Raw genomic sequence first — 55,592 nt, 5'->3', positions numbered from 1 at the left:
CGTATCCAGGAAGGCGTCGCCCGGATGGCCCGCCGGTATCACCAGATGCGCGGTCAGCACGGTCTCAGTCGTGCTCATCGGCCAGATATGAACGTGGTGGACACGCGCGACGCCTGGCAGCGCGCGCAGTGCGTCCCACACCTTGTCCGAATCGATGCTGCGCGGCACCGCCGCCAGCGCCATCTCGACCGATTCGCGCAGCAGGCCCCAGGTTTGCAGGAAAATCAGCACCGCGATGACGATGCTGACCACAGGATCGATCCAGGTCAGCCCGGTCCACCAGATTACCAGCCCCGACACGACCACCCCGGCCGATACCATCGCATCGCTCGCCATGTGGAGATAGGCACCGCGAATGTTGATATCGCCCTCACGACCGCGCAGGAACAGCAGCGCGGTCGCACCATTGACCAGGATCCCGGCTCCGGCGACCCACGCCACCGTCGGCCCGTCCACCGGCGCGGGCATCGCCAGCCGCTGCACCGCCTCGAGCAGGATCGCGCCGAGCGCGACCAACAATAGCAGTGCGTTGAGCAAGGCCGCCAGAATGGTCGAGCCCTTCAGCCCATAGGTGAAGCGCTTCGATGCCGCGCGCCGTCCTAGGGCAATTGCCGCCCACGCCGCGCACAGGCCGAGCACATCGGAAAGGTTATGCCCGGCATCCGCCAACAGCGCGACCGAGCCCGCGATCAGGCCAAACGCCGCCTCGCCGACGACAAAGGCGAGGTTCAGCCCGATACCGATCGCGAACGCGCGATCGTGACCCGCCACCGGCGCGTGGCTGTGGCCGTGGCCGTGCGAATGCCCGTGATGATCGCCGTGCCCGTGGGAATGGCTATGCCCCGCCATGTCGGTCTCCAATGTCCTAGCGCGGGCCTAGCATTTCAAATCCGTGAGATACTAGGACGCCGCACATGACAATTACGTCACGACGCGGTGGTTCCAAAACCGGCGCAAGGCGGTAGGAGCGAGGCGTGACGTCCACCCTCCCCATCCACGTCGTCCTGCCCGACCTGCTCCGCCACTTGCGAGACGCCCCCAACGCCGTGCTGGTCGCGCCGCCTGGGGCGGGCAAGACCACCGCCGTCGCGCCCGCATTGCTGGACGAGCCATGGTGCAGCGGCGAAATCCTGCTGCTCTCCCCCCGTCGCCTCGCCGCGCGCGCCGCGGCCGAGCGGATGGCCGCCACTGCCGGTGAAAATGTCGGCCAGACCTTCGGCTATGCCACGCGGATGGATACAAAGCGCTCGGCGGCGACGCGCGTCACGGTGGTGACCGAGGGCATCTTCGTCGCGCGCATCCAGAACGATCCCGAACTCGCCGGGGTCTCCGCCGTGCTGTTCGACGAAGTCCATGAACGCAGCCTCGACAGCGATTTCGGCCTGGCGCTTGCGCTGGACGCGCAAAGCGCTTTGCGGCCCGATCTGCGGCTGGTGGCAATGTCGGCAACGCTCGACGGCGCACGCTTTTCCGGCCTGATGGAGGGTGCCCCCATCCTCGAAAGCGCCGGGCGGATGCACCCGCTGAGCTTGCGCCACCTCGGTCGCGCCGCCGAAGCGCGGATCGAGGATTCGGTCGCCGCCGCGATCCGGCTGGCGCTGCGCGAGGAGACCGGCGGCATCCTCGCCTTCCTGCCCGGCGTCGCCGAGATCGAACGCACCGCCGAGCGGCTGGAGGGGCTCGGCCCCGATATCCTGCTCCACCGCCTGCATGGCAGCCTCGACCCCGCCGCACAGCGCGCCGCGATCGCGCCCGATCCGCAAAGGCAGCGCAAGATCGTGCTGGCGACATCGATCGCCGAGACCAGCCTGACGCTCGACGGCATTTCGATCGTGGTCGATTCCGGCCTCGCGCGCCGCCCGCGTTATGATCGCGCGGCGGGGATGACGCGGCTGGTGACCGAACGCGCCAGCCAGGCCGCCGTCACCCAGCGTGCCGGCCGCGCCGCGCGCCAGCAGCCCGGCATCGCCTATCGCCTGTGGGAGGAAGCCGCGACCGCTGGCCTGCCGCGCTTCGATCCGCCCGAAATCCTCGAGGCAGACCTCTCGGCGCTAACGCTCGACTGCGCCTTGTGGGGAGTCGCCGATCCGCGCGTGCTGCGCTGGCTCGATCCCCCGCCCGAAGCCGCCGTGCAGGAAGCCCGCACGCGCTTGCACACCCTGCAGGCGCTCGATGCCGATGGCCGCCCGACCCCGCACGGCCACGCCATCGCCCGCCTGCCACTGGCCCCGCGCCTCGGCCATATGCTGGTGCGTGCGGGCGAACTCGGGCTGGCGGAAGTCGCAGCGGAGATTGCCGTGCTGCTCGGCGAACGCGGGCTTGGCGGCAACGATGTCGACCTGGAATCCCGCCGCCGCCGCTGGCGCACCGAACGCGGCGCGCGCGCGGAAGCCGGGCGCAAGCTGGCGAAGCGGTGGACGAATCTCGCTCCCCTCCCGCTTGCGGGAGGGGCTGGGGGAGGGAATGAAACCCCCGCCGCTCGCCCCGCATCCCCTCCCCCGGCCCCTCCCGCAAGCGGGAGGGGAGGCGAAGCCACCGCCATCGCGCTCGCTTTCCCCGATCGTATCGCGCGCCGCCGCGACGGCTCGGGCGAGACCTGGGCCTCGGTCGGCGGACGCGGCTTCAAGCTCGATCCGACCAGCGCGCTCGCCCGCGAGGAATGGCTGGCGGTCGCCGAAACCCAGGGCATGGCCTCGGGCGCGCGCATCCTTTCCGCCGCCGCAATCGACTTGCCGACGATCGAGGCGCTGTTCGGCGAGTCGATCGCGATCCACCGCACCGTCACCTTCGATCCCGCGACGGGCGGCGTGCAGACCACACGCGAGCGCCGCCTCGGCGCGCTGCGCCTTTCGAGCGGCCCCGATGCGCAAGCCGATCCAGACGCGATCACCGCTGCCTTGCTGGCGGGCATCCACGCCCACGGCCTCGCGCAATTGCCGTGGAGCGACGCCGCGCTCGCGCTGCGCCACCGCGCTGCCTTCGCGCAGGACCATGGCGGCGCAGAGCTCGCGCTCGACGACGCCGCCCTGCTCGCCCGCGCCGACGAATGGCTCACGCCCTTGCTCGTCGGCAAACGGCGGCTCGATGCGATCGACTCGGGTGCGCTGACCGATGCACTCCGCGCGCTGATCGGCTGGGACGCGCTCAAGACGATCGACCGCCTTGCCCCCACCCATTTCACCAGCCCTGCGGGCAGCAGCCATCCGATCGATTATGACGCCGAGGGCGGCCCGCGCGTCGACTTGCGCCCCCAGGCATTGTTCGGCCTCGCCACGCACCCGATGATTGCGGGCGGGCGCGTTCCGCTGGTGCTCAGCCTCACCTCGCCCGCTGGTCGCCCGATCCAGACCACGCGCGATTTGCCGGGCTTCTGGGCGGGCAGCTGGGCGGCCATCGCCAAGGAAATGCGCGGCCGCTATCCCCGCCATCCCTGGCCCGATGACCCTGCATCGGCCAATGCAACGCTGCGCACAAAAAACGCAGATGCGCGCGCGAAAGAAGCACGGTAAGGAAGCGCCATGTCGATCGCCCGAATCTATCAGCGCCCGAAGAATTCCATGTCGTCGGGCCGCGCACGCACCAGCATCTGGATGCTGGACTTCGCCCCCGCCGAGGCCAAGCTGCCCGATCCGCTCACCGGCTGGGCCGGCTCGGGCGATACGCGCGACCAGCTCCGCCTCACCTTCCCGACGCAGGAAGCGGCGATCGCTTATGCCGAGCGCGAAGGGCTGGCCTTCACCGTGCTTCCCGCACCGGAACGCACGCTGAAGCTGCAAAGCTACGCCGACAACTTCCGCTAAGAGCCGGGCGCGGCGCGGCGGTTATCCCGCCAGCATTCCCGCGCCCAGCAGCAGCAACATCTTCACGTCGATCGCCACGCCCTCGGCGCGCTTGGCGGCGACCACGCTCGCAATCTCCGCGACCGGCACGCGCAGCACGGTGATATTCTCGCCCTCGACCCCGCCGCCATCGGTAACACGCTCCAGCCCGGTCGCGCGCACCAGCGTGAACCCTTCGGACACCATGCCGGGCGAGGAGTGGAAAAAGCCCAGTGACTCGATTTTAGCGGGTCGATAGCCGGTTTCCTCCTCCAGTTCGCGCGCGGCAGAGGCTTCAACGCTCTCACCTTCGTCCTCATCGCCGACCAGGCCCGCCGGCAGCTCAAGGCAGCGCCGCCCGAGCGGCACGCGATATTGCTCGACCAGCAGGACATGCCCGTCCTCAACCGCCAGGATCACCGCCGCCTGGATCCCGCGTGCGCGCGACACATATTCCCAGGTCCCGTCCTTCACGACCTTGATGTACTTGCCTTCCCAGACAATTTCCGCACTCATAGTTCGATCAGCCTGTCCGGGAGCTCGTTTCGGTCGTCCGCCGTTTTCGGGAAAGTTTCCGCGAGGATCGCGCCAATCCGCTCGACTGCCGCCGCCATGCCAGCACCCGGCTTGCCAGCGCGGGTTTCGGCGACCAACGCCGCCATCGCATCGCCCCAGCGCTCGGCCGGGACGGCGCGGTGGATCGCTTCATCAGCGACGATCTCGGCCATGCGCTCATCGCGCGAGAGATAGAGCAGGATGCCGACGCGCGCGGTGGTGCGGCGCTCGGCCCCGACCTTGAAATATTGGATTGCCCGCCGCCGCACCCGCCGCGCGCGTGTCGCCTTGGGCACCAGCGCCATCCGTAGCGGCATATAGGCAAGCGCAAACCGCACGATCAAAAAGACCAAGGCTTGCGCCGCCAGGATTACGCCCAACAGCAAGCGCGGATCGGGCGCATCGTCCCACCCGGCGGTGAAGCCGCTCAGCCATGTCTCGATCGCGAGCGGGTTGATCGCCGCCAGCGCGAGCACGATCAGCATCGCCGCAATCGCATAATGCAGCGCCGCATCGTGGTAACTGTCCGAACGCTCAGTCACGATCGTGACGATCTCGCCATCGGTGCCCGTCTCGGCGCGCGCCACCGCGGCCAGCACCTGCGCATGGTCGTCGCGCGTCAGCCGTGCCGTTCCCGCCATCACCAATCCCCCGAAGCGCCACCGCCGCCGAAATCGCCGCCGCCGCCCCCGGTAAAGCCGCCGCCGCCCCAGCTTCCGTCCGAGCCGCCACCGCCACTCGATCCACCGCCGCCGCCGAAGCCGCCAAAACCACCGCCGGAGCCACCACCCCAGCCGCCGCCCCAACCACTGCCCCAGCCGCTACCGAGCCCAGAGCCCCACAGCACCGCCGGAGCGACGCCGCTGCGATATTCCTGCCCGCGCCGACCGCGCCGCAAGCTCGACAGCACGATGAAGCCGATCACGAACAGGATCATGATCACGCCAAACGGAATGCCGCCGCCACTGCCTGCACGGCTGCGCTGATGCACTTTGTCGAACTTCGCCGCCGCCGCGTCGACATTGGCCTTGGCCTCTTCGGGCGAGGCGCGCAGTTGCGCGATCACCGCATCGGTGCCTGCTTCCATCGCCCCGGCAATGTCGCCCGATTGCGTCAGCTTGGGCATCATTTTTTCTCGGATCATCGTGCCCGCGAATGCATCGGTCAGGATCGGCTCGAGGCTGTATCCCACTACCAGCCGTGGCCCACGGTGCCCCTTGGGCGCATTGGGCGCGATGAACAGGATCGCGCCGTTATTGGCACCCTTGAGGCCGACGCCCCATGCCCGGCCAAGCCCAACTCCATATTCTACGATCTCCTGACCCTGCAGGTCCGGAATTGTCGCGACCACCAATTGCCGCTTGGTGTCCTTCTGCAGCGCTTCCAATTTGGCGGTCAGATCGGCCTTGGTCGCGGGCGGCAAAACGTTGGCGGCATCCACCACCAGCCCGGTGAATTTGGGATAGGTCTGCGCTGTCGCCGGGGTAACCCCCAGTAGCAGCGCAACCAGCATCGCGAGCATTGCCTGAATCAGGCGCATCGGCATGGGGCCTCCGGCCCGGTACTTAGTTGGTGTTGCCGAAATTGACCGTCGGCGCCACGTCCGCCCCCGGCGTCGTCGCCTTGAACGGCACCAGCGGCTTGGCCCCGTAAAACACCTTCGCGCCAATCGCGTCGGGGAAGGTGCGGATCGTCGTATTATACGCCTGCACCGCTTCGTTATAATCGTGGCGTGCGGTCGAGATGCGGTTTTCTGTGCCCTCGAGCTGGTCCATCAACGTCTTGTAATTGTCCTGGCTCTTCAGCTCGGGATAGGCCTCCTGCAGCCGCTGCAGCGACAAGGTGACACCCGCCTGCGCCTTTTCATAAGCGGCAACCTTGGCCGGATCGTTCAGATCCGCGCTGGAAACCTTGACCTGCGATGCCGAGGCACGCGCCTGCGTCACTTCAACCAGGATCGCTTTTTCCTGCGCGCCCGCCGCCTTCACCGTCGACACCAAATTGGGGATCAGGTCAGCACGGCGCTGATAGTAATTTTCCACATCGGCCCATTTCGCCTTGGCGTTCTCTTCCGCCGTCGGCACGCTGTTCAGCCCGCAACCGGCCAGCGCGAATGCGCCGACGAATGCGATCAGAGTGCGATACTTCATGGTGTTCATCCCTCCAGGCCTTGCGCGGCCCTGATAGCCCGGTAGCATGGCCGCGAGAAACGAAATCGGATTGGGAGGCTCCATGTTCAAGGAGTTCAAGGCATTCATCGCGCGCGGCAACGTGCTGGACCTAGCGATTGCGGTCATCATCGGCGGGGCGTTCGGCAAGATCGTGACGTCGCTGACCGACGACGTCATCATGCCGGTGATCGGCAAAATTTTCGGCGGGCTCGATTTTTCCAGCTATTTCGTGGTGCTCGGCAAGGTGCCCCCGGCGCTCGCCGGATCGTCGGATTATGCCGCGCTGAAAAAGGCCGGCGTGCCGCTGTTCGGCTATGGCGCGTTCGTCACGGCGGCGGTCAATTTCGTGATCGTCGCCTTCATCATCTTCCTGCTGGTGCGCGCGGTGAACCGGCTGATGCCCAAGCCACCGGAAACGCCCGCCGAGCCGGTCGAACCTGCCGACATCACGCTGCTGCGCGAAATTCGCGACGCATTGCAGCGGCGCTGAGGGGTTCTTCTTAAGTCCGATTACCCAAATTCCGTTCGGGCTGAGCCTGTCGAAGCCCTGCTCTACCGAGGCGCAGCGATCGCGGACGGAGGGGCCCTTCGACAGGCTCAGGGCGAACGGGGAATGGGGCGAAGGTCTCAGGCCGCGACCAGATCCTCGGCGACCGAATCCGCCAGACTCGTGCCATCCAGGATCCGCGCGGTCTCGTCGCGCACGCGCATCATCGCGTGGCGGATCGCGCAGCTCGCTTCGTCCTTGCAATCCTTGCAACTGCGATAGGCGGTGCGGCTGACGCACGGCACCAGCGCCAGCGGCCCCTCGATCACGCGGATGATCTCGCCCAGCGAAATCAAATGCGACGGGCGCGACAGGCAGTAACCGCCCATCTTGCCGCGGTGGCTGTGCAGGAAACCGGCCTCGCGCAGATCGGCGAGGATCAGCTCGAGGAACTTGCGCGGGACATTGGCCTCGGCGGCGATCCGGTTCATCGGGATCGGCGGGCCCCCCGGGGGGGCTTCAGCCAGGAACATCATCGCGCGAAGCGCGTAGCGGGAACGTTGCGTCAACATGATACTATAGCCCATGCACCCGATTTATGGCGAGTGAAAGGCGCTCTTTTCATTATCGCACGGATGCCTATATGGGAATTGCCGGGTTCGCCCGGCTATGGCGATAAAGTGCAGCGTAGACTAGATGCAGCGGACCCGGGGGCAGTACCCGGCGACTCCACCAAAACCCCTCTTGCCGGAGGGGCTCTGACGGGGTCGAACCAGGATCGACGTGTGTTGAAAGGCGCTGTTTTTGCCCGGGCTGAGTAACCTGTAAAAGGCTCAAAACCACAAGTGCTAACGATAACGAAGCACTCGCGATTGCGGCGTAACTAAAGGCCTAACGGCCTAGGTTACCCCAAAAGAACGCGGTTCGGGCTGCACCGGGCAACAGAAGCAGACACCGGCGGTCCGGGGAGTACCGAGCAACAGAAACTCCCCACCCTTTCCCGTCGCGGCTATCAGGGTGTTGCATGGCCGATTCCGCCGACACCCCACCCCAGCGCAAGATCATCCATATCGACATGGATGCCTTCTTCGCGTCGGTCGAACAACGCGATGACCCCGCCTTGCGTGGACTACCCGTCGCGGTCGGCGGGTCCCGCGCGCGCGGCGTGGTCGCCGCCGCCAGTTATGAAGCGCGCGCCTTCGGGGTGCGCTCGGCCATGCCCTCGGTCACCGCCCTTCGCCGCTGTCCCGATCTTGTGTTCGTGCCGCCCCGCTTCGAGGCCTATCGCGCGGTGTCGGCGCAGATCCGCGCGATTTTCGAGGACTATACCGATCTGGTCGAACCGCTCTCGCTCGACGAAGCCTATCTCGACGTGACCGAGGACCGCCATGGCCTGGGCTCCGCGCGCGCCATCGCCGAGCAGATCCGCGCCCGCATCAAGGCCGAAACCGGCCTCACCGCCTCGGCCGGGGTCAGCTACAACAAGTTCATCGCCAAGCTCGCCTCCGACCAGAACAAGCCGGACGGGATCTGCGTCATCGCGCCCCGCCACGGCGCGGCGTTCGTCGCAAGTCTGCCGGTCAAGCGCTTCCACGGCGTCGGCCCGGTCACGGCGGGGCGCATGACCGCGCTCGGCATCGAAACCGGTGCTGACTTGCGCGAACGCCCGCTTGCCTTCCTCCACGCGCATTTCGGCAGCTATGGCGACTATCTTTACGGTGCCGCACGCGGGGTCGATCACCGCCCGGTGCGCAGCGAGCGGCCGAGCAAATCGGTCGGGGCAGAGCGCACCTTCGAAACCGACCTGTCCGCGCCGGGCGACCTCCACGCAGCGCTCGATCGCGTCGGCGAAGCCGCCTGGGTGCGGATCGACCGCCACAGCGCGCGCGGTCGCACCGTGACGCTGAAACTGCGCTTCTCCGATTTCCGCACGATCACCCGCGCGCGCTCGCTCAGCGGCGTAGTCGACCGCGACGCCTTTTTCGCGATCGGCCACGCCTTGCTCGATGCGCGTCTGCCGCTGCCGCTCGGTGTGCGGCTATTGGGGCTGACGCTGTCGGGCATGGTCGAAGGCGATAGCGAGGCGGTCCAGGCGACCTTGCCCCTATAACCGCCGTCAGGCGCCCCGCTCCCCCGCCCGCCGCAAATCCTCGACGAAGCGCGCATATTCCAGTGCGGCCGCGTCGCGGTCGGGCAAGCGCAGCAAATAGCTAGGATGCACCGTAATCCACGCCTCGCCGCCATCGGGCAGCGCCAGCGCCCGCCCGCGCTCCTTGCGGATCGTCACCACCCGCCCGAGCAAGCTGCGCGCCGCGGTCGCGCCCAAGGCCACCGTCACCTTGGGCCGAACCAGCAAGCGCTCCTGCTCGATCCACCAGCGACACGCGCTGATCTCCCCCGCATCGGGCTTCATATGGATGCGCCGCTTGCCGCGCTGCTCGAACTTGAAATGCTTGACCGCGTTGGTGACGTACACCCCCGCCCGATCGATCCCCGCCTCGGCCAGCGCGCGGTCGAACATCTGCCCGGCCGGGCCGACAAAGGGCTGCCCCGCCAGATCCTCCTGGTCGCCCGGTTGCTCGCCGACGAACATCAGCGCCGCATCGACCGGCCCCTCGCCGAACACCGTCTGCGTCGCGGGCTGGTAGAGCGGGCAGCGCGTGCAGCCCGCCGCCTCCTCGCGCAACGCCGCCCATGCCGCCTGGGCATTCCCGCCAATCTCGCTCTTCGCTTTGGCGATCATCCCGCTCTCCCGCGCCTGTGCGCTGGCGATCAACCCCGGCACCAACGCCGTCTCGGGCATGTTCTTCCAATATTTGCGCGGCATTTCCTTCAGCATCGCGCCGATCTTCACGCGCGCCGGGTTGAAGATCGCGGCATAATAGGTCTTCCACACCTCCTCGATCGGGTCGCCCTCGGGCGCATCACGCTTGGTCGCGCCCGGCCCTTCGGCCAGCGTCTCGCCGTCCCAATGCAAGGACAGCTCGGGCGTCAGGATCGACCAGTGCATGCTCGCGAAACGATCGAGGAAGAAACCGGCATTGGCGCGCACGATATGATGCTCGGGCTCGAACCACGCGACGAAGCGCGGAGCGCCATCCTCGTCGACTTCGCGAAAGCCCAGGAACGCGCGCATCTTGTGAATGTCCTTGCGCACTTCGCGCGCAAATCCCTCCAGCCGCCGCACCAATGGATCCGCCCGATCCTCGATCGCCCCTGGCTGGCGGCGCAAGCGCAGCAGCACTGTATAAAGCAGAGCAAAGCGTTCGGCGTCGCGGTGCAAAACAACGCTGCGCGCGAGCGCCATGAAGGCCGCGGGCACGGTGAAGGCCGGTTGCGTCGGCACCGGTGGCGGCGTGCCCGCCAGCGCGAACAGATCGTCCGCCGCTCCGCCCACTTGCCACACCACGTCCTCGGGCGGCACGCCCGCCCCCGCCAGCCCGCGCGCCGCATCGCGCCAGCCATCCAGATCGTCGGGTTCGGCCAAAGTGACGACGTGCATCGTGTCTCCCCTCAGGCCGTAAACAACTCCAGTTGCTCGGTTTTGGGTGCAATTTGCGGGCGCAGATCGGCGCGGTCGCTCAGCGCCACCGGGCGCCAATCCTCGGTAATCAGGAACGGCCGCAGCTTGGCGATCGACACCGTCAGCCGCGCGACATCGGCCAGCCGCAGCCGCCGCCAGCGCCGCGCCGACAGGATCGCGGCAACCGCTTTCACTCCCAGCCCCGGCACCCGCAGCAGCGCCTCGCGCGGCGCGCGGTTGACGTCGACCGGAAAGGATCCGCGAAATTTGAGCGCCCAGGCGAGCTTGGGGTCGATGTCGAGCGGCAGCATTCCCGTCGTCGCGTCGGTCGCCGCCACCACATCGCCGGGGGTATAGTCATAAAAGCGCATCAGCCAGTCCGATTGATACAGGCGATGTTCGCGCATCAGCGGCGGACGCTGCAGCGGCAACACCGCGCTCGCATCAGGGATCGGGCTGAACGCCGAATAATAGACCCGCCGCAAGCCGAACCGGTCATACAGCGAGGACGCCCGCGTCACGATGTCGCCATCGGTCGCGGCATCCGCCCCCACGATCATTTGCGTGGATTGCCCGGCAGGCGCAAAGCGCGGCGCCGATTTGAAGCGCTTGCGGGCGTCGCCGGTGTCGGCAATCGCCAGCTTGGTCCCCGCCATCGCCCCTTCGATCCGCGCCGCCGATTTCTCGGGCGCAAGCCGCGTCAGCCCGGCCAGCGTCGGCAATTCGACATTGATCGACAGGCGATCGGCATGGAGCCCGGCCTGATGCACCAGGTCGGGGTCGGCATCGGGAATGGTCTTGAGGTGGATATAGCCTCGAAAATCATGATCCTCACGCAAGCTGCGCGCCACTTCGACCATCTGCTCCATCGTGTAGTTGGACGAGCCGATGATGCCCGAGGACAGGAACAGCCCCTCGATATAGTTGCGCCGATAGAAAGACAGTGTCAGCCGCACGACCTCCGCTGCGGTGAAGCGCGCACGGCGCACGTTCGAGCTTTTGCGATTGATGCAATAATGGCAGTCGAAGATGCAGCTGTTGGTCAGCAGAATCTTGAGCAGCGAAATGCAGCGGCCATCGGGCGCATAAGCATGGCAAATGCCCATACCCTGGTCGGTCGAGCCCAGCCCCTTGCCATCGCGCGACGAGCGCTTGACCGAGCCCGAGGATGCGCAGGACGCATCATATTTCGCGGCATCCGCCAGGATCGCGAGCTTTTGTTGAACATCGAGCTGGGCCATATGTTCTTCATATGTTCACATCACAATCGGCGCAAGCGGCGCTGTTCGTCATTCGGGTCAGTGGTCCGTCAGCAGCCCCGCCATCTTCTCAAAGGTCACATCGGTTTTGGAGCCGAACAGCCGCATCGGCTTGCCCTCGTCGCATTCCACCTGCGCGACAATGCGAATCCAACGCCGCGTCGGGCCCACGGTGATTTCGGCGTCCAGGGTGAAGCCGGAGCGATCCCGGATGGCCGCCATACGGCGACATTCGAGCGAGATGCGGGATCCCGGTGTATAGCGCGCCGTCGCAGCGTGGCGATCGACTCGGCTGCCGCGCGGGGCTCCAAACAAATCGTAGACGCCATCGCTCCAGGTCAGCTGCTCGGTCGCGAGATCGCACGACCACAGCCCAGCCGAGACCGAAGCCGGAACGTCGGTGAAGCGGCCGCCGACCGCATGGGACACTGCTGGAATGATGTTCATGCAAACCCCTTTCCGATTGCGGTGCAACCCCGTGCTTGCCGGACAATGGTTAAGCTGAGGTTTTGAAAGGCCCTACTAGTTTCGCAGATGCAACCCGCAGGCGGTTAAAACGTTACGCCCACACAAAGATCAAAAGGGACCGACATCATGCGTTCACTGTTTCTCAGCCTCGCCGCCGCTTCGCTCGTCGTTCCGGTGACGATGGCCCTCCCGGTCGATAAGGCCGAAGCGCGCAAGCATCGCTACTATGGCAAAACCAGCCGTCATTATCGCTGCCATCGCTCGTCGGGCACGACTGGCCTGATCGCGGGCGGTGCCGGTGGCGCGCTGGTCGGCAATGCGCTCGGCGGCGGTGTGCTCGGCACGGTGGCTGGCGGCGTCGGCGGTGCCTTGCTCGGCAAGCATCTCGACAAGAAGCACGACGCGGCCCAGAACCGCCGCAACGGCTGCTGATCCGTTTACTCGGCGGCGAGGAGCGATTCCGCGCCGCCGAGATCGACCGAAACAAGGCGGCTGACGCCTTGCTCGACCATCGTCACGCCAAACAGCCGGTGCATCCGGCTCATCGTCACGGCATTGTGCGTCACGATAAGATAGCGCGTCTGCGTTTCGCGCGTCATCGCATCCAGCAGCCCGCAAAAGCGCTCGATATTGGCATCGTCCAGCGGCGCATCGACTTCGTCGAGCACGCAGATCGGCGCGGGGTTGGTCAGGAACAAGCCGAAGATCAGCGCGACCGCGGTCAGCGCCTGTTCGCCGCCCGATAGCAGCGTCAGCGATTGCAGCTTCTTGCCCGGCGGCTGCGCCATGATCTCGAGGCCCGCCTCCAGCGGATCGTCCGAATCGACCAGTTCGAGATGCGCCTGTCCGCCATTGAACAGCGTGGTGAACAAGCGCCGGAAATGCCCGTCAACCGCCTCGAACGCCGCCATCAGCCGCTGCCGCCCCTCGCGGTTGAGCGTGCCGATCGACCCGCGCAGGCGGTTGACCGCCAGCCCCAATTCCTCGCGCTCGGCGGCATTGCCCTTGGAGGCTGCTTCGAGTTCGGCCAGTTCGCTTTCGGCGACCAGATTGACCGGGCCGATCCGCTCCCGATCGACCATCAATTTCTCGTGTGTCGCCGATTCCTCCCCCGGCGACCGCACCGTATCGCCCGCAAAGCCGACCCGTTCGGGCAGCAGCACCGACGGGCATTGGAAGCGCTCGCCCGACAGGCGGTTCATCTCGACTCGGCGCACTTCCTGATTTTCCGCGCGCGCCGCGGCCCCGGCACGCGCCTCGCGCGCTTGCGCCAGCGTTTCGGCAGCGGCGCTGGCTTGTGCTTCGGCCGCGCGCAATGCCGCTTCGGCGGCGCGTTCGGCGGTGGCAGCAGCATCGGCCTCGGCACGCGCCGCCGTATGGGCCGCCTCCAGCGCAACGATCTCGGCAGCGAGCGCCTCGGGCCGCCCGACTAGCGCCTGCGCTTCGGCGGCAAGGTCACCATCGCGCTTGTCCATCTCGGCGATGCGCCGCGCTGCCTCCCCTGCCCGCGCGCGCCAGCTTTTCGCCTCTGCGGTCGTCCCGGCCAACCGCTCGCGCCCGCTGCCGACATCGCGGTCCAGCCCGGCGCGGTCCGCGCGCGCGGTGGCGATGGCGGTGCGGCGCGCCTCGGCCTCGCCCGACAGCGCCCGCACCCGCTCGCGCGTCGCACTCCCATCGGGCAGCGCCGCCTGCACGGCGCCCGCGCGCGCGACCTCCGCCTCGGCTTCTTCATGATCGGCGACGATGCGCTGCCGCCGCGCCGCCAGATCGGCGCGCTGCGCCTCGATCCGCTCGATCGCCGCCGCCGCGCGATCCTCGGCGCGCGCCGCATCGCGCGCGCGCGTCTCGGCGCTCTCCAGCAGGCGCCGCGCCGCCACCGCACCGCTACGCGCTTCCGCAATCGCCGCGTCGATCCGCGCGAGCTCGCCATCCGCCGCCTCGACCGCGCGCACCGCCGCCGGGCGCGCCGCCTCGATCGCGCGCAGCCGGTTCATGCGTTCGAGCCGCTCCGCCGCCGCCGCCCCGCCCGATTTGGCGACATAGCCGTCCCAGCGCCGCAGCACGCCCGCCAGCGTCACCAGCCGCTGCCCGACCGCGAGCGGCACGCCCGTATCGCTCTCCGCCACGAACACTTGCGCCAGTCGCCGCGCCAGCGCCGCTGGCGCTGTAACATGCTGGCCAAGCGACACCGTCCCCTCGGGTGCCGCCGGATCGCCCGGCGCAACCTCTGCCCCCGCCCAGAACCGCTCGCCCGCCGGATCAAGCCCCGCTTCCAGATCATCCCCCAGCGCTGCCGCCAGCGCGCGTTCATAGCCCGCCTCGGGCTGCAACCGGTCGAGCAACCGCTCGCGCCCCTCGCGCCGTGTCGCCTTGGTCAGCGCGGTCGCTTCGCTGTCGAGTGCCGCCAGATCGGCATGCGCCGTCGCCCGCGCCGCCTGCGCCCGGTCGCGCTGCTCGCGCGCACCGCGCTCTTCGGCATCGGCGCGGGTGAGCGCCGCCCGCGCATCCTCGCCATGCTGCACCGCCTGCGCGCGCGCCGCCGCTGCCGCCGCGCGCTCGGCGATCAGCGGCGCGGCATCGCCCAAAGCCGCGCTCTCCGCCGTCACCCGCGTCAGATCGCGCGCGCTGCGCTCGGCCCGCACCCGCGCGGCCGCCAGCGCCGCTTCGGCCACCCGCGCATCGGCCAGCTCGGTCGCCTGCGCCGCGAGCGCTTGCGCCAGCGCCACTTCGGCATCGCGCCCGGCGCGTTCCGCCTCGCTCAGCCGCGTCTCCAGCTCGGGGATGCGCGCAGTCGCCTCGGCCAGTCGCGCCTCCAGCGCCTTGCTCTCCTCGGCCAGCCGCGCGATCGCCTCGGCGGCATCGCTCGCCAGCGATCCCTCGCGCGCACGGTCCTCGGCCAGCCGCACGCGCGCCGCCGCCAGCTCCTGCGTCCGCCGCACCGCAGCTGCCTGCTCCCCGCGCAAGCCGCCCAGTTTGTGGCCCGCCTCGCTCGCCGCCTCGCGCAGCGCCTGCGCTTGCGCCCGTGCGTCCGCCAGCGCCTCGGTCGCCGCCAGCGCATAGGCCGCCGCCGCCCGCTGCGCCTCGCTCGCCTCAGCCACGCGCGCCTCGCACGTCGCCGCCTCGGCCTTGGCGGCATCGGCGGCATTTTGCGCATCGCGCCAGCGCGCAAAGATCATCCGCGCCTCGGCCACGCGAATCTGCTCGGACAAAGCGCGATAGCGCTCCGCCTGCCGCGCCTGCCGCCGCAGCGCATTGGCGCGACCGTCCTGGTCGGCGATCAGTTCGTCGAGCCGCGCGAGATTGGCCTCGGTCGCGCGCAATTTCTGCTCGGCATCCTTGCGGCGGACGTGCAGCCCGGCAATCCCGGCGGCTTCCTCCAGCATCGCGCGGCGCTCGGTCGGCTTGGCGGCGATGATCGCGCCGATCCGCCCCTGGCTGACCAAGGCGGGCGAATGCGCCCCCGTCGCCGAATCCGCGAATAGCAACGCCACGTCCTTGGCGCGCACATCGCGCCCGTCGATCCGGTACGCCGACCCCGCCCCGCGCTCGATCCGGCGGACGACTTCACTTTCCTCGCCCGCACTTTCGATCAGCATCGACACTTCGGCGAAATCGCGCGCCGGGCGCGTGTTGGTGCCCGCGAAGATGACGTCGTCCATCCCCGCCCCGCGCAGCGAGCGCGCCGAGGTCTCCCCCATGGTCCAGCGCAGCGCCTCGAGCAGATTGGATTTACCGCAGCCATTGGGGCCGACGATCCCGGTCAGCCCCGGCTCGATCCGCAGATCGGCGGCGTCGACGAAACTCTTGAAGCCCGAGAGCCGGAGACGCTTGATCTGCATTCAGAGGCCCCCGGCTAGAGTGGAAACAGCGCGGGCGTCCTTCCAACAAGAGGCCGTCACCCCGGGCCTGTCCCGGGGTCCACCGTCGTCAGTACCCCGCAATTGCAGAACATGCGGCACCGTGGATGCCGGGACAAGCCCGGCATGACGAGCAGCGTGGCTTACGCCCCGGCGCGCTTCAACGCCGCTTCGACATCCGGCCAGGACACACCCTCAACCTTGGTGCCGTTGAGGATGAAGGTGGGTGTGCCGGAGACGGTCGCGCCCTCGCCCTTGTTCATCAAGCCGATCAGTTCGTTCAGCGCCTTGCTGTCGGCGATGCACGCGCGCGCCTTGGCTTCGGGAATGCCGCGCTGCTTCACGAACTCGACATAACCGAGATAGTCGCCCCAGGCTGCGGCCATCTGGTTCGGCGTCTTGCCCTGCAATTGCGCCTGCAACGCGTTGGTCGCATTCTGGTCGGCCAGCTTCGCCTCAAATTGCGGCTGCGCGATGTACATCGCTTCGAGCAGCGGGAAGAAGGCGCTCGGATCGGTACAGCGCCCGAGCAGGCTCGGCGCGAAATCGGGCTGGCCGTGCACCAGATAGTCGCGGAATTCGTAGGACACCTTGCCGGTGGTGACGTACTTCTCGGTCAACGGCTTCTGCCCGGTCTGGCCGAACGCGCCGCAAGTCGGGCAGGTGCGCGATCCATATTCGACCAGCTTGATCGGCGCATCGGGGTTACCCATGCGATAGCCACCCTCGGGCGTCTTGGAGACCACTTCGGTCCAGTTTTGCCCGGCGGGTGCCGGCTTGGCCGCCACCGGCGCTGCGGCGACGCTGTTGCCGCCCGATGCCCCGCCACCGCCGCACGAAGCGAGCGAAACGGCAGCCAGCGCGGCGAACAGGATGCGAGGGTTCATCGAATAAGCTCCTTGGAGAAAACGCATTTTTACTTGGCAACGGCGGCGCGCACCAGCGGCTCCAGCGCCGCCCAGGTGAAGGTATTGGCTTGCGCCACGCCGTTGATGAGGAAGGTGGGGGTGCTGTTCACGGCATAGGCCTTGTTGGCCGCCGCGGCGCGCTGAGCGACCAGATCGACCGCCTTGGTGTCGGCCAGGCACGCAGTCGCCTTGGCCAGCGGCATGCCCTTCTGCACCACCAGATCGGTATAGCCGTAGAATTTGGAGAGATAGGCGGCGATCTCGGTCGGCTTGGCCCCCTGCAATTGCTGCTGCTTGTCGGCGGGGACCTGGTCCGGCCGCCCGACCAATTTCTCCTGATTGGCCATCATCGCGTTCAACAGCGGGAAGAACGCCCGCGTCGGCACGCAATGCCCGAGCAGGATCGGCCCGAGATCGAGCGCGCCATGAATGGGGAAGTCGCGGAATTCATAGCTCACTTGCCCGGTCGCAATGTAGCCGGTGCGCAAAGCGGGCAAACCGTCCGCGTCGAAATGCGCGCAATGCGGGCACGTGCGCGATCCAAATTCGATCAGCTTCACCTTAGCATTGGGGTTACCGATCCGCACCCCGCCCTCAGGCGTGGCGACGATCATGTTGACCCAGGCGACCTTGGCGGGCGCGCGATGCGCCACCGCCTTTTTCGCCGGTGCGGCCTGCGCTACAGAGGCCATGCCAACCACCACGGCCATTGCCGCCACCACCAACCGCATGTTCATCCTTCGCTCCCACCAACGATCGGCGCGCCGCGCGTCGCAGCTACCCCTGCGGCCAGCGCTTCCAGCACCGCCTTCAATTCTGGATCAGCGATCGTGCGCAAGCTCGCGCCCAGTTCGACCGGCACCGGCCGCAGCGACGGCGGGGCCGCACGCGGCGCGGGCGCGGGCACGTCGCCCTGGCGGATCTGCACGCGCACGATCGCCTCATAGCCAAAGAAGCGATTGACCCGCTCGACGATTTCGGGCGCGATATGCTGCATCATGGTGGCATGGGCACCGCGCACGACCAGGCTCAGCGTGCCGCCGGTGCGCTGCCCATGCGGAAATTTGATCGATTCGGGGGCCGACACTCCGGCATAGCGCGGCCCAACAATCTCGCCCCAACGGCTGACCACCGCACTCTGCACGAAGCCGAAGCGGCGAAACGCCGCGCGCCCGGCGTCGGGCAACAATTCCGCAACCGAGCGCGCGCGTCCACCGCGCGCCTTTTCCGGCTCGGCACGTTTGATCACAGGCTTGGCGGGATCGCGTTTGCTCATCGGCCCGTCCATGCCATAGCGATGCGGTGTCCGCCAAGCGTCCTTCCACCATCGCCGCCCGATTGCTCGCCTGGTATGATGCCCATGCCCGCGATCTGCCGTGGCGCGCCGCCCCCGGCAGCAACGCACCCGATCCCTACCGCGTGTGGCTGTCCGAAATCATGCTGCAACAGACCACGGTCGCGGCGGTGCGCCCGCGTTTCGCGGAATTTGTAGCGCGCTGGCCCTCGGTGGAGGCGCTCGCCGCCGCGCCCGAGACCGATCTGATGGCGGCCTGGGCGGGGCTTGGCTATTATGCCCGCGCCCGCAATTTGCACGCCTGCGCCCGCACCGTGGCCGAGCGCGGTGGCTTTCCCGACACCGAAGAAGGACTGCGCGCGCTGCCCGGCGTCGGAGCCTATACCGCCGCCGCGATCGCCGCGATCGCCTTTGGCGCGCGCGCGGTGGTGGTCGATGCCAATGTCGCGCGCGTGGTCGCACGGTTGTTCGCGATTGAGCGCCCTTTGCCCGGCGCGATGCCCGATCTGCGCGAAGCGACCGATCGCATCACCCCCGACACCCGCGCGGGCGATTTCGCGCAGGCGATGATGGATCTCGGATCTTCGGTGTGCACCCCGCGTGCACCGCGCTGCCTCGCTTGTCCTTTGGCCGAGGATTGCGCCGCCTATCGCGTGGGCAACCCGGAGGGCTTTCCCATCAAGCTCGCCAAGGCCGCCAAGCCGCAGCGCCACGGCACCATCTTCTGGGCCGAACAGGAGGGCCGCGTGTTGCTGATGCGGCGTCCACCGCATGGGCTGCTCGGCGGTATGCGCGCGCTGCCGACCGGGCCGTGGGTGGAGTCTCCGCCTGCGCTCGCGGACCCGCCACTCGCGGCTGCCTGGCGGGTGTTGCCCGAGACGGTGTCGCACACCTTCACGCACTTCCGGCTTGAACTGGCGCTTGCGGTCGCGCGCGTGGATGGGCATGGGCCGATCGGAGAGTGGTGGGATGTGACCGGGATCGACTCGGCGGGCCTGCCGACTGTCTTCGCCAAGGCGGCAACGGCAATCAGGAGGGCACGATGGTAGCGACGCGGTTCAAGATGGCAGCGAGCGCCTTGCTCATCGCGGCAACCGGAACGGCGGTCGCGCGGCACGTCGTACATGCCCCCGTGGTGCTGCGCACCGCCCCGCGCCTCCCGCAAACGCAGGCGGTGTTTTCGGGCTATGTCGCGGCAAAGAAGATCCCCGGCGTGGTCGGCGTGATCGGCCGCGGCAATGCCCCGTTCGCGGTCGTTGCAGCGGGCCGGATCGGTGACGAACCCGGTGCTCCGCTCGCCGACAAGGACAGCCTGTGGCGCGTCTATTCGATGACCAAGCCGATCACCGCGATGGCGGCGATGATCCTGATCGAGGAAGGCAAGATGCGGCTCGACCAGCCGGTCAGCGACTTCATCCCCGCCTTCAAGACGATGCGCGTACAGGTCAGCCCGGATTCGCTCGACACGCGCGCGGCGACGCGCCCGATCACGATCCGCAACCTGCTGACGCACACCGCCGGGCTCGGTTACACGATCATCACCAAGGGGCCGTTGCTCAAGGCCTATGAAGATGCCGGCATCACCCCCTTCACCTCGGATGCCAAGACCGAGGCGCAGCTTCGCCTCAAGCGCCCGCCGACGCTGGAAGCCTTCGCCAACAAGGTCGCCACGCTGCCGCTGATCGCCGAACCCGGCACCAAATGGAGCTATTCGATCGGCCTCGACGTGATGGGCCGCGTGATCGAGGTCGCCTCGCACCAGCCGTTCGACCGCTTCCTGCAGACGCGCATCTTCACCCCGCTCAAGATGCGCTCGAGCTGGTTCACCGTGCCGGGGTCGGAGGCGCACCGTCTCGCCACCGGCTATTTCATCACCCCCAATGGGCGCACGCCGGTCGATCCGGGCGCGACCTCGGTCTATCTCAAGGCCCCGAGCTTCCCTTATGGCGGTGCCGGGCTGGTGACCTCGGCTTATGATTACGACCGCTTCCTGCACATGCTGCAAAATGGCGGGACACTGGACGGCGTGCGCATCCTGAAGCCCGCCACGGTCAAGCTCGCAATGTCCAACCTGCTGCCGAATGGGGTTGTCTATCCAGGCGCAGTTGCGGCGACCGGCGGCACCACCAACCCGCAGGGCTTTGGTGCGGGCGGCTCGGTCACGCTGCACGATACCCCCGGTGGTCCGGCCAAAGGCACTTATGGCTGGGGCGGCGCTGCCGGCACGATCGCCTGGGTCGATCCGGTCAATCAGTTCCGCGCGACGATCATGGTCAACTATCTGCCGGGCGATCGCTGGCCGCTGCGCGCCGATTCGACCAAGGCGGTCTATGCCGACCTCGCTCCGGTGCTGCCACACAAGTGAGCGCGGCGGCGATGCTGACACCCGGCTTTACCGGCGGCCTGCTCGACCGCGCCGATCCGCTGCGCCACGACGAAGCCGCGCTCGCCGCTGCCCGGAGCGACTGGCGCGCGCGGCTGCTCAAGCTCGAAAATTTCGAGCCTGAGCTCGATGATATGGGCATGCTTGGCTGGACAACGCTGGCCGATGCGCCCGACGATGCCGAGCTGGTGCTGCTCGGGCTCGACAATGGCCGCCCGCATTTCGCCGCCTATACGCCGGGGATGCGCGCACCCAAGGGCCGCTCGGCGCGGCTGTTCGGCCTGCTCGATCGCTTCGCGCCGGGCGAGGCGGCGACGTACGCCGCCGCGCGCAGCGTGCTCGACTGGCACAGCCGCCACCAATTCTGCGCCAATTGCGGGCACCAGACCGCGATGTTCCGCGCCGGTTGGGGGCGGAACTGCCCCAATTGCCATGCAGAACATTTCCCGCGCGTCGATCCGGTGGTGATCATGATCGCCGAGCATGACGGGCGCGCGCTGCTTGGACGCCAGCCATCTTTCCCGCCCGGTCGCTATTCGGCGCTGGCGGGGTTCCTCGAACCCGGCGAATCGATCGAAGAAGCGGTGGTGCGTGAAATCGCCGAGGAAGCAGGCGTGCGCGTGCACGACGTGCGCTATGTGGCCAGCCAGCCCTGGCCATTCCCGTCTTCGCTAATGGTCGCCTGCGTCGGCATGGCTGAGGACGATGCGATCACGCTCGACACCCATGAGCTGGAGGATGCGATCTGGGTCCCGCGCGACGTGGTGCGCGCGGTGCTGGCGGGGGAGCCCGGCCCGTTCCTGCCGCCCCCGCCTTATGCCATCGCACACACGCTGTTGACGGCGTGGGCGGCGGGGTAAGCCGCAAACGGGTCGAACGAGACTTACAGCCTCAGCCAGCCCTTGCGGTCCGCACAGATTAGCGGCGCGATAGCGCCAAGCCCCGCCAGCCCTCCAAAAGCGATCGCCCACCAAACGCCAATCTGCGGGAAAGTGAGCGATGTCTCGCCCACCAACGGTGCGACAAAAACCCCAAGTACGATGGGGACGATGTAGCCACAGAGCGTAGCCACCGCGAGCAGGACGTAAACGAAAACCCTCATTTCTGTTCTCCTTACGTTCAATGTCACACACTTCCGCGCGAGTCGCTACCCTTGCCGCTTCAGCTCAACACGCTGACCACCCGCCTCGTTTCAGGCATCGCGCGCGCATCCGGTCGCGCCGCCAGCGCGATCAGACGACGCGCCGCGAGCGTGGTGGCGTCGGCCTCGACGCTTTGTTCGAAGGCATCGCCTTCCAGTGTATAAGCGCGCTGCGCTGATTCCAGCACGGCACGGTCCTGCGCCAGAATTTCGGGCTCGGCCGAGGTCCAGATTGGCGGCTGCGCTGTCTCCACCGGCCCACGTTGCAACAACCAATGCTGGATGCAGCGCCCGGGCACGGTCGGCACATGGTGCAGCACCAGACGGAAGGCATCGCCGCCCGCCACCGTCACCCGATCGGGCAAATCGAAGCGCAAGTGCGTGCCCGGCCCGGTCACGGTCAGGCTGGCGGCGGTGCTTTCCACCTCATAGCGCGTCGGCAGCAACCCCACCGCCTGCACCCGGAACCATTGCGGATGCATATTGGGATGGGTGAAGGCCGCGTGACAAATGTCGAGATTGTTTTCGATCGGCAGGATCGCCTCGCACGCCAGCTCCATCGCGCCCTGCAGCCATTGAAACCGGTCGAATCCGTCAATCGCCAGCGGTGCGCCCTCCGGCTCATCGGCACCCGTCCACAGCCAGACATAGCCGTCCTGCTCCGCCACCGGATAGCGGCGGACGGGTGCGCTCTTGATCGTCTGATCCTCGCGCAAGGACGGAATATGGCGGCAGCGCCCGGCTCCATCGAACCGCCAGCCATGATAGGCACAGGCAATCGTCCCAGCGCTAACGGTGCCGAGCGACAGCGTCACACCGCGATGCGGGCAGCGATCGTGCAGCGCTTGGGGGCAGCCGTCGGCATCGCGAAACAGCACGATCGGCGCGCCGTGCAGCGTGATCGCGACCGGCGCATCGCGCAATTGCGTGCTCGCCACGCCGACATACCACGCGTCTTTCGGCAATGGGATACGATCCGCAACGGGAGCGGAAGGGAGGTTCATCGGGTACTGTCCTCGACGGGTTTGAAGAAACCGAGCCGCTGGCACGCGTCGAACACGCGTCGGCCATTGAAGGAGGCGAGCAACATCGCGCCGATGCTTCCCCAAGAAACCGCCGCGCGGATCGCGAGCGCCTGGGCCAGCGGAAACGCGCTCATGATCCACACGAACGCGCCTGCCCGCGCCACGAAATATAGCGCCCAAGCGAGCGTGAAGGCGCGGAAGAACTGCACCACCTCGGGGCGGTCCGCCGGAATATCGGGTTTGCGCTGCCGCGCGATGCGCAGCACCAGCGGCTCCTGCCCCGATGCGCCGACCAGAAACACGCCAGCCGTCAGCAGATTGAGGATCGCGCCTTCATAGCGGATCATGAACGGGGTCTGCGCCCATAGATCGATCGCCCCGAACACCAGCGCCGCGCCGTTCGCCAACAACCACAGGGGCGGGAACGGACGCCGAGTCGCCAGTCGCCAGCCGCCCTCGACGGCAATAAACCCAAGCGCGACCGCGATGGCCGGCTTGATGCCGAAAGCGAGCAGCACAGCCCAATACAGGAGGAGCCCGCCAAAGGTGTGGAACACCGCCGCGAGAAAGGAGCGCAGGCGCATCATTTCGAGTCTCCGTCACGGGCATGGGCGGCCATCGCTTCACCCAGGAACAGCCACCGCCGCCGATCGAGCGGAAGCGAGGCGGCAAGCGCCGGATCGGCAAAACCATCCTGCCAAAACTGCGTCAGCGCGGCGCGCATTCCGCCGTCTTGGCCAGTCATCCGCGCAATCAGCGCGGCCGCTCGCCCCCCAACTGCGCGTGCCTGCGGCGTGTCGGGAGACCCGTCGACGAGCGTGTCGAGCTCGGCATAAAGCTCGGCCCATTCCCGCTCGGTGCTGGGTGCGACTTCGGCCAGGCGTCGTTGCTGATCAGGCGTAAAAACGCGCGCGCCGAGCGCCTCCAACGCCGGGGTCCAGCGCAACCGCAACGGCTCGGCGCGCGCGAGTTCGGCCAGCGCCGTCGCATCGATCGTGCCGCCCGCACACAGCTTGCGGCGGGCATGGGCGATCAGGATCAGCGAATCCTCGACCCGGTTGCGCTGATCGATCAGCGCCTGTTCCTGCAGGTCGAGCACCGCCGCCACATCGGGCGCGCCCTCGTCGAGCAACGCGCCGATCCGCGCGATCGTCAGGCCGAATCGGCGCAGCAGCAGGATAACGTGCAGGCGCTCGCACTCGGCCTGGCCGTAGGTGCGCCAGCCATGCGCATCGCGCACCGGCGCGAGCAAGCCGGCGGACTCATAAAGCCGCAGCGTCTTGATGGTGATGCCAAAGCGCCGGGCGACGTCGGCGGCACCGTCGGGAAACTGGGCGGAAGGGCGCTTGAGTCGGGTCATGCGCCAGGTTGTACGGTCGCCCCTTGGGGACGACGCAAGCGGATTGTCCGCGCCCCCCGCTTTACCCGCGCGCGCGCGCCTGACGATAGGTGCCGAGCACGCGCACCCATTTCGAATGGAACGCCAATTCGGCCAGCGCACGGCCAAGGCCGGGGTCGCTCGGGCGTCCCTCGACATCGGCATAGAATTCGGTCGCGGCAAAGCTGCCGCCGCGCTGATAGCTTTCCAGCTTGGTCATGTTGACGCCGTTGGTCGCGAAACCACCCATCGCCTTGTACAAAGCGGCGGGCACGTTGTTCACCTCGAAGATCAGCGTGGTCATCCACGGACCGTCGCCAACCGGTTCCTGCCCTTCGCGTGCCAGCACCACGAAGCGCGTGGTGTTATGTTCGGCGTCCGCGATATCGCTGGCCAAGGTGTCCAGCCCGTACAGCGCCGCCGCGCCCGGCGGGGCAAGCGCCGCCAGCGCCGGGTCGCGGCGCTCCGCCACCAGCGCCGCCGCGCCTGCGGTGTCGGGATAGGCGACGGGGGCAATGCCGTGGTCGCGCAGCCACAACCGGCATTGGCCGAGTGCCTGTGGATGGCTCATCGCCTCGCGTACGCCCGACAACGGCCCGGTGCCCATCAGGGCATAGCGAATACCGAGAAAATGCTCTCCGGTGATGACCAGCCCCGATTCGGGCAGCAGGAAATGCATGTCGGCGACACGCCCGTGCAGCGAATTTTCGATCGGAATCATCGCGCAATCGGCGCGAAAATCGCGCACCGCATCGATCGCATCGGCAAAATCAAAGCACGGCAGCGGCAGCCCATCCGGGAACGCCTCGCGCGCGGCGATATGCGAATTCGCGCCGGGGGCACCCTGAAAAGCGACGGTGCGGGCGGGATCGATGGCGGCGGCAGCGGTCATCTCGGCGACGAGCGCGCGGGCGGGTTCGGGGAAATTTTCCATGGGTGCCGGGCGGTACTGCGCTCGTCGTCGCGCTGCAAGCCATCGCCACCCCGCCCGCCAACGGCGCTTGCGATGCACGCCGCGCGAATCTATGGGTTGGGCGACTTCGTGGCTCTAACAGGGGCCGTCCCGCGGCAGAAGGTTTAGGACGAGACATGGACAACCGGACCAATACGATCGCTGGCTGGGTTTTGGGCTCCATGGGCGTCGCGCTTGCGCTCGGCATCGCCGGAAATATGATCGTCCATCCGATCAAGGCCGAAAAGGCCGGCTATCCGATCGAGGGCGGCGCGGAAGAAGGTGCCGGAGCGGCTGCCGCCGACAAGCCGATCGCCGAATTGCTGGCCACGGCGGACACTGCGCACGGTGCCGAAGTGTTCAAGAAATGCTCCGCTTGCCACACGATCGCCCAGGGCGGTGCCAATGGCATCGGCCCGAACCTGTGGGCGACCGTGGGGGAAGCGATCGCGCAGGGTAAAGCGGGTTACGCCTTTTCCGATGCGCTGAAGACCGCAGGCGCTGGCAAGAAATGGGATTTCGAAGAGCTCAACAAATGGCTCACCAGCCCGCGCGCCTTTGCGGCGGGCACCAAGATGACCTTTGCCGGGTTGACCAGCGGCAAGGACCGCGCGGACGTGATCGCCTATCTCAACACGCAAGGCTCCAACCTGCCACTGCCAGCAGCTGCGCCCGCCGCGACCGAAGCCAAGGCACCGCCCGCCGCTGGCGCGGCTGATCCCGGTGGCAAGGCGTCGCCTGCCGCAGCCGACCTGGGCAACGCCACCGCGCCTGCCGCAGCCGGGGCGGAACCGGCCAAGAAATGATCTGATCTGCGCGCCCCCCGGGTCCAACCCCAGGGGGCGGCGGGCTCAGTCCTTGTCGCGGTAAAACGCCTTCACCACGTCCCACCCCTCCTGGGCGGTTTCGACGAAGGTGAAGATCTTGAGGTCCTTGGCCGAGACCACGCCTTCCTCGACCAGCGCCTCGAAATTGACGACGCGGTTCCAGAATTCGCGGCCGTAGAGCAGCACCGGGATCGGCGCGATCTTGCCGGTCTGGATCAGCGTCAGCAACTCGAACAGTTCGTCGAACGTGCCGAACCCGCCCGGAAACGCCGCCAGCGCGCGCGCGTGCAGCAGGAAGTGCATCTTGCGCAGCGCGAAATAGTGGAACTGCATCGACAGCGCCGGGGTGACATAGGGGTTGGGCGCTTGCTCATGCGGCAGCACGATGTTGAGCCCGATCGATTCGTGCCCGCAATCGGCCGCACCGCGGTTCGCCGCTTCCATGATCGAGGGGCCACCGCCCGAACAGACCACGAAGTGCCGCTTGCCGTCGGTATCGACCGGGAAGCTGCTCGCCAGCCGCCCGAGCTCGCGCGCCACGTCATAATATTTGGACTTGGCGACCAGCCGCTCGGCGATGCGGATCGCCTGCTCGCGGTCGCCTTCGGCGGCGTGCGCGATGTCGAGCAAGGCCTGCGCCTTGGCCGGTTCGGGGATGCGCGCGGATCCATACATCACGAAGGTCGAGGCGATATTGGCCTCGTCCATGATGAGCTGGGGCTTCAGCAGTTCGAGCTGGAAGCGCACCGGGCGCAAATCCTCGCGCAACAGGAAATCCATGTCCTGAAAGGCGAGGCGATAGGCCGGGTTCTCGGTCTGCGGCGTGCTGACCGCCGTCTTGGCAGTTTCGGCATCCTGCCGCGCGCGAGGAAAGACCCGCGACGGCACGTGCGTATCGCGCGCATCGGACTCGTGGACGAGCGAGTCTTGGGCTGGGGCGTCCGGGTTCGGAGTGTCGTTCATCCACCGCCCCTAAGCCACTGCGCCGCAAATTTGAAGCCTAGCGGCAAAACCCGGCATGATCGTCTTCCAGATGCAGATGGTTGTAATGCACCGCATTGTAATCCGGGCTCAGCACCGTGCCGAAGCGCTTGCACGCCGAGGCGCGGATCGTGCGCAGGAAAGCGCGTGCGTCCGCATCGCCGCCATTCCAATTCTGCTGGATGGTGACGCGACGGCCATCCTTCAGCACGAAGCCCGATATATCGACCGCATTGGCGGTGGCATGGCCCGACAAGCGCCCGCCAGCGCCCGGCGCACCGACCACGGCGCGACACGCATAGCTGCCCATGCTTTCGATCCGCACCAGATCGCTGCCCAGCATCTGCCGCGCCGCCGGGGCCACGGCATAATCGACCCACGCAGTGAAGTTGCGCGCGAGGCCACAGCGCATGGCCTTGAGGTTGGTGACCGGCACGCCGATGTCGATCAGTTGCAGTGTCCCGATCAACCGACAGCCGCCCCCATAGTCGCGATCGGGCAAGGGCGAGAAGCGCACATCTTCGCGCGAGAGATCGGCGTAGCAAGCCTGCGTCTCGCGGCTGGTCGGCAAGGCGAGCGTCACCGGCCTAGCCCCGCGCGGGCGTGGCGGGGGGCGGCGGTCCTGCCCACCGCCGGCCATGCAGCCGGCGAGCAGGAGCAAGAAAAGAAGGGCGGCGCGTTTCACGCTCTTTCTATAGCCCACGCGACTCGCGAAGGGATAGCGAAGCTGCGCGGTCGCGGCAGAGCGATGTCGTGGCGTGGCGAGCGGATCACGGGTTGACCGCCGGGTGAAACTGTCTAGGGCGGTCGACGGGCCACGCGGTCCCAACGCCGCGCGTGCTCTCTGTAAGGAGAGACTACATGACTGACCTTCCTGCGCGTCCCGCGCATCTGCCTGCACGCCCGTATTTTTCCTCGGGCCCGTGCGCCAAGCCCCCGGGCTGGACCCCCGCCAATCTTGCCACCGAATCGCTGGGGCGCTCGCACCGCTCGAAGATCGGCAAGGCGCGGCTGCAATATTCCATCGATCTGATGCGCGAGCTCTTGAAGCTCCCCGACACGCACCGCATCGGCATCGTCCCCGGTTCCGACACCGGCGCGTTCGAAATGGCGATGTGGACGATGCTGGGCGCAAAGCCCGTCACCGCGCTCGCCTGGGAAAGCTTTGGCGAAGGCTGGGTGACCGACGCGGTCAAGCAACTCAAGATCGATCCCACCGTGCTGCGCGCCGATTACGGCCAATTGCCCGATCTGAACGCGGTCGACTGGTCGAACGACGTGCTGTTCACCTGGAACGGCACCACTTCGGGCGTGCGCGTACCGAATGCCGATTGGATCCCAGAGACCCGCGAGGGCCTCAGCTTCGCCGACGCGACCAGCGCGGTGTTCGCGTACGACATTGACTGGGCCAAGATCGACGTCGCCACCTTCTCCTGGCAGAAGGTGCTGGGCGGCGAAGGCGCGCACGGCGTGCTGATCCTGGGGCCCCGCGCGGTCGAACGGCTGGAAAGCTACACCCCCGCCTGGCCGCTCCCCAAGGTGTTCCGCCTGGTCTCCAAGGGCAAGCTCACCGAAGGCGTGTTCAAGGGCGAGACGATCAACACCCCCTCGATGCTCGCCGTCGAAGACGCCATCGCCGCGCTCGAATGGGCTAAGACGGTCGGCGGCGCGGACGGCCTGATCGCCCGCAGCGACGCCAATGCCGCAGCACTCGACAAGATCGTCGCCGAGCGCTCGTGGCTCGGCCATCTCGCCGCCGATCCGGCGTCGCGCTCCAGGACCAGCGTCTGCCTGACGGTCGAGGGTGCCGACGAAGCCTTCATCAAGGCGTTCGCCGGTCTGCTCGAAAAGGAGCATGCCGCGTATGACATCGCTGGTTACCGCGATGCCCCGGCGGGCTTGCGCATCTGGTGCGGCGCGACCGTCGACACCGCCGACATCGTCGCGCTCGGGCCATGGCTCGACTGGGCCTATGCGAGCGTGAAGGCCGCGTAATTCTTCTCCCTCTCCCCGCCTGCGGGGAGAGGGCCGGGGAGAGGGGCAGTCCAGCACGCCACCTCCCCCGAATTTCCCACTTCCCCTCTCCCCGACCCTCTCCCCTGAAGGGGAGAGGGAGCAGAAGGACAAAACCGATGCCAAAAGTGCTTATTTCGGACAAAATGGACCCCAAAGCGGCGCAAATCTTCCGCGAACGCGGCGTCGAGGTCGATGAAATCACCGGCAAGACCCCCGAAGAATTGATCGCGATCATCGGCGAATATGATGGCCTGGCGATCCGCAGCTCGACCAAGGTGACCAAGGCGATCCTCGCCGCCGCGACCAATTTGAAGGTCATCGGCCGCGCCGGGATCGGCGTGGATAATGTCGATATTCCAGCGGCGTCTGCGCAGGGTGTGGTCGTCATGAACACCCCCTTCGGCAACTCCATCACCACCGCCGAACACGCCATCGCCCTCATGTTCGCGCTCGCCCGCCAATTGCCCGAGGCCGACGCCTCGACCCAGGCCGGCAAGTGGGAAAAGAACCGCTTCATGGGCGTGGAATTAACCAGCAAAACCTTGGGGTTAATCGGTGCCGGCAACATCGGCTCGATCGTCGCCGACCGCGCCCGCGGGCTGAAGATGAAGGTCATCGCCTTCGATCCCTTCCTCAGCCCCGAACGCGCCCTCGAACTCGGCATCGAAAAGGTCGAATTGGACGACCTCCTCGCCCGCGCCGATTTCATCACCCTCCACACCCCGCTCACCGACCAGACCCGCAACATCCTCTCGGCCGAGGCGCTGGCCAAGACCAAGAAGGGCGTGCGCATCGTCAATTGCGCGCGCGGCGGGTTGATCGACGAAGCCGCGCTCAAGGCCGGGCTCGATTCGGGCCATATCGGTGGTGCAGCCCTCGACGTGTTCGTCGAGGAACCGGCCAAGGCATCGCCTTTGTTCGGCACCCCCAACTTCGTCTCGACCCCGCACCTCGGCGCATCGACGACCGAAGCGCAGGTCAATGTCGCGATCCAGGTCGCCGAACAAATGGCCGATTTCCTCGTCGCCGGCGGCGTCACCAACGCGCTCAACATGCCGAGCCTGTCGGCCGAGGAAGCCCCGCGCCTAAAGCCGTACATGGCACTGGCCGAAAAGCTCGGCAGCCTGGTCGGGCAGCTCACCCACGGCGCGATCGCGCGCATCTCGGTCCATGCCGAGGGTGCCGCCGCCGAGCTCAACCAGAAGCCGATCGTCGCCGCCGTGCTAGCCGGGTTCCTGCGCACGCAGACCGACACCGTCAACATGGTCAACGCGCCGCTGCTCGCGAAGGAACGCGGCATCGAAGTGCGCGAAGTCCGCACCGAACGCGAGGGCGATTACCACACGCTGCTGCGCGTCTCGGTCAAGACCGATGCGGGCGAGCGTTCGGTCGCGGGCACGCTGTTCGGCGATTCGGCCCCGCGCGTGGTCGAACTGTTCGGCATCAAGGTCGAGGCCGATCTCGCCGGGCACATGCTGTATGTCGTCAACGAGGATGCGCCGGGCTTCATCGGTCGCCTTGGCACCTTGCTCGGCACCGCGGGCGTCAACATCGGGACCTTCCACCTCGGCCGCCGTTCGGCCGGTGGCGAGGCGGTGCTGCTGCTGTCGATCGACGATGCGGTAACGCCCGACCTGCTCGCGCAAATCCGCGCGCTGCCGGGCGTGAAGACCGCGATGGGCTTGGCGTTTTAACAGGCGGACGGTACGCCCTTCTTCTCCCTCTCCCCTCCGGGGAGAGGGTCGGGGAGAGGGGCCGTGCCAACAACCGATAAGCTATTGCTAGCGCGCGCCAAAGCCATGCGCAGCAACCCAACCCCCGCCGAAGCGCGCCTCTGGTACAACCTCCGCGCCAAACGCTTCGCCGCAGTCAAGTTCGCCCATCAGGTCGTGATCGGCCCGTTCATTGCTGACTTTGTCGCGCGTTCCCTAAAATTCGTGATCGAGCTTGACGGCGATACCCACGCAGACGACGAGAGCGGCGACGCCCGCAGAACGGCGTGGCTGGAACGACAAGGGTATCGCGTGATCCGCTTCAACAATGCCGACGTCATGGGGAACCTGGATGGCGTGCTAGAGACGATCAGCGCTGCGCTTGCGACGGCCCCTCTCCCCGGCCCTCTCCCCGGAGGGGAGAGGGAGAAGGATATAGCATGACCACCGCCCTCCTCCCGACCGGTTTCCGCGACCGGCTCCCGCCCTTCGCCGACGCCGCCGCGCGCCTCGAAGCCGCTGCGCTCGCCGCCGCTTATGCCTATGGCTATGAACGTGCCGACCCCGCCCTCGCCGAGTTCGAGGCCGGTCTCGCCGGTCGCCTGAAGGCCGCGCGCGCGCAGGATGCGGTGCGCTTCGTCGATCCGGTCAGCCAGGCGACGCTCGCGATCCGCCCCGACATGACCGCGCAGATCGGCCGCATCGCAGCCACCCGCATGGGCCACCACCCGCGCCCGGTGCGGCTGTCCTATGCGGGACCCGTGCTGAAACTGCGGGCCTCGCAACTCGCGCCCGAACGTGAATTGCGCCAGATCGGCTGCGAGTTGATCGGCCTCGATACCGTGGCGGCGGCGCGCGAAGTGGTCGAAGTTGCGGTCGCCGCGCTGGAGGCCGCAGGTGTCAGCGACATCTCGATCGACTTCACCCTGCCCGACCTGATCGACGTCCTCGCCAACGGCCCCTTCCCGATCGAGCCCATGCAGATCACCGCCTTGCGCGACCGGCTCGACGCCAAGGATGCGGGCGGCGTCGCCGCGATCGCCCCCGCCTATCTCCCGCTGATCGAGGCGGCAGGCCCCTTCGAAACCGCGCACGCCCGGCTCTGCGCGTTCGATGCGGGGGGCGCGCTGACCTCGCGACTCGATGCCTTGTGGAAAATCGCCGAGGGCCTGCAAGGCCGCGTCGCGCTCACGCTCGACCCGACCGAGCGCCACGGCTTCGAATATCAAAGCTGGCTCGGCTTCTCGATCTTTGCAGGCGGCGTGCGCGGCGAAATCGGGCGCGGCGGCACCTACACGATCATGCACGAAGGCGGTGCCGAGGAATCGGCGGTCGGCTTTTCGCTCTACGCCGACGCCATTGTCGCGGCCGGGCTGGCCGAGGTCGACCGTCGCCGCCTGTTCGTCCCGCTCGGCACCGATCCGGCGGTAGCCGCCGCCATGCGCGCGGCGGGCTGGGTCACCGTCGCGGCGCTCGAGGCAGGCGACACGCCCGAGGCGCAATTGTGCACGCACGTACTGGCGGAAGGCGAAGCGCGGGCGGTCTAGGCACCGCTCACGCGAACAGACGGTCGAGATAGGCGTCCACCACCGGCGTGGCGGGATAAGCGTTTTCGCCCAATTGCCGGTTGATCGCCATGTGCCCTTTGAGGCCGCTGCCTGCAAAACCCTGCACCTCGGCCGGTGTGCCCGCCTTGCGCAAGGCTTCGCCCAATTGTTGGGACTGCGCGGTGCCATCCTTGCGCGCGACGTGGAGAATGAGGAAGCTCGGCGCATTGGGCGCGGCGGCATGGAAGGTCGGCGACAGCGCCCTTTGCCGCGCCGGGTCGCTCCCAAAGGCCTCCAGATAGCGGTCGTGCATGAATGTGCCGCCCTCGGCGATCTGGCGCGGCACGTCATAAGCCGCCCCGTCCAATAAGATCACGCCCTTCAGCGCATCGGCACGCAAGTGCGCATGGTCGAGATAGCGCGGATCGGTGCCGACCAGCGCCGCGAGATGCGCGCCCGCGCTATGCCCCATCAGCACGATCCGCCGCGTATCGATGCCGAGCGTCGCGGCTTGCCGCACCAGCACCGCGATCGCATCGGCGACATCCTGTGCTTGCTGCTCGACCGTCGCGGACGGCACCAGCCGATAGCCGATCGACGCAAAGGCGTAGCCGCGCTCAAGACTGTGGCTGACCTTGGCCGAGCCGCGCGCCATGTCCTTGTCGCCAGCCTCCCAGCCGCCGCCGTGCACGAAGATTACCAGCGGCGCAGCGCCATTTGCCTTGGTCGCATGCCAGAAGTCGAGATGCTGGAGCGGATCGCTGCCATAAGCGATGTCAGTCCCCGCGGGGCCGGATTGCTGCTGCTGTTGCTGGCGCTCCATCCAGCGCTTCATCATCATCTTGCGCAGCGGCCCCTGCGCATCGGCAGTCGTTGCGAACGTGAGCGCCGCCACCATCACGCCAGATAAAAGGTGTTTCCGCATCACAAAGCTCCCGGACCTTGGTCATTACGCGTGCGCAACTTGGTAAGCGCCGGTCTTTTGGGCCGCAAGAAAACAAGTGTCGCAGGATGTATCGCGGGGCCAGATGCCCCAGCCGCCGGCGCAGCGCGCAATAACAATGGACCCTCTGCCCCCTGCACATTAGGGCTGCACCGAAAACGTAACAATCAGGCAGCAAGACACCGTGGGAAATGTAGCAGTGATCGGCGCCCAATGGGGCGATGAGGGCAAGGGCAAGATCGTCGACTGGCTGGCGGAACGCGCCGATGTCGTCGTGCGCTTCCAGGGTGGCCACAATGCCGGCCATACGCTCGTCGTCGGCGAAAGCGTCTACAAGCTGTCGCTGCTCCCCTCGGGCATCGTGCGCGGAACCCCCTCGGTCATCGGCAATGGCGTGGTGCTCGATCCGTGGGCGCTGAAGGCCGAAGTCGAAAAACTGCGCGGCCAGGGCGTGACGATCACCCCCGACACGCTGATGCTCGCCGATACCTGCGCGCTGATCCTGCCGTTCCACCGCGATCTCGATGCCTTGCGCGAAGATGCCAGCGGGGCGGGCAAAATCGGCACCACGCGGCGCGGCATCGGTCCGGCTTATGAAGACAAGGTCGGCCGCCGCGCGATTCGCGTGTGCGACCTGGCGCATCTCGATTCGCTCGATGCCCAGCTCGACCGTCTGACCGCGCATCACGACGCGCTGCGCGCAGGCTTCGGCGAACCGCCCATCGATCGCGCCGCGCTGGTCCAGGAACTGCGCGAGATCGCCGATTTCGTACTGTCCTTCGCCAAACCGACCTGGCGCGTGCTCAACGATGCGCGCGCGAATGGCAAGCGCATCCTGTTTGAAGGCGCGCAGGGCGTGCTGCTCGATGTCGACCACGGCACTTATCCGTTCGTCACCTCGTCCAACACCATTTCGGGCACGGCGGCGGGCGGTTCGGGCCTGGGGCCGAGCGCGGTCGGCTTCGTACTCGGCATTGCCAAGGCCTATACCACCCGCGTCGGATCGGGCCCGTTCCCGACCGAGCTGGAAGACGAGATCGGCATCCGCCTGGGCGAGCGCGGCCATGAGTTCGGCACCGTCACCGGGCGCAAGCGTCGCTGCGGCTGGCTCGATGCGGTGTTGCTGCGGCAATCGGCGGCGGTCGGCGGCATCACCGGCATCGCGCTGACCAAGATCGACGTGCTCGATGGCTTTGACGAAGTGAAGATCTGCACCGGCTATCGCCTGCGCGGCGAAACGCTCGATTATTTCCCGGCGCATGCCGCCGATCAGGCCGAGGTCGAGCCGATCTACGAAACCATGCCCGGCTGGCAGGAAACGACGGCGGGCGCGCGGAGCTGGGCCGATCTGCCCGCGCAGGCGATCAAGTACATTCGCCGCATTGAGGAACTGATCCGTTGCCCGGTGGCGCTGGTCTCGACCAGCCCCGAGCGCGACGACACGATCCTCGTCCGCGATCCCTTTTCGGACTGACCTTTCCCGACCGCGATATCAATAGCGGTGCCTCCCCTTTATGGAGGGGCCGCTATCGGCGCTTGACGTCCCGCGACTCTATTGGCACGATACATGCCATAAGGAGAGTGCGGTGGAGGTTTTACGAACGCCCGAGGCCCGGTTCGAGCGGCTGGCCGATTATCCCTTCGCGCCGCACTATCAAACCGTCACCGACGGCGACGGGACGCCCCTGCGAATCCACTATATCGATGAAGGGCCGCGCGACGCCGCGCCGGTGTTGCTGATGCATGGCGAGCCGAGCTGGTCCTATCTCTATCGCAAGTTCGTGCCACCGCTCACCACTGCCGGGCACCGCGTGATCGCGCCCGACCTGATTGGCTTCGGCAAATCCGACAAGCCCGCCGCGCGCGCCGATTACACCTATGAACGCCATGTCACCTGGATGTCCGACTGGCTCACCGCGCTCGACCTGCGCGACATTACGCTGTTCTGTCAGGATTGGGGCGGGCTGATCGGGCTGCGCCTGGTCGCCGCCTTTCCCGATCGCTTCGCACGCTTGGTGATCGCCAATACCGGACTGCCGGTCGGCACCGGATCGTCGGCGGGGTTCGATGCGTGGCTAGCCTTCAGCCAGAATGTGCCGCTCTTCCCGGTCGGCGCGATCGTCAATGGCGGGACCGTGCGCGAGCTCACCAGCGACGAGATCGCGGCCTATGACGCCCCCTTCCCCGACGAAAGCTACAAGGAAGGCGCGCGGCAATTCCCGACCCTGGTACCGGTCACGCCAGAGCACGCCTCGGTTGCCGAAAACCGCGCGGCGTGGACGGTACTCGAACGCTTCGACAAGCCCGTCCTCACCGCCTTCAGCGACAAGGATGCGGTGACCGCAGGCGGCGAGAAGATCTTTATCGAGCGCATCCCCGGCGCCCGCGGGCAGCCGCACACCATCATCGCGGGTGGCGGCCATTTCCTGCAGGAAGACGCGCCCGACCGATTGAGCGCGCTGATCGATAGCTTCATTCGCAGCACCGGAGCATCGGCATGAACGTCACCAACGCGGTCTTTCCTCCCCCCGAACAGGCCGCCGCCTTTTTCAGCGCGCCCGAGGACGGGCCGTTCGTGATGGTCAATTTGCTGAAGTTCAAGGACCATGCCGAATATCCGGACGGCTCCGACGCCCTGCTGAGCGGGCGCGAGGCCTATGCCCGCTATGGCGCGGCGGTGCGGGCCTGCCTGGCGGCGGTCGGTGGCGAAGCGCTCTATGCCGGTGCGGTCAGCGAACTGATGCTCGGCACCATGGACGAGCCGTGGGACATGGTCGCGCTTGCCCGCTACCCGTCACGGGCGGCGATGCTGGCGATGGTGCAATCGCCCGATTACCAGGCAATCGAGAAGCATCGCGTCGCCGGGCTTGCCGGGCAGCTCAACATCCGCACCAAGCCGCTTGGCGCATGACGCTCACCTACGATCTCTATTGGTCGTTCCGTTCGCCTTATTCCTATCTGGTGACGCCGCGCCTGATCGAACTGGAACGCGATTTCGACGTCGTGGCGCGGGTTCGGCCGGTCTATCCGATTGCGGTTCGCCAACCCGATTTCTTCACCAGCAACGATCCCCTGTGGCTTAGCTATTTCCTGCGCGATATCGGTCGCAGCGCCGCCTTTGTGGGGATGCCGTTCCGCTGGGCGCAGCCCGATCCGGTGGTGATGGATTTCGCGACCCGCACCTATCCGCTCGACCAGCCCTATATCCACCGTCTGACGCATCTTGGGGTCGCTGCGGCAGAACGCGGGCGTGGCCTCGCCTTTCTCGAAGCGGTGGGGCGACTGCTCTGGAGTGGGGCAGTGAGCAGATGGCATGAGGGCGATCACCTCGCCCGCGCCACCGCCGAGGCCGGCCTTGACCTCGCCGAACTCGACGCTGCGGTCGCGGCCGAACCGGAACGCTATGTCGAGATCGTCGTCATCAACCAGGCGGCACAGCGCGACGGCGGGCATTATGGCGTGCCGCTGATGGTGTTCGAGGGTGAACCCTTTTTCGGACAGGACCGCTTCGACCAGCTCAAATGGCGGATGGAGCAACAGGGACTGGCGCGGCGATAATGGCACGCAGCGTGCCGTGACATTGCAGAGTCGGACGACGCTGCTACGATGCAAGAAACAAGGGGGCGAGCGATGCGGAACCTGATGCGGGCGATGGTGGGGTTGGTCGGCCTGTTCAACATCGCCTTGGGAATGGCCTTCCTGTTTGATCCGGCACATTCCGTCGCGCGCTTCTTTCTCACGCCGGGCGGCACGCAAGGGCTGGCAACGGTGCGCGCCGACTTCACCGCGTTCTTCGTCACTGGCGGGGTGTTCGCGCTGCTCGGCGCATGGCGCTGCGCGCGCGCACCGCTGGCGGTGCCGTTATCGCTGCTCGGGATCGCGATTGGCGGACGCTGCCTGAGCCTGATCCTCGACGGCACACCCGCCTCGGCGTTTCCGCCGATGGTCGCGGAGGCAGTGATGATCGTGGTGCTGTTGCTCGCACGCCGCAGCTTCGCGGACGTCGCGCGGTGAAGCATTGGGGCAAGATCGTGCTCGCTTTGGTCGCGGTGCTGGCGATCGCGGGGTTCGCGTCAAAGGATTATATACTGCTGCATCTGCCGGGCTGGACCGCGCCGCACGTCTATCCGACGCGCGCGGTAACATGGCAGCGCGGCCCCGCCCCCGCCATTCCGGCGGGCACCCGCCCGCCCAACATCGTGCTGATTGTCGCCGACGACCTTGGCTATAACGACATCAGCTTCAATGGCGGCGGGGTTGCGGGCGGGCTGGTCAAGACGCCCAATATCGATGCGCTGGGGCATGATGGCGTCACCTTCGCCGACGGCTATGCCGGTAATGCCACTTGCGCACCGAGTCGCGCCGCGTTGATGACCGGGCGCTATCCAACGCGTTTTGGGTATGAATTTACGCCCGCCGATACGCACCCGCCCGCCTGGTTTCCGTCGAGCGTGATCCGCACCGACGCCATGTTCTCGCGCACCATCGCCAATTTCCCGACGACATGGGAACACAAGACGATCTTCGACGAGGACGCCGCGCGCCAGCCCGCCACGACGGCACCCAAGGGCGTACCGTCGAGCGAGGTGACGATTGCCGAGCTGCTGCGCGGCAAGGGCTATCACACGATGCACCTCGGCAAATGGCACCTCGGCGAAGCAAAGGGGATGCGGCCCGAGGATCAGGGTTTCGACGAGAGCCTGGGCTTTATGATCGGGGGCCAGATGTATTTGCCCGAATCCAGCCCCGACGTCGAAAATTCGAAACAGCCGTTCGATCCGATCGACAAGTTCCTGTGGGCGAACCTGCCGTTCAGCGTGCAATATAATGGCGGGCAGCGCTTCCACCCCGATCGCTACATGACCGATTATCTGACGGTGCAGGCCAAGGCCGCGATCACCGCCAATCGCAACCGGCCGTTCTTCCTCTATCTCGCCTACAATGCGCCGCACACGCCGCTGCAGGCGTCAAAGGCCGATTATGACGCGCTACCGCAGATCACCGATCATCGCCTGCGCGTCTATGCCGCGATGATCCGCGCGCTCGATCGCGGGGTCGGGCAAGTGATGGCGACGCTCAAGCAACAGGGGCTCGACCAGAACACGCTGGTCATCTTCACCAGCGACAATGGCGGTGCCAATTATATCGGCCTGCCCGACATCAACCGGCCGTATCGCGGGTGGAAAGCGACCTTCTTCGAAGGCGGGGTGAAGGTGCCGTTTTTCATGCGCTGGCCCGCGCGGATCAAGCCGGGCACGCGCATCGCGGGCCCCGTCAGCCATTTCGATATCTTCGCCACTGCGGGCGATGCGGGCAATGCCCCGCTGCCCAAGGACCGCGCACTCGACGGGGTCGATCTGCTGCCCTTTATCGACGGCAAGCAGAGCGGCACGCCGCACCAAACCCTGTTCTGGCGCAGCGGCCGCTATCGCACCGTGCGCGACGGCAACTGGAAGCTGCAGGCGCTCGATCTGCCGCATGTGGAGTTGCTCTATGACATGAAGGCCGACCCGACCGAACGGCATGACGTCGCCGCACAGCACTCCGATGTCGTCGCGCATCTCGACCAGTTGCTCGCCGCGCATGACCGCGCCAGCGTCAAACCCGCCTGGCCCTCGCTGATCCGCTCCCCGATCGCGATCGACCGCCCGCTCGGCACCAAGCCGAAACCGGGCGAGACGTATATCTACTGGTCCAACTAGATTAAGCGGATAGTCTCCTTCCGACCAAAGCGCGTCGTTTGCCCCATCTCCGGTGAACGTCGGGTCATGACGAAAGCTGACGATCTCGCAGGTCAAAGCGGGCGATCGGCAACGCGCCCTTGAAGGGATCATTCGGCGATCAGGCCAATCGGCCCGGAAGCAGACCTTCATTCGCCTCGATCGAGGCCGTTCTGAACTACTAGATTTGGCGGCCTGGTTTCATCGAGTTCGCGAGTGAGGTGCCGCTTCGCTGACTGATATTGTGCGCGTGAGGAGGACTGCGGCCTAACCGGATACATTCCGCCCCACGCAGAACTACTTCAGACCGTCAGTATTGCGAGCGCCGGTTGATCAACGCGGTGAGCATCTCGTCTATCTGTTGAGCTTGAGTCGAATAGCCTCGAAACATCTCAAACATCGGCACCATTGCCTTTTCAATCAGGGGCACGAGCGCGGACGCGGGCGTGTCGGCCGGAAAGCTGACCTGACATACCGGGGAGGTGTCTTCCGCCGAGATGTATCGACTGGGACCACCCACGAACCATGCATCAACGATGCGATTATGAAGGCCGGTCCAACGAAAGGCCCAGTGCAGTTCGTGGTCTGCATCCGCGACACCCATCGCGTTTGCAAAAGCGAGGCCGGTGAGGAATACCTCTGCAACGTCCGTGATAACCTGCCGTTCACCGAGCACGGTGCGCGGGCTCGCTTGGTTGCGGCGCGCGATCACGTCGAGCAGGTTCAGGCGGCGTTCGTAGAATTGGCCGTTTGGATCGAACATCTCGAACGTGAGAGCATCGAAGATATCGGAAACATAGAGCATCGCTTCCCAGCGACCCTCGCGGACCTTTGCTTCGCTCTCGATGCCGCCTACTGCGGTGTCGAGCCATGGCGGATAGCTACTGTAGCGGGGTACGGCAGACAGCATCCGCCGCAGGAAATCATGATTTGCGCGAAAGCCATCCGGAGCCGGGCTGATCACCAAGGCGACCTCCCGACTGCCCCATCCTCGCAATTCGGCGATCTCGGCAGGCACCTGGCGACGATCATATTCCTCGGCGAAGTGTCGATCGCCGACATCAAGAAAGTCCGCTGCCAGCTGGCTGCCGCTCGGCTGGGGCGCGAGTCCTCCTGTCGACATGATTTCCGCGATAGCCGGTCCGATGTCTGTCAAATTGCGCCGGATGAAACGAGCGATGTCGGCTTCGCGGTTGTCAAAGCACACCTGCATCAGCCGCTCCAAATCGTCCTTGGAACAGTCAGCGACAGTACTGGGTCGACCATTGCTGGCGAGAGTGCGGATCGGAATCTCCCCTTTCGCAAGCAAGATGACGGGTTCGCCATCGCGCTCTTGCACGATCGTCGCCTTGACGCGGACTGGAGTTCGGACCCCGGCAGCGACATTGATCCGGGGATGTTGGCGGGCGTTGCGGTCGAGGAGCTCTACTCGGACTTCGAAGGGCTCCGACGCGTAGCGGGAGACCAATTCCTGAATCCGATCGAGGTGATAGCGGGCCGCAATATCGTAGGGCGCATCGTCTTCTCGGGGGCGCCCATCGTCTTGGAAGCCAATGAGTAAGGTGCCGCCGCCATGGTTACGCAGCGCGATCAGCGTTTTGACGATCACGGCCTGATGAGGAGGCTTAGCAGGATCGAGCCAGGATTTCAGCTCGAATGCCAGGCCCTCGCTGAAGCGCACATCAGGCGGAGGATTGGTCGCAGTCATGTCGTCTTGTCGATGCTGAAGTCTCGCATTTCAATGGCGATCACACGATAATTTCTAAGACAGCCAGATCGCCCCGCCCGCCGCATGGGAAGAGTTTGAGAGCCTGACGCGGGCGCTCTTCGCAGCGAGCACGTCAAGGTGTACGGTTCCGCCGGACGCCATTGCGATGCGCCGATGGGAGGTTGCAGCCAAAACTGCCGTTAGCGGTAGCCATGCGGAACGACCGCAACCTGCCAATTCCCGCCATCAACGGCGTGTCCGCATCCCACCACTTGTTGCCGTTCCGCCCGATGCAAAGGCAGTCCCCATTTTACGGGTTCGCGGCCTAGCCGGAGCGCCCCCGCACTTTACGCCCGCTTTACGCCCGCCGCCCGCAATCCCCCGCGCGCGCTAACGCCGCTTCGGCGCAGGGACGTCGCCTGAACCATCACAGGCGGGCCCAATGTCCTTTGACCTCTTACTCGGCGGCGTCGTCGCCGTCATCGTGCTGATCTATCTGCTGGCGGTGCTTGCACAGCCCGAGCGGTATTGAGGGAGGCACGGCCATGACCCTCACCGGCTGGAGCATGATCCTGCTCTTCACCGTCCTGATCATCGCGCTGGCCAAGCCAGCCGGGGATTGGATGTACGCCCTCTATGCCCGCAAGGAGATGCCGCTCGGCTTCCTCGAACGCGGCTTCTACAAGCTCGCCGGGATCGATCCCAAGGCCGAGCAAAGCTGGGTCGGCTATGCCGTCTCGCTGATGGTGTTCAATGTGGGCGGCATCGCGCTGCTGTTCGCGATCCTGAAACTGCAGGGCGTGTTGCCGATGAACCCGCAAGGGTTTGGCGGCATGGAGACGCTGCTCGCCTTCAACACCGCGGTCAGCTTCGTCACCAACACCAACTGGCAGAATTACGGTGGCGAATCCTCGCTGTCGAACCTCAGCCAGATGGCGGGGCTGACGGTGCAGAACTTCCTGTCGGCAGCCGTCGGCATTGCCGTCGCCTTCGCCTTCATCCGCGGTTTTGCGCGCAAACAGGCATCGGGCATCGGCAATTTCTGGGTCGATGTCACCCGCGCCACGCTCTATTTGCTGCTGCCGCTCTCGATCGTGCTCGCGCTTGCTTATGTCGTGATGGGCGTGCCGCAGACCTTCGGCCCCTCGGTCGTCGCGACGACGGTGGAAGGCGCCAAGCAGACCATCGCGGTCGGCCCGGTCGCCTCGCAGCTCGCCATCAAGATGCTCGGCACCAATGGTGGCGGCTTCTTCAACGCCAATTCCGCACATCCGTTCGAAAACCCGACCGCGCTCAGCAACTTCCTGCAGATGATCACGATCTTCGTGCTCGGCGCAGGGCTCACGCTTACCTTCGGCAAGGCGGTCGGCAACATCCGCCAGGGCTGGGCGATCCTGGCTGCCATGATGCTGCTGTTCCTCGTCGGCGTCGCGGTCGCTTATGGGGCCGAGGCGGCGGGCAACCCGATCCACCACGCACTTGGCGTCGCCGGGGGCAATATGGAGGGCAAGGAAGTCCGCTTCGGCATCGCCGCCACCGCTTTGTTCGCCGTCATCACCACAGCCACCTCCTGCGGCGCGGTGATCGGGATGCACGACAGCTTCACCGCGATCGGTGGTCTCGTCCCGATGTTCAACATGCAGCTTGGCGAACTCGTCGTCGGCGGCGTCGGCTCGGGCCTCTATGCGGTGCTGATCTACTGCATCCTGGCGGTGTTCATCGCCGGGTTGATGGTCGGCCGGACCCCTGAATATGTCGGCAAGAAGATCGAATCGCGTGAGATGAAGCTGGCGGTGATCGCCATCGCCGTGCCGCCGCTCGCCATCCTTGGCCTCACCGCCGTGGCTTGCGTCACCGGGGCCGGGCTCGCGGGGCCGCTCGCCAAGGGTGCGCATGGCTTTAGCGAGATTCTCTACGCCTTCACTTCGGGCGCGGCCAATAACGGCTCGGCGTTCGGTGGCCTCAGCGGCAACACGCCGTTCTACAATCTGCTGCTCGCGCTCGACATGTTCGTCGGCCGCTTCGGGGTGATCCTGCCCGTGCTCGCGATTGCCGGTGGCCTGGCCGCCAAGCGCCGCGTGCCCGAGGGGCCGGGCTCGTTCCCGACCACCGGGCTGCTGTGGATCGGCCTGCTCGCGGCGATCATCGTGATCGTCGGGGGTCTCACCTTCCTGCCCGCGCTCGCGCTCGGTCCGATCGCGGACCAGGCGCAGGTCGCCGCCGGCATTTTGCTCTAAAAGGTCCAAGCCAATGGCAAACCAGAACGCTTCGCTCTTCACCGGCCCGCTGCTTGCTGCAGCGGTCCGGGATGCCTTCCTCAAGCTCAACCCCGCCAAGCTGATCAAGACGCCGGTGATGTTCGTCACGGCGATCGTTGCCAGCCTCTCGACCGTCCTGCTCATCAAGGGCCTCGCCACCGGCACCGGCCATGCCGCCTTTGAAGGGCAGCTGGTCTTCTGGCTGTGGCTGACGGTGCTGTTCGGCAACGTCGCCGAGGCGCTGGCCGAGGGCCGCGGCAAGGCGCAGGCCGCCGCGCTGCGCGCCACCAAGGCGGATCTCCGCGCCAAGAAGCTGATTGGCGTGGCGGGTGCCTGGGAATGGGTCGACGCCGCCCGCCTGCAAGTCGGCGACGAAGTGCTGGTCGAGACCGGCGACCTGATCCCGGCCGATGGCGAAGTTGTCGCGGGCGTCGCCAGCGTCAACGAAGCCGCAATCACCGGCGAAAGCGCCCCCGTCATTCGCGAAGGCGGCGGCGATCGCTCCGCAGTGACCGCAGGCACGCGCGTCATCGCCGATGCGATTACGGTGCGCGTGACGGCGGGCGCAGGCCAGGGCTTTCTCGATCGCATGATCGCTTTGGTCGAGGGCGCGCAACGCCAGAAGACCCCCAACGAAATCGCCCTCACCATCCTGCTGGCAGGCCTGACGCTGATCTTCCTGATCGCGGTCGGCACGCTGCCCGCCTTTGCCGCTTATGCAAATGGCGGCATCGCGGTGCCGGTGCTGGTCGCCTTGTTCGTTACGCTGATCCCGACGACGATCTCGGCACTGTTGTCGGCGATCGGCATTGCCGGGATGGACCGGCTGGTGCGCTTCAACGTGCTCGCCAAATCGGGCCGCGCGGTGGAAGCGGCCGGCGACATCGATACGTTGCTGCTCGACAAGACCGGCACGATCACGATCGGCGACCGCCAGGCCACCGCCTTCCTGCCGGTTCCAGGGGTTACGCTCGCGGAATTGACCGCGGCAGCGCGGCTTGCCAGTCTGGCCGATGAAACGCCCGAGGGTCGCTCGATCGTCGTGCTCGCCAACGCCGATGGCGCTGCCGCCATTGCGATGCCGGAGGGGGCCGAGGAGATCAAATTCACCTCGCAGACGCGCGTGTCGGGGCTGCAGATCGGGGATCGCGCGTTGGTGAAGGGCGCGGTCGACGCGATCCTCATGCGGCTGGGCAATGTTCCCAATGCCGATACCCTGCGCAAAATCTCGGACGAAATCGCGCGCGGCGGTGCCACTCCGCTGGCGGTCGCCGATGGCAACCGTCTGCTTGGTGTCGTCCAGCTCAAGGACATCGTCAAAGCGGGCATCCGCGAACGCTTCGGCGAGCTGCGCCGGATGGGTATCCGCACGGTGATGATCACCGGCGACAACCCGCTGACCGCCGCCACCATCGCGGCCGAGAGCGGCGTCGACGATTTCCTCGCCGAGGCGACGCCCGAGGACAAGCTCGCTTTGATCCGCAAGGAACAGGAAGGCGGCAAGCTCGTCGCGATGTGCGGCGACGGCACCAACGACGCCCCTGCCCTCGCCCAATCGGACGTCGGCGTGGCGATGAACACCGGCACGCAGGCAGCGCGCGAGGCAGGCAATATGGTCGATCTCGACAGCGACCCGACCAAGCTGATCGAGATCGTCGGCCTCGGCAAGCAATTGCTGATGACGCGCGGCGCGCTGACCACTTTCTCGATCTCCAACGACGTCGCGAAATATTTCGCGATCCTGCCCGCGATCTTCGTCGTGCTCTATCCGGGGTTGGGCATGCTCAACGTCATGCGCCTGGCGAGCCCGGAAAGCGCAATCCTGTCGGCGATCATCTTCAACGCGTTGATTATCCCGGCGCTGGTGCCGCTCGCGCTGAAGGGCGTGAAGTACCGTCCCGCCCCCGCAGGCACGCTGCTGGCGCGCAACCTCGCGGTTTACGGCGTCGGCGGGCTGATCGCCCCATTCGTCGGCATCAAGGCGATCGATCTCGTCGTCGCCGCCCTCCATCTCGCTTGAAGGACCTTTCGATGTTCACCGAAACGCTTCGCGCGCTCCGCCCCACCGCGGTCCTGCTGCTGCTCGTCACGCTCGTCACCGGGCTGCTGTATCCAGCCGCGATCACCGGCATCGCGCAGGTCGCGCTGCCGGTCCAGGCCAATGGCAGCATCCTGTCGGACACCAGGGGCAATCCGATCGGCTCCGCGCTGATCGCCCAGAATTTCACGGGCCCACGCTATCTCCATCCGCGTCCCTCTGCCGCTGGCAAGGATGGCTATGATGCGAGTTCGTCGGCCGCGACCAACCTAGCGCCCGGGTCGAAAGACCTGCGCGACGCCATCGCCAAGCGCGTTTCCACCGCGCGGGCGGAAGGGATGACCGGGGATCTACCCGCCGACCTGGTCACCACTAGCGCCTCGGGGCTCGATCCCGATCTGAGCCCCGAGGCGGCTTTTTTGCAGGCACCGCGCATTGCCAAGGCGCGCGGCCTGGATGTCGCCAAGGTAAAGTCGCTCATCGCCGAACAGACCGAGCAACCCGTGCTCGGCATCATCGGCGAACCGCACGTCAACGTCCTGCTGTTCAATCGACAGCTTGATATGCTTTCCGCTACCACATCGGGCAAATGACGCTCGCGACCTTCTCCCTTCTTCGTCACCCCGGGCTCGTCCCGGGGTCCACCGTGCCAATAGATCAGCGGCGTCAGGATGTGCGGCGCAGTGGACCCCGGGACAAGCCCGGGGTGACGGCTGCTGACATCAGCACGGGCGTGCAATGACCGAAACCCGCCCCTCCCCCGATGCTCTGCTCAAGGCCGCCCAAAGGGAGGGGCGTGGTCGTCTCAAGATATTCCTGGGGGCCGCCCCCGGTGTCGGCAAGACCTTCGAAATGCTGCGCGAAGGCGCGGAACTCCTGCGCACTGGCACCGACGTCGTCGCAGGCGTGATCGAAACGCATGGCCGCACCGAAACCGAACGGCTGACCGCCCCATTCGAGGTGCTGCCGCGCGCTAAAATCGTCCATGGCGCGCACACTCTCGAGGAATTCGATCTCGACGCGATGCTCAAGCGGCATCCGCAAGTCGCCTTGATCGACGAATTTGCGCATACCAATGCCCCCGGCAGCCGCCACCCCAAGCGCTGGCAGGATATTGAAGAGTTGCGCGCAGCGGGCATCGACGTGCTCACCACGCTCAACATCCAGCACGTCGAAAGCCTCAACGATGTCGTCGCCGGTTTCACCCGCGTGCGTGTGCGCGAGACCGTGCCCGATGCGGTGCTGGACGATGCCGAGATCGAAGTGGTCGACCTCCCGCCCGACGAGCTGATCGACCGGCTGAAGGACGGCAAGGTCTATATCCCAGCCGAGGCGACGCGCGCGCTCGGCCATTTCTTCTCGAAATCGAACCTGTCGGCCTTGCGCGAACTGGCGTTGCGCCGCGCCGCGCAGACGGTCGACCGCCATTTGCTCGACCATGTCGCCAGCCTCGGCGAAAGCGGCACCTGGGCCGGCGGCGAGCGCGTCGTCGTCGCGGTTGGCGATCAGCCGGGCAGCGAAACGCTGATCCGCTCGGCCAAACGTCTGGCCGATGCACTCCGCGCAAGCTGGACGGCGGTGGTGGTGGAAACCCCGCGCACGGCGACACTCTCCGCCGAGGCGCGCGCGCGCATGGCGCATGCGCTCGACCTCGCCACCGGTCTTGGCGCGACCATTGCCACCATCCCCGCGCGCAGTGTGCTCGAGGGTCTGGTCGCGCAAATCCGCGAAGCGCGCGCGACCGCCGTCGTTATCGGCAAGTCGCGCCGTTCGTGGTGGTTCGAGCTGCGCCACGGCTCGATCGTCGACCGGCTGGTGCGGGCGCTCGATGGCGTGGCGATCCATGTCGTACCCGTCGCGCAACCCAGCGAAACGTTACGCGAAGCCCCCACCACTCGGCCGATCCTGGCGCGCGGGAGTCTGATCGGGCTTGCACTCGTCGGTGCCAACACCGCGCTCGCGACGCTGTTACAGCCGCTGGTCGGTGCCAATGCGATGGATCTGCTGTATCTGCTGCCGGTGATCGCGACCGCCACGCTCTACGGCCTGCGCCCCTCGTTGATCGCGAGCATCGGCGCGGCGCTGGCGTATAATTTTTTCTTCCTGCCGCCGCTCTACACGCTGACGATCACCGATCCGCAGAATGTCGTCACGCTGATCGTGTTCGTCATCGTCGCGGTCGTCGCGAGCCAATTGGCCGGGCAAGTCCGCCGCGAAGCCAATCTCGGCGCGCGCACCGCCACCGAAAATGCCGCGCTCGCGGCGTTCGGCCAGCGTCTTGCCGCCGTCGCCGATGAGACCGGCACGGCGACCGCTACGTGCGAGGAAACCGCTGCCTTGCTGGGCGTATCCACGGTCCTGTTAGGCGAGCGCGATGGCCGCCATGTCGCGATCGCCGGTGCGCCCGATGTGCCGCAACTGAGCCCGATCGATCTCGCCGCCGCCGACTGGGCGTTCGATCGCGGCGAGGTGACCGGGCGCGCGAGCGGGACGTTGACGGCCAGTGCGTGGCAATTCCATCCGCTCAAGACCGCGCTCGGCGTGTTGGGGGTGCTCGGCGTTGCGCGCGATGGCGATGGCGATCCGATCCCCGCCGACAAACGCGTGCTGTTCGCCACCCTGGTAGGCCAGGCCGCGCTGGCCCACGAACGTCTGCAACTGGAAGCGCAGGCGCGCGAAGTGAGTGCGCTGAAGCAGCGCGACGATTTGCGCGCGACCTTGCTGTCCTCGATCGGGCATGACCTCAAGACGCCGCTCACCGCCGTCGTTGCCGCCGCCGATCAGCTCGCCAGCGAATATGGGGCCTCCCCCACCACCGCCACGTTGCAGAGCGAGGCCCGGCGTTTGCGGCGCGTGTTCGACGATCTGGTCGAGATGACCCGGATCGAGGCCGGCGCGCTGGTCATGCGGCAGGAGGCCACCGACCTGACCGATGCGGTCGCCGCCGCCGCACACGACCTTCGCGCCGAACTGGCACGCCATCGCCTGATTCTCGACGTGCCGCCGACCCTGCCGCTGGTCGAGGCCGATCCCCGCATGCTGCACCACGTCCTCATCAACCTGCTCGGCAACGCCGCCAAATTCGCCCCCGCCGATACCGACATCATCATCGAAGGACGTCGCACCCCCGACGGTCTCACGCTCGGCGTGCTCGACCAGGGCCCGGGACTACCACCGGGGCGCGAGGCGCATCTGTTCGACCGCTTTACCCGCGTCGATGGCGATGATCGCAGCGGCGGCACCGGGCTTGGCCTCGCCATCGTCCAGGGCTTTGCCCAGGCGATGGGGCTGAGCGTCAGCGCCTCCAACCGCGAGACCGGCGGATCGGCGTTTTGCGTGACTTGGCCCAATCCACTGATCCGGCGTACGGCAGCGGCATGACCGCCCAAATCCTGATCGTCGATGATGAAGCCGCAATCCGTCGCCTCGTGCGCGGAGCGGTCGAGCGCGCCGGGCTCACCGCCGACGAAGCCGCCACCGCCCACGATGCCCTGACCGCCGCGCGGCGCCCGGGATGCGAGCTGGTGCTGCTCGATCTCGGTCTGCCCGACCGCGACGGCATCGAGCTTGTGCCGCTGCTGAAGGCGATGGACCGCGCCGTCATCGTGCTGACCGCGCGCGACGCGACCGCAGAAAAGGTCGCCGCGCTTGATCTCGGAGCCGATGACTATGTCGTCAAACCGTTCGACACCGAGGAATTGCTGGCGCGCATCCGGGTCGCGCTGCGGCGGCACAATGCGGCAGCGGCTGGGCAGGACCGGCTAAAGGTGGGGCCGGTCGAAATCGATCTCGCCGCGCATCAGGTCTGGCGCGATGGCGTATCGGTGAAGCTCACCCGCAAGGAATTCGCGCTGCTCGCCGAACTGGCACGCCATGCGGGCAAGCTGCTGACTCATGCGCATTTGCTGCGGGTGGTGTGGGGCGAAGGCCATATCGACGACGTCGAATATCTGCGCGTCGCCGTGCGCGCGCTACGGCTGAAACTCGAGGCGGACCCCGCAGCCCCCGCGCTGGTGCTCAACGAACCGGGCATCGGCTACCGGCTGGTGGCGTAAGCGCGCCCCGCTACTCCGCCGGTGCGATGATCGCGGTGCGCCGCTGCCGTCCCCAGCTTTCGCGACCCGTCAGGAAGGCATGCCAGCCCCATACCGCCCCGGCGTGACGCAATAGCTGGAAGCTGAACGGTTCCAGGATCGCCGCGATCAGCGCCGGGAACAGCCCCAGCCCCTCGCGCTGCCCGGTCCAGTTCTTGTAAATACCAAGCGACCACAAATGGAAGGTCAGATCGATCGCGATCTTGACCAGCATCACGATCAGGATCGGCAGCGCGACCATGAAGCGCCCGGTCGCCACCAGCCCGATCAGGATTGCAAATGCCGCCAGCCCGTAGATCGGCTGAAGCGTGTCGAGCGTCTTGACCGGCAGCATCGCCGTGCCAAGCCAGCCGAAGCGCCGCGCGCCGACCATGTCGCGATTCCAATGCTGCGTCTGCAGAAAGCCGCCGAACCAGCGCCGCCGCTGGCGCAGGAACGCGAGCGGGCTCGCCGGGGCATCGGTCCGTGCCAGCGCACCGCCGACCACGCGCACCGTCCAGTCGCGCCCATGATCCACCGCATGACGATGCAACCGGTGGATCAACTCGTAATCCTCGACCATGCAATCGGGATCGAACCCGCCGACTGCTACCACCGCATCGCGCCGGAACGCGGCGAACGCGCCCGAAATCAGCAACAGGCTGTTCAGCCGCTCCCACGCATGGCGCGACAGGAAATTGCGGACATATTCATAGGTCTGGAACCACTCGAAGAACCGTCCCTGCAAGTCCGGCCCGCAAATCGGCGCGAGCACCCCCGTCGCCGCCACCAGTTCGGGCTCGGCAGCAAAGGCCGCGCGCATCGCGGCGATCGCGCCGGGTTCGAGCAGCGTATCGGCATCGACCGTCAGCACCACTTCGGTATCGACCTGCACCATTGCCGCGTTGAGCGCCCGCGCCTTGCCACCGTGGCGCAACCGCAGCCAGCGCAGCGACGGCAGCACCGGTGACGGCTCGCTCATCGTGCCAAGCGGCGGTGCCACGAGCCCGTAGCGGCGCGCCAGCACCGCGGCGGTGCCATCGCTCGATCCATCGTCCGCAATCAGGATCAGATCGGGGGCGGCCGTCTGGCCCGCCAGCCGGTCGATCGCCGCCGCAATCACGCCTTCCTCATTATGCGCCGCGACAATCACGCCAAACGAGACCGAGGTCGCGGGCGCGGGCTGTGGCTTCAGGCGCAAATCCCGGATGTTCCATGCGGTGAACGCGAGCAATGCTGTGTCATATAAAATATAAACGATGCCGATCGACCACACCGCCAACCCCTGCCGCTGGAACGCCTGCACCAGCAGCGCGACGAACAGGATCGGCCCGAACGCACCGATGATCCGGCTTGCGACGGGAATCCGTCGCGGGGTCAGGCGCGGCGATTCCGCCACGAGCGTTTGGGCGAGCGAGGTCATTGCGGAGGCGATACCGATCCAGGATGAACGAGCGATGACGCCGCCTAGCGCGCGGGCGCAAGTCCCGCTAGGTTAACTCTAGTTTATCGGCAGGAGCATTATCTTGGTACAGCGCTACTCCAACGTTGCGATCGTGCTGCATTGGCTGGTCGCAGCGCTGATCGTAACCAACGTCGCGCTCGCCTGGATCTGGCCGGTCCTGCCCGATGCGCAGGTGCGCCCGGCGATCGACCTGCACAAGTCGATCGGCATCACCATCCTTGGCCTGGCCCTGCTGCGCATCCTGTGGCGCTTCGGCCATCGTCCGCCGCCGCTGCCGCGCGGCTATGCCGGTTGGGAAGTGGCCGCATCGCATATCGTGCACTGGGGGCTGTACGCGATCCTGTTCGCCATGCCGCTGACCGGCTGGATCATGGATTCGGCCTATGAAAAGGCCGCGACCACGCCGATGTACCTGTTCGGCCTGTTCCAATGGCCGCGCCTCGGCTTCATCATGGCGCTCGATCCCGCGACCAAGAAGGCGGTGCATGACGGGTTTGGCGAAGCGCATGAGATCATTGCTTATGCGGTCTATGCACTGGTCGCTCTGCATCTGGCGGGGGCGCTGAAGCACCAGTGGCTGGACGGCACGAAGGAAATCCAGCGGATCTGGTTCGGGCGCTGACCCGGCGGGGATTATCGCCCCGCCAGAATCGCGTCGATCGCCTCGGCCACGCCATCCCGGTCGTTACCTGCCACCACATGGTCGGCCTGTGCCCGCACCGCCTCGGGCCCCTGCCCCATCGCAAACGACAGGCCTGCGCGGGCGAACATCGGCAAGTCGTTGGCCTGGTCGCCAAACACCGCCGTTTCGCTGAGCGGCACGCCGATCACCTCGGCCAGCGTTGCCACGCCGTCGCCCTTATTGGCCCGCAGCGCAGTGATATCGAGATAATAAGTCTGCGACTGGGCGATCGTCGCTTGCGCCGCATGGGGCTCCAGGCTGGCGTGGAGATCGGCGAGCAGCGTCGGCACATCGCTGACGAAGGTGATCTTATCCACGCGATCGTACAGGCTTGAAAAATCCTGCGTCACGATCGGCGTCTGGTTCGACGCGATCCGCTCGCTGGTGACATGCGCGCCGACGTCCGTGCTGGCATACCACAGGTCGTCAGCGAACACCCAGGTGTCGACTGCCAGCCCGCGCGCCGCCGCGAAGGCCGCCTCGACCACCGACCGGTCGACCACATGGTGGCAGGTCACCCGCCCATCGCGGGTAAAGACCGTACCGCCATTGAACGCCCCCATCGGCGCATCGATCGCCAGCGTTTCGGCAATCGGCATCAGGCCCGATCGCGGCCGCGCGCTGATAATCGTGAACGGCAAACCCGCCGCGCGCAGCCGTGCGACCGCCGCCGCCACGCCCGGCGTGATTTGCTTCGCGCGATCGACCAACGTGCCATCGACATCCGACACCACCAGCCGGATCGCACTGGCGTCTGTCACTGCGGCATCTCGACATGGCCACCAAAGCCAAAGCGCATTGCCGACAGCAATTTGTCGCCGAACGTATGCTCGACCCGGCTGCGATAACGGGCGAACAAGGCAGCGGAGAGGACGTTGACCGGCACCGCCTCCTCCATCGCCGCTTCGATCGTCCAATGGCCCTCGCCCGAATCGGCGACCTTGCCCGAAAAAGCATCGAGCGCCTGATCCTTGGCCAGCGCCGACGCCGACAGATCCAGAAGCCACGACGAGATGACCGATCCGCGCCGCCACACTTCAGCGATATCGGTCAAATTGAGATCGAAGCGTTCGTCCTCGGGGAGGTTTTCCGACGCCTTGCCCTTCAGGATGTCGAAGCCCTCGGCATAGGCCTGCATCAGGCCATATTCGATGCCGTTATGCACCATCTTGACGAAGTGCCCCGCCCCCGCAGGCCCGGCATGGATATAGCCCTGCTCGGCGCGCGGATCTTCCTTATCGGCATTGCGGTCGGGCGTGCGCGGGATCGTGCCAATGCCCGGAGCCAGCGCGGCTAGGATCGGATCGATCAGGTCGACCGATCCCTTGTCGCCGCCGACCATCATGCAGAAGCCGCGCTCCAGGCCCCATACGCCGCCCGACGTCCCGACATCGATATAGTGGATGCCCTTTTCGGCGAGCATTTTCGCGCGGCGGATGTCGTCCTTGTAGAAGCTATTGCCGCCATCGATGACGATGTCGCCCGCTTTGGCAAATCCACCGATCGTGGCGATGGTCTGCTCGGTCGGTTCCCCGGCCGGCAGCATCACCCAGTAGAGTGCGGGCGTGTCGAGCTTGTCGCGCATGTCCTCGAGCGACTCCGCCGCCACCGACCCATCGGCGGCGAGTGCGGCCACCGCCTTGGCATCACGGTCGAACACCACGGTTTCGTGCCCGGCGCGCATGATTCGGCGCGCGATGTTCCCGCCCATCCGGCCAAGGCCGATGATTCCGATCTTCATGAATATGGTCCTTCAGGCGTGCGCAGGATGCTTGGCGGCGATTGCTCCGAGCAGATCGTCAAACGCCTTGGAGAAGGACGCGACGCCCTCCTCGACCAGCGTGTCGGTCACGCCGTCCAGATCCAGGCCAAGCCGCTCCGTCTCGGACAGGACATGCCGCGCACCCGCCACATCCTCGGTCAGCGTAAGCTTAGCGGTGCCGCGTTCGCGGAACGCATCGAGCGTCTTGGGCGGCACGGTGTTGACCGTGTCCTTGCCGATCAGCGTGTCGAGATACAGCGTGTCGGGATAATCGGGGTTCTTGGTGCCGGTCGATGCCCAGAGCAGCCGCTGCACCTGCGCGCCCTTGGCGGCGAGGGCCTGCCAGCGAGCGGACGCGATGAATTCCTCATACCAGGCATAAGCGAGCTTGGCATTGGCAATGGCGACTTTGCCCTTGAGCGCCTTGGCCGCATCGCCGCCGACCCCTGCATCAATCTTGTCGTCGATCTTCGAGTCGATCCGGCTGACGAAGAAGCTGGCGACACTCGCGATATGGTCGATCGGCTCACCGCGCGCGACGCGCTTTTCCAGGCCCTCGACATAGGCTTCCGCCACTGCCTGATACGCGCTTTGCGAAAACAGCAACGTCACGTTGACGTTGATCCCAGCGTCGATCGTCGCGGCGATCGCGGGGACACCGGCAGGGGTGCCGGGAATCTTGATCATCAGGTTCGCCCGATCGACTGCGGCCCACAATTTCTGCGCCTCGGCGATGGTGCCGTCGGTGTCGTTCGCGAGATAGGGCGACACTTCCAGGCTGACATAGCCATCCTTGGTGCCAAGCCGGTCATAGACCGGGCGCAGCGTGTCTGCCGCTGCCTGGATGTCGAGGATCGCCAGATGTTCGTAGCGCTCCATCGTCGACGCATCGGGGTTGGCCTTGTCGAACGCCGCAAGCTCGGCATCATAGGCATCGCCATGCCCCATCGCCTTTTCGAAGATCGACGGGTTCGACGTGACGCCGGTCAGCGAGTCCTCATCGACCAGTTTCTGCAGGCCGCCCTCGGCGAGGAACTTGCGGTCGACAAAGTCGAGCCACACGGCCTGACCGAGATTTGCGAGATCGTTCAAACGGCCCATCAGTGCTTCTCCGTATATCCTAGTGGCATCACCCGGCCTTGTTCCGAGTCCATCCCGCCAGCGTAGCAATGCATTTGGGCATGACGGTTACCGGAACAAGGCCAATCGGGGATCAGGCGGCCTCGCCGAGCATTTCGGTGGCAACCTTGACGACATTGTCGACAGTGAAACCGAACTTGTCCTGCAATTTCGCAATCGGTGCCGACGCGCCAAAGGTCGACATGGTGATCGTGCGCCCGTCGAGACCGACATAGCGATCCCAGCCGATTTCACCCGCCATCTCGATCGCGAGCCGCGCTTTCACGCCCTTGGGCAGCACCGATTCCTTATAAGCGGCGTCCTGCTTTTCATAGCGATACCAGCTCGGCATCGACACCACGCGCGATGCCACGCCCTGAGCGACGAGCCGATCATGCGCCGCCAGCGCCAGCGACACTTCGGAACCCGTCGCGATCAGGATCACCTCCGGGTTTTCGCTGTCGGCGAGCACATAGGCACCCTTGGCCAGCCCATCCGCGCTCGCATATTTCGACCGGTCAAGCGTCGGGAGCGCCTGCCGCGACAGGATCAGCGCGGTCGGATGGCTGGCATCGGCCATGATCGCCCGCCACGCCGCCGCCACTTCATTGGCATCGGCCGGGCGGATCGTGTCGAGCCCTGGAATCGCGCGCAGCGTCGCCAGATGCTCGATCGGCTGGTGCGTCGGGCCGTCTTCGCCGACGCCGATCGAATCGTGGGTGAACACCCACACCGATCCGATTTCCATGATCGCCGACAGGCGCACCGGCGCGCGCATATAGTCGACGAACACCAGGAAGGTGGAGCCATAACCGCGCAGATGCGACAGCGTCATGCCGTTGACGATCGCGCCCATGCCATGTTCGCGCACGCCGAAATGCACGTTGCTGCCGCCATAATTGCCGGGTTCGAACGAAGCCGCGCCCTTGATGTCGGTTTTGGTCGAGGGCGACAGGTCGGCAGAGCCGCCGAGCAGCCACGGCACCTTGGCCGCAATCGCGTTGAGCACCTTGCCGCCCGCGTCGCGGCTGGCGACGCCCTTGGCGTCGGCATCGAACACCGGGATATCGGAATCCCAGCCGTCGGGCAGGCTATCGGTGAAGATCGCGTCGAGCTGCGCCGATTCCTCGGGATATTCGGTGGCATAACGCGCGCGCAGCGCGTCCCAGGCTTCGCGCAAGGGCGCGCCGCGACCGGCAATCGCCCCCTTAAAGTGCTCGGCAACGCCGTCGGGGACCAGGAACTTGGCATCTTCGGGCCAGCCATAGGCCTGCTTGGTCAGACGGATATTCTCCTCGCCCAGCGGCTCGCCATGCGCCTTTTCGCTGCCCGCCTTGGGGCTGCCATAGCCGATGATCGAATGCACGACGATGAAGGTCGGCTTGTCGGTCGTCGCCTTGAACGTATCGAGCGCGGCGGTGAGCGCAGCGACATCGTTGGCGTCGTTCACATGGATGACGTTCCAGCCATAGGATTCGAAGCGCTTGCCGACGTCTTCGTCGAAGGCAAGGCTGGTCGCGCC

The 55,592-nt window shown here is 66.5% G+C and carries 53 protein-coding genes and 1 other RNA gene (2 of these 54 running past the window's edge); 27 read left to right on the top strand and 27 right to left on the bottom strand.

Annotated elements, in window-relative coordinates:
• On the bottom strand, positions 1-849 hold the 5' portion of the coding sequence (locus tag ACP7BL_RS02370; protein ID WP_137903190.1) for a cation diffusion facilitator family transporter. The gene continues 102 nt to the left of window position 1, outside the view; only the first 849 of its 951 coding nucleotides appear in the window; it begins with the start codon at positions 847-849; its stop codon lies off the left edge, out of view.
• 125 nt (positions 850-974) lie between these two features.
• Between ACP7BL_RS02370 and hrpB the strand changes: the two genes are divergently transcribed.
• Together hrpB and ACP7BL_RS02360 are read left to right on the top strand one after the other, a co-directional pair.
• On the top strand, positions 975-3,509 hold the full coding sequence (hrpB, locus tag ACP7BL_RS02365) for an ATP-dependent helicase HrpB (RefSeq protein WP_426257524.1): 2,535 nt from the start codon (positions 975-977) through the stop codon (positions 3,507-3,509).
• Positions 3,510-3,518: 9 nt separating this feature from the next.
• A complete protein-coding gene (locus tag ACP7BL_RS02360; protein WP_339561356.1) occupies positions 3,519-3,800 on the top strand; it encodes an ETC complex I subunit in 282 nt (93 codons plus the stop codon).
• Positions 3,801-3,821: 21 nt separating this feature from the next.
• On the opposite strand, the gene ACP7BL_RS02355 is transcribed toward ACP7BL_RS02360, so the two are convergent.
• From ACP7BL_RS02355 to ACP7BL_RS02340, 4 genes are read right to left on the bottom strand one after another with little or no spacing between them, the layout of a single operon-like run.
• Complete coding sequence (locus ACP7BL_RS02355; protein WP_426257523.1) at positions 3,822-4,334, bottom strand: NUDIX hydrolase; 513 nt, start codon at positions 4,332-4,334, stop codon at positions 3,822-3,824.
• On the bottom strand, positions 4,331-5,014 hold the full coding sequence (locus tag ACP7BL_RS02350) for a TPM domain-containing protein (RefSeq protein WP_426257522.1): 684 nt from the start codon (positions 5,012-5,014) through the stop codon (positions 4,331-4,333). The genes ACP7BL_RS02355 and ACP7BL_RS02350 overlap by 4 nt, the downstream gene beginning before the upstream one ends.
• Positions 5,014-5,919 (bottom strand): TPM domain-containing protein, encoded by a 906-nt coding sequence (locus ACP7BL_RS02345; protein WP_426257521.1) that lies wholly within the window; start codon positions 5,917-5,919, stop codon positions 5,014-5,016. The genes ACP7BL_RS02350 and ACP7BL_RS02345 overlap by 1 nt, the downstream gene beginning before the upstream one ends.
• 19 nt (positions 5,920-5,938) lie before the next feature.
• A complete protein-coding gene (locus tag ACP7BL_RS02340) occupies positions 5,939-6,523 on the bottom strand; it encodes a LemA family protein (RefSeq protein ID WP_426257520.1) in 585 nt (194 codons plus the stop codon).
• A gap of 82 nt (positions 6,524-6,605) precedes the next feature.
• On the opposite strand from ACP7BL_RS02340, the gene mscL reads away from it, so the two are divergent.
• On the top strand, positions 6,606-7,034 hold the full coding sequence (mscL, locus tag ACP7BL_RS02335) for a large conductance mechanosensitive channel protein MscL (protein ID WP_426257519.1): 429 nt from the start codon (positions 6,606-6,608) through the stop codon (positions 7,032-7,034).
• A gap of 137 nt (positions 7,035-7,171) precedes the next feature.
• On the opposite strand, the gene ACP7BL_RS02330 is transcribed toward mscL, so the two are convergent.
• Positions 7,172-7,603 (bottom strand): RrF2 family transcriptional regulator, encoded by a 432-nt coding sequence (locus ACP7BL_RS02330; protein WP_426257518.1) that lies wholly within the window; start codon positions 7,601-7,603, stop codon positions 7,172-7,174.
• A 42-nt stretch (positions 7,604-7,645) separates the two neighbouring features.
• Here ACP7BL_RS02330 and ssrA point away from each other — a divergent pair.
• Together ssrA and dinB are read left to right on the top strand one after the other, a co-directional pair.
• Positions 7,646-7,987: a transfer-messenger RNA gene (gene ssrA, locus ACP7BL_RS02325) on the top strand.
• A gap of 68 nt (positions 7,988-8,055) precedes the next feature.
• Entirely contained in the window at positions 8,056-9,141 is a 1,086-nt protein-coding gene (gene dinB, locus ACP7BL_RS02320; protein ID WP_426257517.1) for a DNA polymerase IV, read from the top strand.
• Positions 9,142-9,147: 6 nt separating this feature from the next.
• Here the strand turns inward: dinB and ACP7BL_RS02315 are convergent, their stop codons facing one another.
• Genes ACP7BL_RS02315 through ACP7BL_RS02305 form a run of 3 tightly spaced genes read right to left on the bottom strand, consistent with a single transcriptional unit; the run spans position 9,148 to position 12,260 of the window.
• The gene (locus tag ACP7BL_RS02315) at positions 9,148-10,533 is read right to left on the bottom strand and encodes a UdgX family uracil-DNA binding protein (protein WP_426257516.1); all 1,386 of its coding nucleotides are present in this window, start codon (positions 10,531-10,533) and stop codon (positions 9,148-9,150) included.
• Positions 10,534-10,544: 11 nt separating this feature from the next.
• On the bottom strand, positions 10,545-11,795 hold the full coding sequence (locus ACP7BL_RS02310; RefSeq protein ID WP_426257515.1) for a putative DNA modification/repair radical SAM protein: 1,251 nt from the start codon (positions 11,793-11,795) through the stop codon (positions 10,545-10,547).
• A 57-nt stretch (positions 11,796-11,852) separates the two neighbouring features.
• Positions 11,853-12,260, bottom strand: coding sequence for a hypothetical protein (locus ACP7BL_RS02305; protein ID WP_426257514.1), 408 nt, complete (start codon positions 12,258-12,260; stop codon positions 11,853-11,855).
• 147 nt (positions 12,261-12,407) lie between these two features.
• Here ACP7BL_RS02305 and ACP7BL_RS02300 point away from each other — a divergent pair, with 147 nt between their 5' ends.
• Entirely contained in the window at positions 12,408-12,713 is a 306-nt protein-coding gene (locus tag ACP7BL_RS02300) for a hypothetical protein (protein WP_010404751.1), read from the top strand.
• Positions 12,714-12,718: 5 nt separating this feature from the next.
• On the opposite strand, the gene smc is transcribed toward ACP7BL_RS02300, so the two are convergent.
• The 4 genes from smc to ACP7BL_RS02280 form a co-directional block, all read right to left on the bottom strand.
• Positions 12,719-16,120 (bottom strand): chromosome segregation protein SMC, encoded by a 3,402-nt coding sequence (smc, locus tag ACP7BL_RS02295; RefSeq protein WP_426257513.1) that lies wholly within the window; start codon positions 16,118-16,120, stop codon positions 12,719-12,721.
• A 161-nt stretch (positions 16,121-16,281) separates the two neighbouring features.
• Positions 16,282-17,025 carry a thioredoxin domain-containing protein gene (locus tag ACP7BL_RS02290; RefSeq protein WP_426257512.1) on the bottom strand — a complete coding sequence of 248 codons (744 nt, stop codon included), beginning with the start codon at positions 17,023-17,025 and terminating at the stop codon, positions 16,282-16,284.
• 29 nt (positions 17,026-17,054) lie between these two features.
• Positions 17,055-17,783: a thioredoxin domain-containing protein gene (locus ACP7BL_RS02285; protein ID WP_426257511.1), complete on the bottom strand. Its 729-nt coding sequence runs from the start codon at positions 17,781-17,783 to the stop codon at positions 17,055-17,057.
• The gene (locus tag ACP7BL_RS02280; RefSeq protein ID WP_209612153.1) at positions 17,780-18,334 is read right to left on the bottom strand and encodes a DUF721 domain-containing protein; all 555 of its coding nucleotides are present in this window, start codon (positions 18,332-18,334) and stop codon (positions 17,780-17,782) included. Before ACP7BL_RS02280 ends, ACP7BL_RS02285 begins: the two co-directional genes overlap by 4 nt.
• A gap of 50 nt (positions 18,335-18,384) precedes the next feature.
• Here ACP7BL_RS02280 and ACP7BL_RS02275 point away from each other — a divergent pair, with 50 nt between their 5' ends.
• The 3 genes from ACP7BL_RS02275 to nudC are packed head-to-tail and all read left to right on the top strand — an operon-like array spanning position 18,385 to position 21,583.
• Positions 18,385-19,389, top strand: coding sequence for an A/G-specific adenine glycosylase (locus tag ACP7BL_RS02275; protein WP_426257636.1), 1,005 nt, complete (start codon positions 18,385-18,387; stop codon positions 19,387-19,389).
• Complete coding sequence (locus tag ACP7BL_RS02270; RefSeq protein WP_137902978.1) at positions 19,383-20,705, top strand: serine hydrolase domain-containing protein; 1,323 nt, start codon at positions 19,383-19,385, stop codon at positions 20,703-20,705. The genes ACP7BL_RS02275 and ACP7BL_RS02270 overlap by 7 nt, the downstream gene beginning before the upstream one ends.
• Before the next feature lie 11 nt (positions 20,706-20,716).
• Positions 20,717-21,583 carry an NAD(+) diphosphatase gene (gene nudC, locus ACP7BL_RS02265; protein ID WP_426257510.1) on the top strand — a complete coding sequence of 289 codons (867 nt, stop codon included), beginning with the start codon at positions 20,717-20,719 and terminating at the stop codon, positions 21,581-21,583.
• A 23-nt stretch (positions 21,584-21,606) separates the two neighbouring features.
• On the opposite strand, the gene ACP7BL_RS02260 is transcribed toward nudC, so the two are convergent.
• The 5 genes from ACP7BL_RS02260 to ACP7BL_RS02240 all read right to left on the bottom strand — a co-directional run bounded on the left by ACP7BL_RS02260 (position 21,607) and on the right by ACP7BL_RS02240 (position 25,201).
• On the bottom strand, positions 21,607-21,825 hold the full coding sequence (locus tag ACP7BL_RS02260; RefSeq protein ID WP_426257509.1) for a hypothetical protein: 219 nt from the start codon (positions 21,823-21,825) through the stop codon (positions 21,607-21,609).
• Between the two features lie 59 nt (positions 21,826-21,884).
• Positions 21,885-22,868: an aromatic ring-hydroxylating dioxygenase subunit alpha gene (locus ACP7BL_RS02255; RefSeq protein WP_081988820.1), complete on the bottom strand. Its 984-nt coding sequence runs from the start codon at positions 22,866-22,868 to the stop codon at positions 21,885-21,887.
• Positions 22,865-23,476, bottom strand: a complete 612-nt coding sequence (locus ACP7BL_RS02250; RefSeq protein WP_426257508.1) for a hypothetical protein — start codon at positions 23,474-23,476, stop codon at positions 22,865-22,867. Before ACP7BL_RS02250 ends, ACP7BL_RS02255 begins: the two co-directional genes overlap by 4 nt.
• A complete protein-coding gene (locus tag ACP7BL_RS02245) occupies positions 23,473-24,249 on the bottom strand; it encodes a MerR family transcriptional regulator (protein ID WP_426257507.1) in 777 nt (258 codons plus the stop codon). The genes ACP7BL_RS02250 and ACP7BL_RS02245 overlap by 4 nt, the downstream gene beginning before the upstream one ends.
• A 61-nt stretch (positions 24,250-24,310) precedes the next feature.
• The gene (locus ACP7BL_RS02240) at positions 24,311-25,201 is read right to left on the bottom strand and encodes a prephenate dehydratase (RefSeq protein WP_126845573.1); all 891 of its coding nucleotides are present in this window, start codon (positions 25,199-25,201) and stop codon (positions 24,311-24,313) included.
• A gap of 155 nt (positions 25,202-25,356) precedes the next feature.
• On the opposite strand from ACP7BL_RS02240, the gene ACP7BL_RS02235 reads away from it, so the two are divergent.
• The gene (locus ACP7BL_RS02235) at positions 25,357-26,025 is read left to right on the top strand and encodes a c-type cytochrome (RefSeq protein WP_426257506.1); all 669 of its coding nucleotides are present in this window, start codon (positions 25,357-25,359) and stop codon (positions 26,023-26,025) included.
• Positions 26,026-26,070: 45 nt separating this feature from the next.
• On the opposite strand, the gene ACP7BL_RS02230 is transcribed toward ACP7BL_RS02235, so the two are convergent.
• Both ACP7BL_RS02230 and ACP7BL_RS02225 read right to left on the bottom strand, forming a co-directional pair.
• The gene (locus ACP7BL_RS02230; protein WP_426257505.1) at positions 26,071-27,009 is read right to left on the bottom strand and encodes a TIGR00730 family Rossman fold protein; all 939 of its coding nucleotides are present in this window, start codon (positions 27,007-27,009) and stop codon (positions 26,071-26,073) included.
• A 37-nt stretch (positions 27,010-27,046) separates the two neighbouring features.
• Positions 27,047-27,667 carry an extensin family protein gene (locus tag ACP7BL_RS02225; protein ID WP_426257635.1) on the bottom strand — a complete coding sequence of 207 codons (621 nt, stop codon included), beginning with the start codon at positions 27,665-27,667 and terminating at the stop codon, positions 27,047-27,049.
• 221 nt (positions 27,668-27,888) lie between these two features.
• On the opposite strand from ACP7BL_RS02225, the gene ACP7BL_RS02220 reads away from it, so the two are divergent.
• The 4 genes from ACP7BL_RS02220 (at position 27,889) to ACP7BL_RS02205 (ending at position 32,302) form a co-directional block, all read left to right on the top strand.
• The gene (locus ACP7BL_RS02220; RefSeq protein ID WP_426257504.1) at positions 27,889-29,022 is read left to right on the top strand and encodes a phosphoserine transaminase; all 1,134 of its coding nucleotides are present in this window, start codon (positions 27,889-27,891) and stop codon (positions 29,020-29,022) included.
• A gap of 137 nt (positions 29,023-29,159) precedes the next feature.
• A complete protein-coding gene (serA, locus tag ACP7BL_RS02215) occupies positions 29,160-30,737 on the top strand; it encodes a phosphoglycerate dehydrogenase (RefSeq protein WP_426257503.1) in 1,578 nt (525 codons plus the stop codon).
• A gap of 63 nt (positions 30,738-30,800) precedes the next feature.
• Positions 30,801-31,199 carry an endonuclease domain-containing protein gene (locus tag ACP7BL_RS02210; protein WP_426257502.1) on the top strand — a complete coding sequence of 133 codons (399 nt, stop codon included), beginning with the start codon at positions 30,801-30,803 and terminating at the stop codon, positions 31,197-31,199.
• On the top strand, positions 31,196-32,302 hold the full coding sequence (locus ACP7BL_RS02205) for an ATP phosphoribosyltransferase regulatory subunit (protein ID WP_426257501.1): 1,107 nt from the start codon (positions 31,196-31,198) through the stop codon (positions 32,300-32,302). The genes ACP7BL_RS02210 and ACP7BL_RS02205 overlap by 4 nt, the downstream gene beginning before the upstream one ends.
• Before the next feature lie 7 nt (positions 32,303-32,309).
• Here ACP7BL_RS02205 and ACP7BL_RS02200 read toward each other — a convergent pair whose 3' ends face one another.
• Positions 32,310-33,143 carry an alpha/beta hydrolase gene (locus ACP7BL_RS02200; RefSeq protein WP_426257634.1) on the bottom strand — a complete coding sequence of 278 codons (834 nt, stop codon included), beginning with the start codon at positions 33,141-33,143 and terminating at the stop codon, positions 32,310-32,312.
• Positions 33,144-33,429: 286 nt separating this feature from the next.
• Between ACP7BL_RS02200 and ACP7BL_RS02195 the strand changes: the two genes are divergently transcribed.
• From ACP7BL_RS02195 to ACP7BL_RS02170, 6 genes are all read left to right on the top strand, one after another.
• A complete protein-coding gene (locus ACP7BL_RS02195) occupies positions 33,430-34,719 on the top strand; it encodes an adenylosuccinate synthase (protein WP_426257500.1) in 1,290 nt (429 codons plus the stop codon).
• Between the two features lie 112 nt (positions 34,720-34,831).
• Entirely contained in the window at positions 34,832-35,746 is a 915-nt protein-coding gene (locus ACP7BL_RS02190; RefSeq protein WP_033963370.1) for a haloalkane dehalogenase, read from the top strand.
• Positions 35,743-36,156, top strand: coding sequence for a DUF1330 domain-containing protein (locus ACP7BL_RS02185; protein ID WP_426257499.1), 414 nt, complete (start codon positions 35,743-35,745; stop codon positions 36,154-36,156). Before ACP7BL_RS02190 ends, ACP7BL_RS02185 begins: the two co-directional genes overlap by 4 nt.
• On the top strand, positions 36,153-36,803 hold the full coding sequence (locus tag ACP7BL_RS02180; RefSeq protein WP_426257498.1) for a 2-hydroxychromene-2-carboxylate isomerase: 651 nt from the start codon (positions 36,153-36,155) through the stop codon (positions 36,801-36,803). Before ACP7BL_RS02185 ends, ACP7BL_RS02180 begins: the two co-directional genes overlap by 4 nt.
• A 72-nt stretch (positions 36,804-36,875) precedes the next feature.
• Positions 36,876-37,259 (top strand): hypothetical protein, encoded by a 384-nt coding sequence (locus ACP7BL_RS02175; protein WP_426257497.1) that lies wholly within the window; start codon positions 36,876-36,878, stop codon positions 37,257-37,259.
• Positions 37,256-38,947, top strand: coding sequence for a sulfatase-like hydrolase/transferase (locus ACP7BL_RS02170; protein WP_426257496.1), 1,692 nt, complete (start codon positions 37,256-37,258; stop codon positions 38,945-38,947). The genes ACP7BL_RS02175 and ACP7BL_RS02170 overlap by 4 nt, the downstream gene beginning before the upstream one ends.
• A gap of 328 nt (positions 38,948-39,275) precedes the next feature.
• On the opposite strand, the gene ACP7BL_RS02165 is transcribed toward ACP7BL_RS02170, so the two are convergent.
• Positions 39,276-40,673: an AlbA family DNA-binding domain-containing protein gene (locus ACP7BL_RS02165; RefSeq protein WP_137902971.1), complete on the bottom strand. Its 1,398-nt coding sequence runs from the start codon at positions 40,671-40,673 to the stop codon at positions 39,276-39,278.
• 442 nt (positions 40,674-41,115) lie between these two features.
• Between ACP7BL_RS02165 and ACP7BL_RS02160 the strand changes: the two genes are divergently transcribed.
• The 6 genes from ACP7BL_RS02160 (at position 41,116) to ACP7BL_RS02135 (ending at position 49,024) form a co-directional block, all read left to right on the top strand.
• Positions 41,116-41,205 (top strand): potassium-transporting ATPase subunit F, encoded by a 90-nt coding sequence (locus tag ACP7BL_RS02160; RefSeq protein WP_081988579.1) that lies wholly within the window; start codon positions 41,116-41,118, stop codon positions 41,203-41,205.
• A gap of 13 nt (positions 41,206-41,218) precedes the next feature.
• Positions 41,219-42,910, top strand: coding sequence for a potassium-transporting ATPase subunit KdpA (gene kdpA / locus ACP7BL_RS02155; RefSeq protein ID WP_137902970.1), 1,692 nt, complete (start codon positions 41,219-41,221; stop codon positions 42,908-42,910).
• 13 nt (positions 42,911-42,923) lie between these two features.
• On the top strand, positions 42,924-44,951 hold the full coding sequence (gene kdpB / locus ACP7BL_RS02150; protein WP_126845559.1) for a potassium-transporting ATPase subunit KdpB: 2,028 nt from the start codon (positions 42,924-42,926) through the stop codon (positions 44,949-44,951).
• Positions 44,952-44,962: 11 nt separating this feature from the next.
• Positions 44,963-45,562, top strand: a complete 600-nt coding sequence (kdpC, locus tag ACP7BL_RS02145; RefSeq protein WP_341202783.1) for a potassium-transporting ATPase subunit KdpC — start codon at positions 44,963-44,965, stop codon at positions 45,560-45,562.
• Between the two features lie 145 nt (positions 45,563-45,707).
• On the top strand, positions 45,708-48,350 hold the full coding sequence (locus tag ACP7BL_RS02140; protein WP_341202782.1) for a sensor histidine kinase KdpD: 2,643 nt from the start codon (positions 45,708-45,710) through the stop codon (positions 48,348-48,350).
• Positions 48,347-49,024, top strand: a complete 678-nt coding sequence (locus tag ACP7BL_RS02135) for a response regulator (RefSeq protein ID WP_033966287.1) — start codon at positions 48,347-48,349, stop codon at positions 49,022-49,024. The genes ACP7BL_RS02140 and ACP7BL_RS02135 overlap by 4 nt, the downstream gene beginning before the upstream one ends.
• 10 nt (positions 49,025-49,034) lie before the next feature.
• Here the strand turns inward: ACP7BL_RS02135 and ACP7BL_RS02130 are convergent, their stop codons facing one another.
• Positions 49,035-50,465 (bottom strand): glycosyltransferase family 2 protein, encoded by a 1,431-nt coding sequence (locus ACP7BL_RS02130; RefSeq protein WP_033966274.1) that lies wholly within the window; start codon positions 50,463-50,465, stop codon positions 49,035-49,037.
• Positions 50,466-50,568: 103 nt separating this feature from the next.
• Here ACP7BL_RS02130 and ACP7BL_RS02125 point away from each other — a divergent pair, with 103 nt between their 5' ends.
• Positions 50,569-51,129, top strand: coding sequence for a cytochrome b (locus tag ACP7BL_RS02125; protein WP_033966275.1), 561 nt, complete (start codon positions 50,569-50,571; stop codon positions 51,127-51,129).
• 11 nt (positions 51,130-51,140) lie between these two features.
• On the opposite strand, the gene ACP7BL_RS02120 is transcribed toward ACP7BL_RS02125, so the two are convergent.
• The 4 genes from ACP7BL_RS02120 to tkt form a co-directional block, all read right to left on the bottom strand.
• Complete coding sequence (locus ACP7BL_RS02120) at positions 51,141-51,950, bottom strand: Cof-type HAD-IIB family hydrolase (RefSeq protein ID WP_126845556.1); 810 nt, start codon at positions 51,948-51,950, stop codon at positions 51,141-51,143.
• Positions 51,947-52,930 carry a phosphogluconate dehydrogenase (NAD(+)-dependent, decarboxylating) gene (gene gnd, locus ACP7BL_RS02115; RefSeq protein WP_126845555.1) on the bottom strand — a complete coding sequence of 328 codons (984 nt, stop codon included), beginning with the start codon at positions 52,928-52,930 and terminating at the stop codon, positions 51,947-51,949. Before gnd ends, ACP7BL_RS02120 begins: the two co-directional genes overlap by 4 nt.
• Before the next feature lie 12 nt (positions 52,931-52,942).
• Positions 52,943-54,052 (bottom strand): transaldolase, encoded by a 1,110-nt coding sequence (gene tal, locus ACP7BL_RS02110; protein WP_033966278.1) that lies wholly within the window; start codon positions 54,050-54,052, stop codon positions 52,943-52,945.
• Positions 54,053-54,164: 112 nt separating this feature from the next.
• Positions 54,165-55,592 carry the 3' portion of a transketolase gene (gene tkt / locus ACP7BL_RS02105; RefSeq protein WP_426257495.1) on the bottom strand. Its footprint extends 657 nt past the window's final position, so 1,428 of the gene's 2,085 nt are visible here — the last part of the coding sequence; its start codon lies beyond the right edge, outside the window; its stop codon occupies positions 54,165-54,167.

The sequence above is a fragment of the Sphingomonas sp. DC1600-2 genome (genome assembly GCF_049897605.1).
Taxonomy (GTDB): Bacteria; Pseudomonadota; Alphaproteobacteria; order Sphingomonadales; family Sphingomonadaceae; genus Sphingomonas.
This window is presented reverse-complemented; position numbering and strand designations above follow the sequence as displayed.

Bases quoted from the DNA above. Each gene is read 5' to 3' on its own strand.
- ACP7BL_RS02330 (WP_426257518.1), bottom strand. From the start codon at position 7,603: ATGTTGACGCAACGTTCCCGCTACGCGCTTCGCGCGATGATGTTCCTG.
- ACP7BL_RS02340 (WP_426257520.1), bottom strand. From the start codon at position 6,523: ATGAAGTATCGCACTCTGATCGCATTCGTCGGCGCATTCGCGCTGGCC.
- nudC (WP_426257510.1), top strand. From the start codon at position 20,717: ATGCTGACACCCGGCTTTACCGGCGGCCTGCTCGACCGCGCCGATCCG.
- ACP7BL_RS02270 (WP_137902978.1), top strand. From the start codon at position 19,383: ATGGTAGCGACGCGGTTCAAGATGGCAGCGAGCGCCTTGCTCATCGCG.
- smc (WP_426257513.1), bottom strand. From the start codon at position 16,120: ATGCAGATCAAGCGTCTCCGGCTCTCGGGCTTCAAGAGTTTCGTCGAC.
- ACP7BL_RS02230 (WP_426257505.1), bottom strand. From the start codon at position 27,009: ATGAACGACACTCCGAACCCGGACGCCCCAGCCCAAGACTCGCTCGTC.
- dinB (WP_426257517.1), top strand. From the start codon at position 8,056: ATGGCCGATTCCGCCGACACCCCACCCCAGCGCAAGATCATCCATATC.
- serA (WP_426257503.1), top strand. From the start codon at position 29,160: ATGCCAAAAGTGCTTATTTCGGACAAAATGGACCCCAAAGCGGCGCAA.
- ACP7BL_RS02235 (WP_426257506.1), top strand. From the start codon at position 25,357: ATGGACAACCGGACCAATACGATCGCTGGCTGGGTTTTGGGCTCCATG.
- ACP7BL_RS02130 (WP_033966274.1), bottom strand. From the start codon at position 50,465: ATGACCTCGCTCGCCCAAACGCTCGTGGCGGAATCGCCGCGCCTGACC.
- kdpC (WP_341202783.1), top strand. From the start codon at position 44,963: ATGTTCACCGAAACGCTTCGCGCGCTCCGCCCCACCGCGGTCCTGCTG.
- ACP7BL_RS02315 (WP_426257516.1), bottom strand. From the start codon at position 10,533: ATGCACGTCGTCACTTTGGCCGAACCCGACGATCTGGATGGCTGGCGC.
- ACP7BL_RS02245 (WP_426257507.1), bottom strand. From the start codon at position 24,249: ATGACCCGACTCAAGCGCCCTTCCGCCCAGTTTCCCGACGGTGCCGCC.
- ACP7BL_RS02345 (WP_426257521.1), bottom strand. From the start codon at position 5,919: ATGCCGATGCGCCTGATTCAGGCAATGCTCGCGATGCTGGTTGCGCTG.
- ACP7BL_RS02360 (WP_339561356.1), top strand. From the start codon at position 3,519: ATGTCGATCGCCCGAATCTATCAGCGCCCGAAGAATTCCATGTCGTCG.
- ACP7BL_RS02135 (WP_033966287.1), top strand. From the start codon at position 48,347: ATGACCGCCCAAATCCTGATCGTCGATGATGAAGCCGCAATCCGTCGC.
- ACP7BL_RS02225 (WP_426257635.1), bottom strand. From the start codon at position 27,667: ATGGCCGGCGGTGGGCAGGACCGCCGCCCCCCGCCACGCCCGCGCGGG.
- ACP7BL_RS02280 (WP_209612153.1), bottom strand. From the start codon at position 18,334: ATGGACGGGCCGATGAGCAAACGCGATCCCGCCAAGCCTGTGATCAAA.
- ACP7BL_RS02350 (WP_426257522.1), bottom strand. From the start codon at position 5,014: ATGGCGGGAACGGCACGGCTGACGCGCGACGACCATGCGCAGGTGCTG.
- ACP7BL_RS02260 (WP_426257509.1), bottom strand. From the start codon at position 21,825: ATGAGGGTTTTCGTTTACGTCCTGCTCGCGGTGGCTACGCTCTGTGGC.
- ACP7BL_RS02285 (WP_426257511.1), bottom strand. From the start codon at position 17,783: ATGAACATGCGGTTGGTGGTGGCGGCAATGGCCGTGGTGGTTGGCATG.
- mscL (WP_426257519.1), top strand. From the start codon at position 6,606: ATGTTCAAGGAGTTCAAGGCATTCATCGCGCGCGGCAACGTGCTGGAC.
- ACP7BL_RS02355 (WP_426257523.1), bottom strand. From the start codon at position 4,334: ATGAGTGCGGAAATTGTCTGGGAAGGCAAGTACATCAAGGTCGTGAAG.
- ACP7BL_RS02140 (WP_341202782.1), top strand. From the start codon at position 45,708: ATGACCGAAACCCGCCCCTCCCCCGATGCTCTGCTCAAGGCCGCCCAA.
- ACP7BL_RS02300 (WP_010404751.1), top strand. From the start codon at position 12,408: ATGCGTTCACTGTTTCTCAGCCTCGCCGCCGCTTCGCTCGTCGTTCCG.
- gnd (WP_126845555.1), bottom strand. From the start codon at position 52,930: ATGAAGATCGGAATCATCGGCCTTGGCCGGATGGGCGGGAACATCGCG.
- ACP7BL_RS02290 (WP_426257512.1), bottom strand. From the start codon at position 17,025: ATGAACCCTCGCATCCTGTTCGCCGCGCTGGCTGCCGTTTCGCTCGCT.
- tal (WP_033966278.1), bottom strand. From the start codon at position 54,052: ATGGGCCGTTTGAACGATCTCGCAAATCTCGGTCAGGCCGTGTGGCTC.
- ACP7BL_RS02220 (WP_426257504.1), top strand. From the start codon at position 27,889: ATGACTGACCTTCCTGCGCGTCCCGCGCATCTGCCTGCACGCCCGTAT.
- ACP7BL_RS02200 (WP_426257634.1), bottom strand. From the start codon at position 33,143: ATGATGATGAAGCGCTGGATGGAGCGCCAGCAACAGCAGCAGCAATCC.
- kdpB (WP_126845559.1), top strand. From the start codon at position 42,924: ATGGCAAACCAGAACGCTTCGCTCTTCACCGGCCCGCTGCTTGCTGCA.
- ACP7BL_RS02305 (WP_426257514.1), bottom strand. From the start codon at position 12,260: ATGAACATCATTCCAGCAGTGTCCCATGCGGTCGGCGGCCGCTTCACC.
- ACP7BL_RS02310 (WP_426257515.1), bottom strand. From the start codon at position 11,795: ATGGCCCAGCTCGATGTTCAACAAAAGCTCGCGATCCTGGCGGATGCC.
- ACP7BL_RS02160 (WP_081988579.1), top strand. From the start codon at position 41,116: ATGTCCTTTGACCTCTTACTCGGCGGCGTCGTCGCCGTCATCGTGCTG.
- ACP7BL_RS02250 (WP_426257508.1), bottom strand. From the start codon at position 23,476: ATGATGCGCCTGCGCTCCTTTCTCGCGGCGGTGTTCCACACCTTTGGC.
- ACP7BL_RS02180 (WP_426257498.1), top strand. From the start codon at position 36,153: ATGACGCTCACCTACGATCTCTATTGGTCGTTCCGTTCGCCTTATTCC.
- ACP7BL_RS02185 (WP_426257499.1), top strand. From the start codon at position 35,743: ATGAACGTCACCAACGCGGTCTTTCCTCCCCCCGAACAGGCCGCCGCC.
- ACP7BL_RS02240 (WP_126845573.1), bottom strand. From the start codon at position 25,201: ATGGAAAATTTCCCCGAACCCGCCCGCGCGCTCGTCGCCGAGATGACC.
- ACP7BL_RS02165 (WP_137902971.1), bottom strand. From the start codon at position 40,673: ATGACTGCGACCAATCCTCCGCCTGATGTGCGCTTCAGCGAGGGCCTG.
- kdpA (WP_137902970.1), top strand. From the start codon at position 41,219: ATGACCCTCACCGGCTGGAGCATGATCCTGCTCTTCACCGTCCTGATC.
- ACP7BL_RS02175 (WP_426257497.1), top strand. From the start codon at position 36,876: ATGCGGAACCTGATGCGGGCGATGGTGGGGTTGGTCGGCCTGTTCAAC.
- ACP7BL_RS02255 (WP_081988820.1), bottom strand. From the start codon at position 22,868: ATGAACCTCCCTTCCGCTCCCGTTGCGGATCGTATCCCATTGCCGAAA.
- ACP7BL_RS02205 (WP_426257501.1), top strand. From the start codon at position 31,196: ATGACCACCGCCCTCCTCCCGACCGGTTTCCGCGACCGGCTCCCGCCC.